The 57,671-nt window shown below is 34.2% G+C and carries 44 protein-coding genes (1 of these 44 running past the window's edge); 28 read left to right on the top strand and 16 right to left on the bottom strand.

The window, feature by feature from the left end; genetic code table 11:
* The 3 genes from DMA14_RS06880 to DMA14_RS06870 all read right to left on the bottom strand — a co-directional run.
* On the bottom strand, positions 1-837 hold the 5' portion of the coding sequence (locus tag DMA14_RS06880; protein ID WP_111424032.1) for a sugar MFS transporter. It extends 543 nt beyond the left edge of the window; the window shows 837 of its 1,380 coding nt (coding positions 1-837); the start codon lies at positions 835-837; its stop codon lies beyond the left edge, outside the window.
* 165 nt (positions 838-1,002) lie between these two features.
* Positions 1,003-1,884, bottom strand: coding sequence for a sugar phosphate nucleotidyltransferase (locus DMA14_RS06875; protein WP_111424031.1), 882 nt, complete (start codon positions 1,882-1,884; stop codon positions 1,003-1,005).
* Positions 1,885-1,890: 6 nt separating this feature from the next.
* Positions 1,891-2,982 (bottom strand): GHMP family kinase ATP-binding protein, encoded by a 1,092-nt coding sequence (locus tag DMA14_RS06870; protein ID WP_111424030.1) that lies wholly within the window; start codon positions 2,980-2,982, stop codon positions 1,891-1,893.
* Between the two features lie 231 nt (positions 2,983-3,213).
* Between DMA14_RS06870 and DMA14_RS06865 the strand changes: the two genes are divergently transcribed.
* Positions 3,214-4,254, top strand: coding sequence for a LacI family DNA-binding transcriptional regulator (locus DMA14_RS06865; protein ID WP_111424029.1), 1,041 nt, complete (start codon positions 3,214-3,216; stop codon positions 4,252-4,254).
* Positions 4,255-4,360: 106 nt separating this feature from the next.
* Here DMA14_RS06865 and DMA14_RS06860 read toward each other — a convergent pair whose 3' ends face one another.
* The gene (locus tag DMA14_RS06860; RefSeq protein WP_111424028.1) at positions 4,361-4,999 is read right to left on the bottom strand and encodes a carbohydrate-binding family 9-like protein; all 639 of its coding nucleotides are present in this window, start codon (positions 4,997-4,999) and stop codon (positions 4,361-4,363) included.
* A 680-nt stretch (positions 5,000-5,679) separates the two neighbouring features.
* Between DMA14_RS06860 and DMA14_RS06855 the strand changes: the two genes are divergently transcribed.
* From DMA14_RS06855 to DMA14_RS06820, 8 genes are all read left to right on the top strand, one after another.
* The gene (locus tag DMA14_RS06855) at positions 5,680-8,778 is read left to right on the top strand and encodes a SusC/RagA family TonB-linked outer membrane protein (protein ID WP_111424027.1); all 3,099 of its coding nucleotides are present in this window, start codon (positions 5,680-5,682) and stop codon (positions 8,776-8,778) included.
* Positions 8,779-8,814: 36 nt separating this feature from the next.
* Complete coding sequence (locus DMA14_RS06850; protein WP_111424309.1) at positions 8,815-10,326, top strand: RagB/SusD family nutrient uptake outer membrane protein; 1,512 nt, start codon at positions 8,815-8,817, stop codon at positions 10,324-10,326.
* 98 nt (positions 10,327-10,424) lie between these two features.
* Complete coding sequence (locus tag DMA14_RS06845; protein WP_111424026.1) at positions 10,425-11,831, top strand: aryl-sulfate sulfotransferase; 1,407 nt, start codon at positions 10,425-10,427, stop codon at positions 11,829-11,831.
* A gap of 12 nt (positions 11,832-11,843) precedes the next feature.
* Positions 11,844-12,845 carry a c-type cytochrome gene (locus tag DMA14_RS06840; protein ID WP_111424025.1) on the top strand — a complete coding sequence of 334 codons (1,002 nt, stop codon included), beginning with the start codon at positions 11,844-11,846 and terminating at the stop codon, positions 12,843-12,845.
* A gap of 37 nt (positions 12,846-12,882) precedes the next feature.
* Positions 12,883-15,885, top strand: coding sequence for a glycoside hydrolase domain-containing protein (locus tag DMA14_RS06835; protein WP_238989926.1), 3,003 nt, complete (start codon positions 12,883-12,885; stop codon positions 15,883-15,885).
* A gap of 209 nt (positions 15,886-16,094) precedes the next feature.
* Positions 16,095-19,190: a DUF5107 domain-containing protein gene (locus DMA14_RS06830; protein ID WP_111424023.1), complete on the top strand. Its 3,096-nt coding sequence runs from the start codon at positions 16,095-16,097 to the stop codon at positions 19,188-19,190.
* Positions 19,191-19,212: 22 nt separating this feature from the next.
* Entirely contained in the window at positions 19,213-21,396 is a 2,184-nt protein-coding gene (locus DMA14_RS06825; RefSeq protein WP_111424308.1) for a M1 family metallopeptidase, read from the top strand.
* 97 nt (positions 21,397-21,493) lie between these two features.
* Complete coding sequence (locus DMA14_RS06820) at positions 21,494-22,873, top strand: Gfo/Idh/MocA family protein (protein WP_111424022.1); 1,380 nt, start codon at positions 21,494-21,496, stop codon at positions 22,871-22,873.
* A gap of 293 nt (positions 22,874-23,166) precedes the next feature.
* Here the strand turns inward: DMA14_RS06820 and DMA14_RS06815 are convergent, their stop codons facing one another.
* From DMA14_RS06815 to guaA, 4 genes are all read right to left on the bottom strand, one after another.
* Positions 23,167-23,568: an OsmC family protein gene (locus DMA14_RS06815; protein WP_111378679.1), complete on the bottom strand. Its 402-nt coding sequence runs from the start codon at positions 23,566-23,568 to the stop codon at positions 23,167-23,169.
* A complete protein-coding gene (locus DMA14_RS06810) occupies positions 23,568-25,640 on the bottom strand; it encodes a LysM peptidoglycan-binding domain-containing protein (RefSeq protein ID WP_111424021.1) in 2,073 nt (690 codons plus the stop codon). The genes DMA14_RS06815 and DMA14_RS06810 overlap by 1 nt, the downstream gene beginning before the upstream one ends.
* 94 nt (positions 25,641-25,734) lie before the next feature.
* Positions 25,735-27,648: a lytic transglycosylase gene (locus DMA14_RS06805; RefSeq protein ID WP_111424020.1), complete on the bottom strand. Its 1,914-nt coding sequence runs from the start codon at positions 27,646-27,648 to the stop codon at positions 25,735-25,737.
* Positions 27,649-27,711: 63 nt separating this feature from the next.
* The gene (gene guaA, locus DMA14_RS06800) at positions 27,712-29,241 is read right to left on the bottom strand and encodes a glutamine-hydrolyzing GMP synthase (protein ID WP_026729125.1); all 1,530 of its coding nucleotides are present in this window, start codon (positions 29,239-29,241) and stop codon (positions 27,712-27,714) included.
* Positions 29,242-29,464: 223 nt separating this feature from the next.
* Between guaA and DMA14_RS06795 the strand changes: the two genes are divergently transcribed.
* Positions 29,465-29,992, top strand: a complete 528-nt coding sequence (locus DMA14_RS06795; RefSeq protein ID WP_111424019.1) for a hypothetical protein — start codon at positions 29,465-29,467, stop codon at positions 29,990-29,992.
* 105 nt (positions 29,993-30,097) lie between these two features.
* Here DMA14_RS06795 and DMA14_RS06790 read toward each other — a convergent pair whose 3' ends face one another.
* A complete protein-coding gene (locus DMA14_RS06790) occupies positions 30,098-30,811 on the bottom strand; it encodes a hypothetical protein (protein ID WP_111424018.1) in 714 nt (237 codons plus the stop codon).
* 294 nt (positions 30,812-31,105) lie between these two features.
* Between DMA14_RS06790 and DMA14_RS06785 the strand changes: the two genes are divergently transcribed.
* The 15 genes from DMA14_RS06785 (at position 31,106) to DMA14_RS06715 (ending at position 44,324) form a co-directional block, all read left to right on the top strand.
* Positions 31,106-32,035, top strand: coding sequence for a DnaJ C-terminal domain-containing protein (locus DMA14_RS06785; RefSeq protein WP_111424017.1), 930 nt, complete (start codon positions 31,106-31,108; stop codon positions 32,033-32,035).
* Positions 32,032-32,337: a chaperone modulator CbpM gene (locus DMA14_RS06780; protein WP_111424016.1), complete on the top strand. Its 306-nt coding sequence runs from the start codon at positions 32,032-32,034 to the stop codon at positions 32,335-32,337. Before DMA14_RS06785 ends, DMA14_RS06780 begins: the two co-directional genes overlap by 4 nt.
* Before the next feature lie 151 nt (positions 32,338-32,488).
* Positions 32,489-32,869: a RidA family protein gene (locus tag DMA14_RS06775; RefSeq protein WP_111424015.1), complete on the top strand. Its 381-nt coding sequence runs from the start codon at positions 32,489-32,491 to the stop codon at positions 32,867-32,869.
* A gap of 150 nt (positions 32,870-33,019) precedes the next feature.
* A complete protein-coding gene (locus DMA14_RS06770) occupies positions 33,020-34,264 on the top strand; it encodes a voltage-gated chloride channel family protein (protein ID WP_111424014.1) in 1,245 nt (414 codons plus the stop codon).
* A gap of 236 nt (positions 34,265-34,500) precedes the next feature.
* Entirely contained in the window at positions 34,501-35,505 is a 1,005-nt protein-coding gene (locus DMA14_RS06765) for a DHH family phosphoesterase (RefSeq protein WP_111424013.1), read from the top strand.
* Between the two features lie 8 nt (positions 35,506-35,513).
* The gene (gldI, locus tag DMA14_RS06760; RefSeq protein WP_111424012.1) at positions 35,514-36,170 is read left to right on the top strand and encodes a gliding motility-associated peptidyl-prolyl isomerase GldI; all 657 of its coding nucleotides are present in this window, start codon (positions 35,514-35,516) and stop codon (positions 36,168-36,170) included.
* A gap of 15 nt (positions 36,171-36,185) precedes the next feature.
* On the top strand, positions 36,186-37,262 hold the full coding sequence (locus tag DMA14_RS06755) for a peptidylprolyl isomerase (protein ID WP_111424011.1): 1,077 nt from the start codon (positions 36,186-36,188) through the stop codon (positions 37,260-37,262).
* 30 nt (positions 37,263-37,292) lie between these two features.
* Complete coding sequence (locus tag DMA14_RS06750; protein WP_111424010.1) at positions 37,293-38,420, top strand: peptidylprolyl isomerase; 1,128 nt, start codon at positions 37,293-37,295, stop codon at positions 38,418-38,420.
* Positions 38,421-38,641: 221 nt separating this feature from the next.
* Positions 38,642-39,544 carry an EamA family transporter gene (locus tag DMA14_RS06745; protein ID WP_111424009.1) on the top strand — a complete coding sequence of 301 codons (903 nt, stop codon included), beginning with the start codon at positions 38,642-38,644 and terminating at the stop codon, positions 39,542-39,544.
* Positions 39,545-39,631: 87 nt separating this feature from the next.
* On the top strand, positions 39,632-39,988 hold the full coding sequence (locus tag DMA14_RS06740) for a DoxX family protein (protein ID WP_111424008.1): 357 nt from the start codon (positions 39,632-39,634) through the stop codon (positions 39,986-39,988).
* Between the two features lie 25 nt (positions 39,989-40,013).
* A complete protein-coding gene (aqpZ, locus tag DMA14_RS06735; protein ID WP_111424007.1) occupies positions 40,014-40,721 on the top strand; it encodes an aquaporin Z in 708 nt (235 codons plus the stop codon).
* 42 nt (positions 40,722-40,763) lie between these two features.
* Positions 40,764-41,003 carry a GlsB/YeaQ/YmgE family stress response membrane protein gene (locus DMA14_RS06730; protein ID WP_111366928.1) on the top strand — a complete coding sequence of 80 codons (240 nt, stop codon included), beginning with the start codon at positions 40,764-40,766 and terminating at the stop codon, positions 41,001-41,003.
* 125 nt (positions 41,004-41,128) lie between these two features.
* Positions 41,129-41,956, top strand: a complete 828-nt coding sequence (locus tag DMA14_RS06725; RefSeq protein WP_111424006.1) for a sterol desaturase family protein — start codon at positions 41,129-41,131, stop codon at positions 41,954-41,956.
* Between the two features lie 121 nt (positions 41,957-42,077).
* Positions 42,078-42,356, top strand: coding sequence for a DUF2805 domain-containing protein (locus DMA14_RS06720; protein ID WP_008462445.1), 279 nt, complete (start codon positions 42,078-42,080; stop codon positions 42,354-42,356).
* A gap of 111 nt (positions 42,357-42,467) precedes the next feature.
* Positions 42,468-44,324, top strand: a complete 1,857-nt coding sequence (locus tag DMA14_RS06715; RefSeq protein ID WP_111424005.1) for a M61 family metallopeptidase — start codon at positions 42,468-42,470, stop codon at positions 44,322-44,324.
* A 158-nt stretch (positions 44,325-44,482) separates the two neighbouring features.
* Here DMA14_RS06715 and DMA14_RS06710 read toward each other — a convergent pair whose 3' ends face one another.
* Positions 44,483-44,926, bottom strand: coding sequence for a hypothetical protein (locus DMA14_RS06710; protein WP_111286890.1), 444 nt, complete (start codon positions 44,924-44,926; stop codon positions 44,483-44,485).
* A 184-nt stretch (positions 44,927-45,110) separates the two neighbouring features.
* Positions 45,111-47,435, bottom strand: a complete 2,325-nt coding sequence (locus tag DMA14_RS06705) for a GH92 family glycosyl hydrolase (protein ID WP_111424004.1) — start codon at positions 47,433-47,435, stop codon at positions 45,111-45,113.
* Positions 47,436-47,571: 136 nt separating this feature from the next.
* On the opposite strand from DMA14_RS06705, the gene DMA14_RS06700 reads away from it, so the two are divergent.
* Complete coding sequence (locus tag DMA14_RS06700) at positions 47,572-48,195, top strand: M949_RS01915 family surface polysaccharide biosynthesis protein (RefSeq protein WP_111424003.1); 624 nt, start codon at positions 47,572-47,574, stop codon at positions 48,193-48,195.
* 113 nt (positions 48,196-48,308) lie between these two features.
* Here the strand turns inward: DMA14_RS06700 and DMA14_RS06695 are convergent, their stop codons facing one another.
* From DMA14_RS06695 to DMA14_RS06685, 3 genes are all read right to left on the bottom strand, one after another.
* Positions 48,309-48,665 (bottom strand): hypothetical protein, encoded by a 357-nt coding sequence (locus DMA14_RS06695; RefSeq protein ID WP_111424002.1) that lies wholly within the window; start codon positions 48,663-48,665, stop codon positions 48,309-48,311.
* Between the two features lie 120 nt (positions 48,666-48,785).
* Positions 48,786-49,964 (bottom strand): AIR synthase related protein, encoded by a 1,179-nt coding sequence (locus tag DMA14_RS06690; protein WP_111424001.1) that lies wholly within the window; start codon positions 49,962-49,964, stop codon positions 48,786-48,788.
* Between the two features lie 152 nt (positions 49,965-50,116).
* Positions 50,117-52,306 (bottom strand): glutamine synthetase III family protein, encoded by a 2,190-nt coding sequence (locus DMA14_RS06685; protein WP_111424000.1) that lies wholly within the window; start codon positions 52,304-52,306, stop codon positions 50,117-50,119.
* A 429-nt stretch (positions 52,307-52,735) separates the two neighbouring features.
* On the opposite strand from DMA14_RS06685, the gene DMA14_RS06680 reads away from it, so the two are divergent.
* Entirely contained in the window at positions 52,736-53,752 is a 1,017-nt protein-coding gene (locus DMA14_RS06680; protein WP_111424307.1) for a glutamine synthetase beta-grasp domain-containing protein, read from the top strand.
* Between the two features lie 277 nt (positions 53,753-54,029).
* Entirely contained in the window at positions 54,030-55,001 is a 972-nt protein-coding gene (locus DMA14_RS06675) for a TerC family protein (RefSeq protein ID WP_111423999.1), read from the top strand.
* An 81-nt stretch (positions 55,002-55,082) separates the two neighbouring features.
* Here DMA14_RS06675 and DMA14_RS06670 read toward each other — a convergent pair whose 3' ends face one another.
* On the bottom strand, positions 55,083-55,610 hold the full coding sequence (locus DMA14_RS06670; protein ID WP_111423998.1) for a hypothetical protein: 528 nt from the start codon (positions 55,608-55,610) through the stop codon (positions 55,083-55,085).
* Between the two features lie 220 nt (positions 55,611-55,830).
* A partial coding sequence (locus DMA14_RS06665) for a T9SS type A sorting domain-containing protein (protein WP_157957686.1) occupies positions 55,831-57,671 on the bottom strand: 1,841 nt, incomplete at its 5' end.

The raw sequence follows: 57,671 nt of genomic DNA, 5'->3' as shown, positions 1-57,671 counted from the left end.
AAGCTGTTTTCCGAAAGCTCCGATAGAATCTCCCGCCAAAACTTCGGCAGACAAATACAGCATTAAAGTGATTACTCCTAAGACAAGCTGTGGGTGTTGAAAGGCATTTTTAATCTGTTTAAAAATACTTAAGTTCGATACATTCCCTTCTTCATCCAAATCAATTTCTGGCAGAGGAGAAAATTTCACCATAAGAGCTAAAACAGTAATAATCAACCCCATATAAAGATACGGTGTTTGTAATTGTAATGCAAGAGAATTTAATGCGCTAGTTTTTGCAGCTTCATCCATCAAGGCAATTTTATCTGCAGTAAAGTCTTGCATATTAGACAAAACCAAAACAGTAAGCACAATCGGCGCTACAAAACCAGCCAGTTTATTTGCAATTCCTAAAACGCTGATTCTTGCAGCAGCACTTTCTCTTGGGCCAATTACAACAACATACGGATTTGAAGCTGTCTGTAAAACTGCCAAACCAGTTCCCATGATAAATAAGGCTAATAAAAACAGTAAAAATGTACGGCTTGAAGCTGCTGGATAAAACATAAAAGCTCCTGCAGCGATAATCAATAATCCTAAGGAAATTCCGTTTTTATATCCCACTTTTTCAATGATATACGAAGAAGGAACTGCCATAACAAAATAGGCAATATAAAATGCGAAAGTCACAAAATAGGCTTGCGAAGAAGTTAATTCGCAAGCTAATTCAAAAAACGGAATTAATGGCCCGTTAAGCCAGGTTACAAATCCTAGAATAAAAAACAATAAGGTTAAAATTACCATCGGAACAATGGCACTTTTTTTCTCTACCTGTAATGTACTTTGAATGTTTGTCATAATTTTTGGTTGATTTAGTTATAGATTTATTTAATTCAAAATCTAAATTAGAATCAACTCTCACATTATTGATTGCGTAATTTATGCAAATATCTGCATTTTTTTTGCAAAACAAAAGTACTACATTAAATTTCCTTATTCTCTAATTTAGATATGAAAGTTTTGTTAATTTTTATTATTCCAATTTAAATCAGGATAATATTTTGCCAAATATGTTTTTACTTCGGCAATATCTTCTTTGGCTGTTAAGTCTGGTACGTGCTCAGAAAACGGAATTCCAACAGTAGTTTGCGGATTTTCTTTAACAGAGTTCAAAAGAACCGTTGGAAGCTCCTTTTCGTCACGCTCCGGATGAACAGGACAATTTTTAAGATGTATATATAAGGTCTTTCCGTTAAACTTAAAAGCATTCATACTAACACGAATCTTACCTTCTGAATCTTTATATTGTTCCAAATCTTCTTCTGTAGGCTTTTCCAGAATATCCAACAGCTGATTGTTTTGATCTAATTTGACAATTGCAAAACGAGAAATACGCTCTAACGGAAAATCCATTGCATCACGATCATAACTAATAAAAGCATTTGGACTTTCAGTTTCTCTCAAAGCACGCAATGCTTCAGCCGAATACAAATTATCGCTATTGCAAACCGAATAAAATTGCGAATTCAACTCTGGATATTGCTCTACAGCCTGAAACAGAGCATCTGCAGTTCCAAAAGGCTTTACTCTTCCTTCAGGAATATACTGAACAGCAAATGAAATATTGAGTCCATGAAAATCATTATCTTTCATTTTACTTCCATAAAACTCTTTAAATAATTCTCCTTGTTCTCCTATTATAATATAGATGTTTTTATAGCCTGCTTTTTTCGCATTCCATAAAAGATAATCCAACAAAGGTCTTCCGCTCGCGCCAACACCTATTAAACCTTTACTTCTTTCGTTGGCCTGCGAAATTTCTTCTGGAGATAAATTATCTATAACCGCTTCTTTTTTCATACGAGAAGAAGCTCCGCCGGCTAAAATCACTAAACTGTCGTGCATTTTATTTTAATTTTCAATATTATCAATAATTCGTACTCCTGGATCAACATTTACCGCATAAGCTTCTTGAGCTCCTGCGTGCAAAATCGCTTTTATAACCGTATCTTCATGTTTAGGATCGGCAATTACCACAATGCTTCCACCACCGCCAGAGCCTACAATTTTTGCTCCGTATGCTCCCGCTTTCAATGCCGCATTGACCATTGCATCAATTCTGGGAACAGTTATTTTCAACAAATCACGCAAAACTTCATGATGGCCATTCATTAAAGCTCCAATCTTCTTTAGATCCAAAGCTGGTTTTTGAAATTCTTTTAAAGCTTCTTTAGTAAAGTAATAATTCTTTATGGCAGCCTCAAAAAATGGAATTAGACGATCTGGCAGACAATTTCTGTATTTATCCAAATCCTCAATTTCGGAAGCATTTAAATCAAACTGCGGATAATTCTGCTTTACAATATCAATCGCCATTAAAGCATTTCCTTTTAACTCACCAAGAAGTCCGATAGTTTCCTTTGGAACACCCGAGACTCCAGTAATTAAACCTTTCAGCTCTGTTCCTATAACATCAAAAGAAAAAGGTTTTTTAGTATTGATGTAAACAATATTACCAACTCCAATACTAAAATGATCCATCATTCCGCCAGGTTCTCCATGCTCCAATACTTCAGACTCGTAGCCTAATTTTGAGAGAAACTCAGGCGTAACTTCATGATCAATTCCGAAAGCTTCTATAAGAAAACGAATCCAAGCCATTAACAAAGCCGATGAACTCGATGTTCCTGAATTAATCGGAATATCTCCAGTAATTGTAATTGTGTAACCTGAAGTTGGTTTGCAACCATATCTGCGTAAGACACGCAATGAGGATGCAAAATAATCTCTAGATTCTAATTTTTCGAAAGTCTCATGTATATCGATGATCCGAATTTCATTAATATCAATCATATTCAGAACAAATGTTTCGGTCTGATTTTCTTTTGCTATTAATTTAATGCTTCGATCTATCGCACAGGCAATGACAGGCAACCCTAAATAATCCTGATGATCACCAAACAGACAAGTTCGGCCGGGAGCTAATGAGGTAATTTTTTTCACGTAAACACATTGTGTTAAAATATTGCAATTCAACAAATTACAACATTATTAGGTTATATTTTTATTTTAGTTTTTCGGTTTTGATTTCACGAAACTATAGATTATATTTTTATAAAACAAGAAAAAAACAAAAAATGTGCTCGAACACACTTTTTTTATGTTCTCGAGCACATTTTGCAATTCTTACAAAAAAATCTCGTTTATTAACTCAAAGTTTTTATATTTGCTCATATGGATAAAAAGTACACAATTAAGGATATAGCACAAATGGCTGGAGTTTCTAAAGGAACTGTAGACCGCGTGCTGCACAACAGAGGAAAAGTCTCTCCTGCTGCGCTCGAAAAAATCAATGAAGTTCTAAATGTAATTGATTACGAACCCAACTTAATTGCGCGAAATTTAAAAAGTACAAAAGTGTACCGCATTTGCGTTTTGCTTCCAGATCCTGTATTTGACCCTTACTGGCTTCCATGTGTTAACGGAATCCAAGATGCAATAACAGAATATAAAGCTTATAATGTTATCATTGAAACACATTATTTCAATCCAGAAAGTACAAAATCTTTCCTTAAAGTTCACGAAACTATTATAACCCAATCACCAGACGCGGTTTTATTAGCACCTCTTTTCCATAAAGAGACTGTAGAAATCATAAAACAATATGACGAACTGGGAATTATGGTAAACACTTTTAATAACCAGGTGGAATCTTCTTCTATAAAAAGTTTTGTTGGACAGGATTTATACAAAAGCGGCCGTGTTGCTGCGAGTTTAATGAATTTAATTCTGCCGAAAGGTCAAATCGCTATTATCCATATTGACGAGAGTCTTAAAAACGCGGTTCACATGCAGGAAAAAGAACGAGGTTTTAGGAGTTATTTTGAAGAAAAAAACCTTCCTGATTTTTCTGTCACAACATTAAAATTGAAATATTCCAATATAGAAACTAAACTGCCAGCTTTTATAAACGAAAATCCAGATTTGAGCGGTATTTTCATCACCACTTCAAAAGCTTATCAAATTGCTTCTACACTGTTTAATTTAACAGACAAAAAAATCGCTTTGATTGGCTATGATTTAATTGACAAAAACGTCAGCTTCTTAAATCAAGGATTGGTTCATTTTTTAATCCATCAAAACCAAAAGAGACAGGCTTATTTAGGCGTCAGCACTTTAGTAGAGCACTTTTTATTCAGAAAAGATATTCCTGAAACCATTTTACTTCCTATTGATATCATCAATGTAGAAAATGCTTCTTTTTATGTTTCTTGATTTTTTTTAGACGCGATTTTTGTTTCTCGCAGATTTAGCAGATTAAAAGATTTTTTTTATCTGCAAGATCCGCTAAATCTTTGAGAGAGAATATTCTATCAAACTACTATTTCATCAAAACAAACTTTCCGAAAGAAGAAGCGATATGGAAATTTGGCTCTGCAGTTTTTGGATCTACCCATGTAATCCAGGTTGGCTCGTAGTTACCATTTTCATCTTTCGAAAATTTCGCTCTGTAAACTCCTGTTTCAATAACATTATCATGTATTAAATCTAATTTTTCTAAAGATGCAATACTAATTACTCCTGCAACTGTAAAAGAAACTTCATCTGAAGAAGATTCCAATTTAATATGATTTTCAGGCCATTTCCATTCATAATCAAAAATTTTATTTGGGAGAGCATAAAAATCCAGCAATCTTGTCGAAGGATCAATTTCAAGACAGTAATACGGATTAAGCTTATCATTACTTCTAAAAAACAACTCTACCCGATCTGAATTACAAATACTATCTACACTATTATCTTTCCGATCAATATATACTTCAGTATCAAAAACTTTAAAATTGAAATATAAATTTTCTTGATCCCAAAGTGCACGAAATTCAATTCTCAAAACAGAATCATTATCCCACGGAGAAGTAAAATCGGTTAGACAATTTGCTTTTTCCCAAAAAAAAGAATCTAAAATCCAGGTTTCATTCTTTTGATTTTTCTCTATTATCTGTACGTGATATTCTTTCAAAATTCCTCTTCTTAAAATCTGTTAATTTTTCATTTTCAAAAAAGGTCAAAATGACCATTAATTCATTTCCCTACTTTGACTTTTTTCAACATGACCAATATAGTTCAAAAATTGAATAGAAAAACAAATCAAATTCATAATTAAATCTAAAATTCCACTCCTTTCTAAGATAAGAAAAGACTGTTTAATTTTTACGTTTTTAGTTTAGTGATTGCGAAATTCATAAGTTTTTAATAAATCCTTATTTATAATTCAAAAAACCATCAATTTCGCACACACTGCTTTTTCCAAATTATTTTAAAAATATCACAGCAATTTAAGTCAAAAAAAACGATTCGCATAATTTTATGTGCTCGAGAACATAAATTTTGTGTGTTCGAGCACATTTTTTGTGTTTTTTCTTGTTTTATAAAAATATAATCTCTAGTTTCGTCAGAGATTAATCTTAAAACTAAGTTAATTATGCAAAATTTCGGGTGATTTTTAAGCTTAAAAAAAGAAGAAAAACAAACTAAACAAGCAGTGTTTAGGAGCAAAAAAGAAGCATCTAGTTTGTATAAAAAACAGTTCAATCGAAAACACAACAAAAAAGACAAAATGAATTTCCAGATCAAAAAAGAAATCTAAAACCTACAAACAAAGAAAAAACAATTAAACATTAACCAAAACCAATTCAAAGTATGAAATTATTAACCCAAAAAAAGCCAAGAGATTTTCGGCTTAACAATTTATCCCGCAAAGAAATCGGAATAACAGTTCTCTCGTTATTAGTTTTTACATTTCAGGCTTCTGCAGCTTCTTCTATAAATATTTCAGACAAAACTAAAACGGCGCTGTTTTTTGAAAAAACAATAAAAGGTACTGTTACAGATCAAAATGGCTTACCTCTTCCTGGTGCCAATGTCGTGGTTAAAGGATCTACAAAAGGCGTACAAACTGATGTAGATGGAAGTTTTGCCATTACAGTTCCTGATAATGCTACAAAACTGGTGATTACTTACATTGGTATGGAAGATCAAGAAGTAACTATTGGAAGTGCTCATCTAAAAATTGTCATGAAAGAAGCAGGACAAAAACTAGACGAGGTGGTGATTGGATACGGAAAGTCTAAGAAAAAAGACCTTACGGGTTCTGTAAGTTCGCTTAGCAAAGACAATTTAAACTTAGGCGGAACGGTTGCAAACGTTGGACAAGCTCTTCAAGGACGTGCTTCTGGAGTACAAGTGCAGCAAAATAGTTATGCGCCAGGAACAAACCCTCAGGTTGTAATTAGAGGAGGAAACTCAATAAATACTTCTAATGCTCCGTTATATGTAGTTGACGGATTCATTACTAGTACTGGAGCTTCTATAAGTCCAAATGACATTGAAAATATTCAGATTCTTAAAGATGCCGCTTCTACAGCAATCTATGGTGCTCGTGGAGGAAATGGAGTAATTTTGATTACTACTAAAAAAGGAAAGGCTGGAAAAATGAATGTTGAAGCTGAGATTTCTGATGGTTTTCAAAATATCATAAAAGAGCCTTCTTTAATGACTGGACAGCAATATGCCGATTATCAGAATGCTCTTAATGCTGAAAACGGACGACCACCACTTTTCCCTTCAAGCTTTCCTGTTGCCAACACTAACTGGTTTGATGCTGCAACTCGTACAGGAGAAGTGCTTAATAGAACGCTTACTTTTAGCGGAAGCGATCAAACTTCAAAATTCTTTCTTTCTGGAAACTATTTAAAACAAACTGGAGCTATCGTAAATACAGATTTTGAAAGATATACTGTGAGAATGGGTGCAGAAAAGAAATTCAACGATAAGCTAAACATGGGAATGAATGCTTATGGAGCTGTTGCTGAAGGAAATAATAGTGATTTTGGCGATAACATTTTATCTCCAATGTTCTCTATTCAGACTGCTCCTCCAGCTATTCCGATTTACAATGCAGATGGTTCGTATTACAAATTTCAAGGAAAAGACAATGCATTAGCACTTTTACTTGAACCAACAGATCATACAATCAATAGATTGGTAAACGGAAACATGTTTTTGGATTATCAGATCATTAAAGGCTTGACGTATCATTTTGGTGCTGGGGCTGAATGGCAGGAAAACATTCAAGGAAAATATACTCCAAGTACTTTAGTAGCTGGAGCTGCTTTGAAAGGTTCAGGTTCAGAGGAAAACGTAACGTATTTCAGATGGAGTACAGAGCAATATTTAACTTATAAATTTGATATCAAAGAAGTACATGCAATTACTGCAATGATTGGTACTTCTAACCAAAAAGATACATACGAGCGAGTAAGAGCGGCTGGAACAGGTTTCTCTAGCGACTTATTGACTTATTACAATCTGCAAGGTGCTTCAGTTTATTTAAAACCTGAAACGGAAAAAACAGAAACGAAATTGACTTCTTATTTTGGAAGGTTAAATTATGCTTTCAACGATAAATACTTAGCCACTTTCACTATTAGAAAAGACGGTTCTTCTCGTTTTGGTCCAAACAACAAGTTTGGTATTTTCCCTTCAGGAGCCGTAGCTTGGAAAATATCTAACGAATCTTTTATGCAAAACGTAAAAGCAATTTCTGAACTTAAATTGAGAGCAAGTTATGGTATTACAGGTAGTGACGGTATTGGGGATTATGCTTACATGAGCCGCTTATCTTCTTGGGGTGTAACAATTGCTCCAGATGAATTTGTTGCAGGAACAGAACCAGCTAACTTGGCTAACCCAAATCTAAAATGGGAACAAACTGCTCAAACCGATATTGGCTTAGATTTAGGATTATTTAATGATAAACTATCTATTACATTCGATTATTATAAAAAAAGAACGACAGATGCTCTTTTAAATGTTCCTGTTGGAGGATGGTGGGGATTTGGCACTCAAAGAGTTAACTCAGGTGTCATTGACAACCAAGGTGTTGAGCTAGGAATAAGCACTACAAACTTTAGAAATGATAAATTTACTTGGACAACTTCTTTAAATCTGGCTTATAACAAACAAGAAGTGGTTTCTCTAGCTGATAATGTAAAAATCATTAGCTCGAACACTTCTAATCCAAGCGGAACAGTTTCTGGTCAGGAATTTACAAGATTGGAGCCAGGAAAAGAAATGGGAGTTTTGTATGGCTATAAATATGCAGGAGTAATCAAAACGGGAGAAACTTATGCTCCTCAGCCATTATCTGTTGCTGGAGACCCTAAGTATGTAGACGTTGATGGTGATGGTAAAATTACAGCAAAAGACAGAACCTATTTAGGAAACTCTATTCCGCATTATGTGGCTGGTTTTAATAACGATTTTAGATATAGAAATTTTGATCTGAATATCTTTTTCCAAGGTGCTTTTGACTATTCAGTTTACAATATGACTAAAATGGTTGGTGAGTCTTCTACGAGTACAGATGCACTAAACCGTTGGGTTGCTGGAAAAAACGAAAATACAGATATTCCTAGAGATGGCTATTACAAAAGTACTTACGGAAGTTATGTGAATTCTAAATTTGTTGAAGAAGCATCTTACTTACGTCTAAAAAATGTTTCTATCGGATACACAATCCCTGAAAGTGCATTAAAAACAGTAAAATTTATTGACAGCATCAGATTATATGCTATCGGACAAAATTTATTGACAATCACGAACTATTCTGGAAATGACCCTGAAGTAAATGGCCATACAACTAGTCCTACTGCACAAAATATTGGTGGTGGAATCGATTTCAACTCATTCCCAGCTTCACGAACTTTTATACTTGGAATTAAAGTAGCAATTCACTAGTCTAAAATGCTTTACAGTAACATTAAATTGATTAAAATGAAAAAATATACAATCTTATTACTTTTACTTGCCGCTGGGACACAGTTTTCTTGTAACCAAGATTTGGATCCGACGGTATATAGCAGTTTGACTAATACCAATGGGTATCAGACAAAATCGGATGCTATTGCGGCTATCAATTCCATTTATGGAAGATTAAAAGGCCCTTCTGTAGGCGATAACTTCTCCTATTGGGCTACAAGACACTTTGCTCTTACTGATATTGCTACAGATTTAGGACACTGTCAATTTGGAGGAGATCCAGGGCAGTTATCTTTAGGAACATGGAACTCTGCAAATGGTCTTTTAAGAGAAGACTGGAATGCAATGTATAAATTGATTGCCAATGCCAATAATGCGATTTTCAACATTACACCAATGGGCGGTATTACAGCTGCAGAAAAAGCACAATTTATTGCAGAAGCTAAATTCTTAAGATGTTCGGCTTATATGGATTTGACAGATTCTTGGGGTCCTGTAATTCTAATTACAGAAGCAAACTTAGGAAACCCTGGGTATTTAGATCAAACTCCGCCTTCATCTGTTGAAGAAATCGATGCTTTTATGATTAAAGAATTAACTGAAGCTGCTGATGTACTTCCTGTTAATTACAAAAACAATGATATTTACGGTACAAATGATGTAGGACGTGCTACAAAAGGTGCTGCCCTAACATTATTAGCAAAATTATACTTGAGAAGCCATGATTGGCAAAAAGTAGTTACCTATACCCAAAAAGTAATGGATTTAAACGAATACCAACTTTATCCTTCTTACTTAGGTTTGTTTAAAGAAAGTAACAAATGGTGTAGCGAAAACATCTTCTCTTCTTTAAGTGACGCCAACACAAACGGAACAGAGTTATTAAACCACTTTGGTCCAGTTGACCATCCTGTTGTTCAAAACAGATGGCAATATTATACCGTAAACTGGGATTTCTACAACACTTTTGGTGATGAAGATGAGAGAAAACAATGCTTTTTCCCAGAATTTATGGGTACAGATGGTCTTCTTCATAAACAAGCACCTTCATTGGGAGCTCAGCCACCAGCTGGAGAATTCTATATGCAAGACGTTTCTACAAAAAAATATGCCGATGATGAAACTACGACTTATTATGATGGACATAGTGTAAATATCCTTCGTTATGCTGATGTTTTATTGAGCAGAGCTGAAGCCTTAAACGAAATCAGTGGACCAACTCAGGAAGCAATTGATCTTATCAATAAGGTCAAAGGAAGATCGCACGCTAAGCTTTTAGTTTTATCTGGCCAAACGCAAACTAGTTTAAGAGATGCTATTTTGCAAGAAAGAGGCTGGGAACTTTTCTACGAAGGAAAACGCCGTGCAGATTTGATCAGAATGAACAAATATGATGTTTTGGTAAACGCATATCACCTTAGAGTTGGAGAAGCCGCTTTAATCAAAATGCCACAAAACAAATATTATACTTATCCGCAAAGTCAGGTTGACCTTAATCCAAATTTAAGCAACGCCGACAGACAATAAAAAATACCCAATCAAGAATAGACAGTTAAATGTCTGTCTATTCTTGATTTTTTATAACAATAAAAGTACTTTTCTGTTTCACAAAAGAAGCTTTTCAGATGATCAAAAAATTAATATTAAAAGGAAGTTTTATTTTAGTCTTGCTGGCATTCGCTAGCTGTTCTAAAAGCCAAATTATCTCCAATATCAATATTGGCACTCATGGCAACAACGAATTGAAAATTCAGATCGATGTTACTACGAATGACCAAGCTCAGGTATATGCAGAATATTGGTCTGACAAAAAAGGAATAGAACATAAAATAACCTCTCCTATTTCAAATTCTGGCTTAAAACATTCATTGGTACTTTGCAACATAATTCCAGAAACCAATTATAGTTTCCAATTAGTTACAGTTCAAGGCGGCAATAAGCAAACTAGTAAAGTTTATACTTTCAAATCGAGAAAGCTTCCAGAATGGCTTCAAAAGCAATTCAAAGCCAATTGCCCAAAACCAGAATTACTGCCAGAAAATTTCAAAAAAGGCTTTATGCTTTTAGCGAAAAGAGAAACTCCAGGAACAGCTTATATTGTTGATTACAAAGGAAACTTAAGATGGTATCATACTATTGAAGGAACTGGATTTAAAGTAACTCATTTTACAAAAGACCAAACGATTCTTTCTATTTTAGGAACAAATGATGAACCAACAAGTTATGGAAGTGAGATTTTAGAAATTAACCTTCAAGGCGATACTTTAACTCATATCAAAAAAGGGCAAGGCGATTTGAAACAGGTTCTTCATCATGAAATCATAAAAAAATCAGCAGACGAAATTATCGCTTTAACTGTTGAGCAAAAAATAATCGATTTGACTTCTATCGGAGGAAAAAAACAAGATACCATCAACGGAGACGGAATTATAATCTTAAATAAAAAAGGAAAACAACTTTGGAAATGGAGTGTTTTTGATGATTTAGATCCGTTTAAAGATAAAGATTTACTAAAAACCAAAAAGGATTGGACACATGCCAACAGTTTGAGCTACGATACAGATGGAAACTTTTTAATTTCTTTCTATAACAATGGTCAGATTTGGAAAATCAATTCTAAAACAGGAAAAGTAATCTGGAAATTAGGGAAAGGCGGCACAATGAAAATGGCTCCAGATGCTAATTTCTCCCAAGCGCATGCCGCACATATCGATCAAGAAGGCAGTTTATTGTTTTTTGATAATGGAGTCGACATCAAACAATCTTCTGTTTTTGCCCTAAAAGTGGATGAAAAAAACAATGATGTAAAACTTGATTTTCATATCAAATTACCAAAAGATATATACAACGACAGAATGGGAAGTGCTTATATGATCAATAAAGACCTCTTTTTGGTTTGTTGTTCTAAAAGACATATTACCGTTTTAACCAATAAAAAAGGTGTTTTGTTATGGGCTTTAGAATCTGAAATTCCGCCATACAGAACCATCTTTATTCCTGAAGAAAAACTAAAACCTTTTCTTCTAAATTAAAAAATAGTACCCATGAAAAAAACAATTCTTATCGGACTTTTTTCAGCATTATCAATGGCTGTTTTCAATTCCTGTACCAAAACCAATTCTCAAACTTTAGCTTCAAATACAATCGAAGAAGGAGAAGAAGATGAAGGTTACATCACAATTGATACTTCTCAAATTCCAGACGATCAATTTGGAGAATCGGTTCGCTATGGAAGAGAATTGATGATGAAAACGGCTTATTACATTGGTCCAAACGGAAAAAACGGACAATATTTAGGCAATAAAATGAACTGCACCAATTGTCACCAAGATGCAGGAACAAAACCACATGCATTCAATTTAATGTCTTCACATGACAATTATCCACAATATCGCGGACGCGAAAACAAAGTACTTACTTTAGCAGAAAGAGTTAATAACTGCATTATGCGTCCGCATTCTGGCAAACCGCTTCCGCTGGACAGCAAAGAAATGGTGGCGTTTTTATCGTACTTTAAATGGATCAGTAAATTTGTTCCAAAAGACGGTAAGTTTAAAGGAGCCAAAAATTTAGAAATCGAATTTCCAGATGTAGCGGCAAGTCCAGAAAGAGGGAAAGTTTTATTTGCTGAAAACTGCGCGAGATGCCACGGAAATAATGGCGAAGGAGTTTACAATGCCGACAAATCGGGTTATACTTACCCTCCACTTTGGGGACAATATGGTTATCAGCCAGGTTCAAGCATGCACCGTGTAATCAAACAGGCACAATGGTTAAAAAGCAACATGCCTTATGATAAAGTTCAACTAGGAAAACCGTATCTTACAGACAAAGAAGCACTTGATATTGCGGCTTATGTAAACGACGATTCCCAACATTCAAGGCCAAACCCAAAAACATTAGATTATCCAGACAAAATGGGCAAACCCATCGATTACGCACACAGTCCGTTTAATGATAATTTCTCTGAAGAACAACATAAATATGGACCTTACAAACCAATTATAGCTTATTGGAAAAAACAAGGATGGAAAGCCGTTTATTAAACTCAAAATATACTATTTAACCTGATTATACAATACAATGAAACTAAACCTAAACAACACAACGCTTTTAAGCAGAATATTGATAATGTGTTTTATCACGATCAGTATTCCTCTAACTGCACAAATAAAATATTCAGACGGAAATGACAGCTGGAATCCAAATCAATTAGGAAATCACCGTGCTGTAGTTGCTTTTTCTGGTTCAGGAAATGTTGCAAAAACAACGATCGAATGGCGAAGAAGAGACACGAATCCAGAACTTAAAAAGATTATTGTTCAGGATGCATCTGGAAAAGATATTCAGAACATAAAAACCGAAAACATCAATAGAGAAAACGGTACTATTTTCTTTGAACCAATTGCTGGAAAAGGAACATATTACGTTTATTATATGCCTTATGTAGATGAAGGAACTGCCAATTATCCAAAAGGAATTTATCAGAAACCTGAAGACAAAGCCGATGCAAAATGGCTTTCTAATGTAAAAGCAAACTTAAAAGACAATGCGGCTGTAACAGAAATTCAGAGCGTGAATGCTTTCAATAGTTTTTACCCGATGGAAGTAATTGCGACAGCTGCCGAAACTTCAGCTCTTGTTGCAAAAAACAGCGGAAATTCATTTTTAGTTTTCCCAGAAGACAGAGAACATTCTATTAAATTAAAGTCAGATTTGCCACAAAGATGGATTCAGAAAGGCGTTCAAAACAGCTTTTCTGATACGGCAATGAAAGGTGAATATTTAGCTTTTCAATTGGGAGTTTATGCTCTTGAAGATTTAAAAAACATAAAAGTAACTTTTACCAATTTAGTTAGTACAACTGGCGCAACAATCGAAGCGAAAGATATCAGCTGCATCAACACTGACGGAACGAAATATGACGGTAATCCTTTCACCAATACTGTTTCTGTTTCAAAAGGAAAAATTCAGGCAATGTGGTGCGGTATAGATGTTCCGCAAACTGCTGCTGCTGGAACTTACAACGGAAAAGCAACTGTTATTGCTGACGGAAAATCAAAAGAAATCAATCTACAAATTACGGTTTCTAACCAAGTAACGAAAAACGGAGGCATTGACAGTCCAGAAAAAATGACGCGTCTAAAATGGTTAAACTCAACTTTAGCTCAAGAAAATACGGTTATTGCTCCTTATACTCCATTAACAGTAAACAATTCTGAAATTGCTTTATTAGGAAGAAAATTAATTTTAGCTCCAAACGGATTCCCAGCGCAAATTCAGACTTTCTTTACTCCAGAAATGACTTCTGTAACAGCAAAAGCAAATGACGTTTTAAGCTCACCAATTGATTTTCATTTTATTGACGCATCAGGCAAAGAAGTGCAATGGAAAAACAGCGGTGTAAAATTCACTAAAAAAGAAGCTGGAACAGTTTCTTGGGAAAGCACTTCAACTTCAAAATCAGTTCAAATGGATGTAAATGCTTCTGTTGAATTTGATGGTTTCGTACATTATATCGTGAAAGTTACAGCTCTTGAAGATGTTTCATTTAATGACATTAATTTCCAAATGCCAATGCAGCCAACATCTGCAAAATACATGATGGGATTAGGTCAAAAAGGTGGCGATCGTCCTGCAACTTTCGACTGGAAATGGGATGTTGCGCATAAAAACCAAGACGGTGCTTGGATTGGTGCTGTAAATTCTGGATTGCAATTTTCTTTGAGAGATGAAAAATATAGCCGCCCTTTAAATACTAATTTCTATTTACAAAAACCTTTATTACTGCCTACTTCATGGGGTAACGAAAATAAGGGCGGTATTACCATTACGCCAAACCAAAAATCGGTTCTAGTAAATGCGTACAGCGGCGCTAGAACAATGAAAAAAGGCGATGTTTTGTATTATAACTTCAACTTATTGATTACGCCTTTCCATACGATCAATACAGACTTTCAATGGGATACAAAGTTTTACCACAAATACAGCCCGATCGATTCTATTGCTAAAACTGGCGCAACGGTAATCAATATTCACCACGCAAATGCAATCAATCCGTATATCAATTATCCTTTTATCGAATTTAAAAAGATGAAAACATATATCGATGAAGCGCATGAAAAAGGATTAAAAGTAAAAATCTACAATACCGTTAGAGAGGTTTCTAACAAGGCTTATGAGACTTTCGCTCTTAGAAGTTTAGGTCACGAAATCTATTCTCCAGGAAAAGGTGGCGGATTCTCTTGGTTGCAAGAACACGTTGGAGACGATTATATCGCAGCTTGGTTTGTTCCTGAAATTAAAGATGCTGCAATCGTAAACAGCGGAATGAACCGTTGGCATAATTATTATGTGGAAGGAATGAATTGGCTGACTCAAAATGTTGGTATTGATGGAATTTATCTAGACGACGTTGCTTTTGACAGAATCACGATGAAACGTATCAAAAGAGTTTTGACGAAAGACGGACATCCTGGAATTATCGATTTACATAGTGCAAACCAATACAACAAAAGTGACGGATTTAATAACAGTGCCAACTTATACATGGAGCACTTTCCGTACATCAATAAATTATGGTTTGGAGAATATTTTGATTACGAAAAAAATCAGCCTGACTTTTTCTTGACAGAAGTAAGCGGAATTCCGTTTGGATTAATGGGAGAAATGCTTCAAGATGGTGGAAATCCGTGGAGAGGAATGGTTTACGGAATGACAAACAGATTACCTTGGAGCGACGGTGCTGATCCAAGAAACATCTGGAAACTTTGGGATTCTTTCGGAATTAAAGGTTCTGAAATGATTGGATATTGGAGCGAAAACTGTCCTGTAAAAACAAACAATGATAAAGTTCTTGCAACAGTTTACAAAAAGAACGGAACGGCTTTAATTTCAATCGCAAGTTGGGCAGATGCTGATGTAAATGTGAAACTAAATATTGACTGGAAAAAGCTAGGAATCAATCCTGCAAAAGCAACAATTACCGCTCCAGAAGTTACCAATTTCCAACCGGCAAAAACGTTCACAGCAAAAGACGAAATAACTGTTCCTAAAGGAAAAGGATGGCTATTGATTGTGAAATAAATTAATAGACCCGATTAGTCTAAGCTCCAGAGGAGCGTAATATTTATAGATAATTCATTACGATTTTATGAAGCTCCAGCGGAGCGACATATTTCGCTCCGCTGGAGCTTCTATTGACATAAAATTGTATTCCTATAAATATTACGTCCCGCTGGGACTTTCAGACAATAACTACTATGAAATAACCAAAAGTAACCAAGCTCTCCATCATGAAATTTAGACCATTACTATCCTTTTTACTCCTTGGAAGCCTTTTTGTCTCAGCACAAAACAAACCCACTATAAAAGAATACAAAAAAGTATTTACGACATATCCATTCTCAGATCCTGATCCGATTCCGAAACCTGATACCAAGTTTTATCCGTATTTCCGTTTTGACGGTTTTACTGATAAACCCGTTCAGAAAGAATGGAAAGTAATCGAAATTGAAAACGATTATATCAAACTGATGATTTTGCCAGAAATTGGAGGAAAAGTCTGGTCGGCTATAGAGAAATCTACAGGAAAAGATATTGTTTACAATAATCATGTTGTAAAATTTAGAGACATTGCCATGCGCGGACCGTGGACAAGTGGCGGTGTTGAAGGCAATTATGGAATTATCGGCCACACGCCAAACTGCGCTACTCCTGTCGATTATAAAATCATAAACAGAGAAGATGGAAGCATTAGCTGCGTTATCGGGGTTTTAGATTTATTGACGAGAACTTCTTGGAAATTAGACATCAATCTGCCAAAAGACAAAGCGTATTTTACCACAAATTCGTTTTGGTCTAACACAACCGAATTCGAACAGCCTTATTATACTTGGATGAATACAGGAATTAAAGCGGCAGAAAATCTGCAGTTTATTTATCCGGGACAAACCTATATTGGTCATAACGGAGATTACCATCCATGGCCAATTGACAAAGAAAACGGCAAAAATTTATCGTTCTACAAAAACAACAATTTTGGCGGTTACAAATCGTACCATGTATTCGGGAAATACGATGATTTCTTTGGTGGATATTACCATGACGAAGATTTCGGAATGGGAAGATATGGCAATCACGATGATAAACCGGGTAAAAAAATCTGGATTTGGGGATTGTCTCAGCAAGGAATGATTTGGGAAAAATTATTAACCGATACTGACGGACAATATGTAGAAGTGCAAAGCGGAAGATTATTTAATCAGGCGAGCGAAGGCAGTAATCTTACACCTTTCAAACAACGTTCATTTGCACCATATCAAACCGATACTTGGACCGAATATTGGTTTCCTGTAAAACAGACAAAAGGTTTTGTAAAAGCCAACAATTATGGTTCAGTTAATATTAAAAACGAAAACGGCTGGCTGAAAATCTATTTTTCTCCGCTTCAAAAACTAAATGAAAAAATTGAAGTTTTTGAAAATGACAAAAAAGTATATTCTAAAGATATTGCTTTGAATACCATGCAAACTTTTAAAGATTCTATTCAGATAAAAGTCGATTCTAATAAATTGAAATTTGTTTTGGGCGGCAATAAATTGGTATGGAATTCTGCTCCAGAAGACGGAAACATTAATCGTCCTGTAGAAATACCAAAAGATTTTGATCATAATTCGGTTTACGGATTGTATCTGCAAGGAAAAAATTATATCGGTTTTAAAGATTATGTTCTGGCTGAAGATAAATTGAATGCTTGTTTAAAACTAGATCCGAACTACGCTCCTGCCCTTTCTGCATTGGCTTCTTTGCAAATCAGAAAATTAGAATATAAAGAAGCTGTAGAAACTGCTAAAAAAGCGTTATCAATAGACACTTATGATCCTGCGGGTAATTATTTTTATGCTTTGGCTAATTTCCATTTAGGCAATAATACCGATGCAAAAGATGGTTTTGATATTGCTGCTGCAAGTGTTGAATTCCGCAGTCCAGCTTATACCGCTTTAAGCAAAATTTATTTGGCCGAAAACGATCTTTCAAAAGCGATTGAATATGCTGAAAAAAGCTTGATATTCAATCAATACAACATAGAAGGTTTACAGGTTTTAGCGGTTTTATATCGTCTTCAAAATAATTCCGATAAAGCAAATTCGGTTTTAAAAACTATTACAAAATTGGATCCGCTGAATCATTTTGCTGATTTTGAAAAATACCTTTCGAATAATTCAAACGATTCAAAAAATGCTTTTGTTGCTGCCATTCAAAACGAAATGCCAGAACAGACTTTTCTTGAATTAGGAATCTGGTATAATAATATTAGCCGAAAAGAAGAAGCTTTAAAAGTGTTTTCGATTGCAGAACCAAGTGCTGAAATTATCTATTGGAAAGCATTTTTAGAAAATAAACCTGTTGATGTAAGTAAAATCAAACCTGGAACTAGTTTCCCTTTTAGAAATGAAACTGCTGAAATTTTAAAATCATTAATTAAAACAAATGATCAATACCAATTAAAATATCATTTAGGTTTAATCGAATGGAATCGTAACAGCATCTCAGAAGCTAAAAGATTGTTTTCGGAATGCGGTTCAAAACCAATCGATCCTGCTTTTTATGGCGCAAAAGCTTCTTTATTCAAAGACGATGCTTCAATAGTATTGGCAAGTCTTCAGCAGGCAATAAAATTAGATCCGCAAGGCTGGAGATACCATAAAATGCTGGCAGAACATTACATCGCTCAAAAACAATTTGATAAAGCGCTTACAACAGCTGAATCTTTCTATAAAAAACATCAAGACAATTATTTGATTGGAATGCTTTACGCTAAAACTTTATTGCTAAATAAAAAATACCGTGAAGCCGATTCGTTCTTGACCAAATTGCAAATCCTTCCGTTTGAAGGTGCAACAGCTGGAAGACAATTATATCATGAAGCTAAATTGATGCAGGCTTTAGCAGAAATCAAAAACAAGCAGTACAAAAAAGCATTACAATTTATTGCCGATGCCAAACTGTTTCCAGAGAATTTAGGCGTTGGAAAACCGTATGACGAAAACATAGATGAAAGACTAGAAAACTGGCTAGATTATCAATGTTATAACAGTCTTGGAAATAAAGAAATGGCCTCTAAATCTTTAGATAAAATCGTCGCTTTCCGTCCTGTGGTTGATAATACGGTTATGAACTTCCTTCCGGCAAACAATCTTGTTTCGGCTTGGGCAATAGAAAAAACGTCTTCTTCGCAAGAGGCTGAAAAATGGATTAAAACTCAGGCAGATTTATATCCGACAAATAAAATAGTGCAGTGGACTTTATTGTCTTACATCAAAAAACCATCCAATATTTTGAGTGAAGATGAAAAAGACGGTGAAGTTAGAATTATCGAAAAATTGTAAAGAACTTTCAAAAACAATAAAAATGAAAAACCATTTTTTAAAATATACTTTTTTGGGTCTTGTCGTTTTGATGAGTCCAAAAATTGAGGCACAAAACAAAGCAGAAAAGGTTGATGAATTATCCATTTACCGCGCTACTCCTTTAAAAACACATGATTTAATTCATACCAAACTGGAGGTTTCATTCGATTATGGGAAACGCTATTTGTACGGAAAAGAATGGATTACTTTAAAACCTCATTTCTACGAAACCGATTCGCTTAAGCTTGACGCAAAAGGAATGGATTTTAAAGAAATTGCTATTATTGATGGCAAAAAAAGTATTCCGTTGCAATATAAATATGATAACGAAGAACTTTCAATCGCTTTAAACAGAAAATATAAAAGCACAGAAAAGTACACGATTTTCATTAATTATACCGCAAAACCAGCAGAACTGAAAAGCAAAGCGGGCGAATCGATTACCAACTCAAACGGATTATATTTTATTAATCCTGATGGAAAAGGTGACAAACCAACACAAATATGGACGCAAGGCGAAACGGAAGCTTCTTCTTGCTGGTTCCCAACAATCGATAAACCAAATCAGAAAACAACTTCTGAAATTGCGATGACGGTTGAGGCAAAATATACGACACTTTCAAACGGTAAATTAACCTCGCAAAAAGTAAATAAAGACGGGACAAGAACGGATATATGGAAGATGGAACAGCCAAATGCACCTTATTTGTTTATGATGGCTGTTGGAGATTTTAAAATCTATAAAGATTCATATAACGGTAAAGAAGTCAGCTATTATTTAGAGCCAAAATACGCGCCTTATGCCAAACAGATATTTTATAAAACGCCAGATATGATGAATTTTTACAGCAAAATGCTTGGCGTAGAATATCCTTGGGCAAAATATGCGCAAATTGTGGTGAAAGACTATTTTGGAGGTGCGATGGAAAATACTTCGGCAACCGTTCATGGTGAATATGTTCAGAAGACAGAACGAGAATTATTAGATGATAATCAAGAAAGCACCATTGCTCACGAGCTTTTTCACCAATGGTTTGGAGATTATGTAACGGCTGAGTCGTGGTCAAACTTAACAATGAATGAATCGTTTGCCACTTTTGGAGAAGTGCTTTGGCACGGGCACGATGCCGGACAAGATGGTGAAGACAGATCTCGTTATGAAAAATTGCAGAATTATTTACGCTCTCAAAAAAATGGTGACAGTCCAATTTTAGCTCGTTTTCATTACAGAAACGCAGACGATATGTTTGATAATATCAGCTATTCTAAAGGTTCGATTATTTTATATGCCATGAAAAATCAAATGGGTGATGAAGCCTTTTTTAAAGGACTAAATCATTATTTGACCACAAATGCTTATAAATCTGGCGAGCCGCATCAGTTGCGTTTGTCTATGGAAGAAGTAACTGGAAAAGATTGGTTGCCATATTTTGATCAGTGGTATTACAATGCTGGAAGTCCGATTCTGGATGTGACTTATAAATATGCTAATGGGAAAATCATCATTACTATAAATCAATCTCAGGATAGTTCAGTGCAAACCTTTACACTGCCTTTAAAAGTTGATTTTTACGTAAACGGAACTAAAATCAGAAAGGATATTTTAGTTGATAAAAGACAACAAAGTTTCAGTTTTGATCTTCCTTCAAAACCTGAATTTATTGATTTAGATCCAGATAAAATCTTAGTTGGAGAAGTGAATGTCGATAAAAAAACGGCTGCTGATTATCTTTATCAATATAAAAATGCACCATCGTATTATAACCGAATTGAAGCTATAAAATTTGCTTCAAAAGACAGAAGTCAGGAGTCACAGCTTATTTTACTAGAAGGCTTAAAAGATCCTCAAGAAGACTTAAGAGTATTGAGTATCAAAGCAATTGATTTAAATGAAAAACAAAACAAAGATCAAGTTTTAAAAACGCTTCTTGATATTGCTAAAAACGACAAAAAAACAATCGCAAGAGCAAATGCTATTGTAAAATTAGCTTCAACAGGAGATGCTTCTTATAAAGCATTGATGGACGAAAGCATTAAAGAACAATCATACAACGTAATTGCTGCAGGATTAACAGGATTAACAAAATACGCACCAGCCGAAGCAGATAAAGCATTGGCTTCATTAGATGACGATACCAAAAAACATGTAACGCCTTTAATGAAAAGATTTAGTAGTCAAAAATAATTATAGGAATTCTTAGAATCTGTTTTGTTTTTGAAAACCTCTCTAATTTGGTTCATTAGAGAGGTTATTTTAAAAAATTATCTAACAATAATCACTCATGAAAATCACCTTCTTAAAACCTATAACGATCCTTTTTCTTTTGTTCGGATGGACAATAGCATCAGCACAAATGATTAAGACTAAAACTCCTGCACGTGCAAAAGGACAGCAAGATGTATTGAGAATGGCCGCAGATCCAATTCCAACCGTTCGCGTCGCTTTTATCGGACTTGGAATGCGTGGGCCTGGCGCGGTAGAACGTATGACACATATTCCGGGTGTAGAGATTGTAGCTTTGTGCGACATGACTCAGGAGAATACTGCAAAGTCGAATGAGATTTTAGCGAAAGCTGGTTTTCCAAAAGCACAAGAATTCTACGGTGACGAAAATGCTTGGAGAAAAGTAACAGCCTTACCAAACGTAGATTTAGTATATGTTGCCACAGATTGGCTTCATCATGCTTCTATCGGAGTTCAGGCCATGAAAGACGGAAAACACGTTGCAATAGAAGTTCCAGGCGCTTTAACCATGAAAGAAATCTGGGAACTTATTGATACTTCAGAAAAAACGAGAAAACATTGTATGCAATTGGAAAACTGCGTTTATGATTTCTTCGAATTAACAACATTAAACATGGCACAACAAGGTGTTTTTGGCGAAATTCTTCATGCTGAAGGTTCTTATATTCATGGTTTACAACCATTTTGGGGAGAATACTGGAACAACTGGAGAATGGATTACAACATCAAACACCGCGGTGATGTTTATGCGACACACGGGATGGGGCCGGCTTGTCAGGCGTTAAATATTCATCGTGGTGACAAAATGAATTTCTTGGTTTCTATGGATACAAAAGCCGTTGGAAATCCTGCTTACATTAAAGAAAAATCAGGAAAGGAAATTAAAGATTTTAGAAACGGAGATCATACAATGACGATGATTCGTACTGAAAACGGAAAAACAATTCAAATTCAGCATGATGTTACTTCGCCTCGTCCATACAGCAGAATGTATCAGTTGAGCGGTACAAAAGGATTTGCCAACAAATATCCGCTTGAAGGTTATGCGCTTGACGGAAAAGAATTAAGCGATGACGTAAAACCAAATCACGAAAAATTGAGCGCTCATTCTTTTGTTCCTGAAGAAGTGAAAAAAGCCCTGATGGAAAAATACAAACATCCGATTGCAAAAGGAATCGAAGAACAAGCTAAAAAAGTAGGTGGTCATGGCGGAATGGATTTCATTATGGATTATCGTTTAATTCACTGTCTCCAAAAAGGACTTCCATTAGATATGGACGTTTACGATTTAGCCGAATGGTCTTGCCTTGGCCCATTAACCGAAATTTCATTAGACCATAATTCTGCTCCTGTTGAAATTCCAGATTTTACTCGTGGAGGTTGGAACAAACTTAAAAAATTAGAGTTTTCAGAATAAATATTATTGGTTAGTTAAAGAGGGACAAGAGGGCAAAGTAGATGTTGCTCTCTTGTCTGTTTTAAACCGTTCATAAAATTTAGATTGCAAAAAATATATCGCTCCTCTGGAGCTTTACATTGTATATGTATATTCTTTGCTATAAATATTACGCTTCTCCGAAGCTTATCTCTGGAGCTCTTCATATTGTATACATTTATTTTTTACTATAAATAATTCGTTTCTTCGAAGCCTACAAAAAAAGGAGCTGTCTTTTTGAGACAGCTCCTTTCTTAATTTTATTTGATAAAAAATTAATTCCAGTTGAACGTAATTTTCTTTTCGATTTCACTGCTTAAACTTAGAAAAACCGGACAAGTCATTGCAGCACGTTCTAAAATAGTTTTACTTTTTTCGTCAGCGTTGCTTTTCATTTGAAATACAATTTCGATTGCTCCAATTCTTCTCGGTTCTGCATTCATAATTTTAGTTACTTCAGCTGTAGAACCAACAAAATCTACTTCTAAATCACGAGCTTTGATTCCCATAATTGTCATCATGCAGCTTGCTAGAGCGTTTGCTACAGTATCTGTTGGAGAAAATGCTTCTCCTTTTCCGTTATTATCTACTGGTGCGTCAGAAATGATTTCGCTTCCTGATTGCACGTGAATTGAACTTGTTCTTAAATCTCCTAAATAGGTTACTTTTGATGTCATTAATTTGCTACTTTTAAAGTTAAGTCACTATCATAATACAAGATGTAAACGCCTTTATTAGCGTGTCCTCCATCTCCTTTTCTATAATACTGAAATTTATTGTCTACTTGCTGAGTTGTCATTAAATCAGCTGTTTCTTGAAATGTTTTTCCTTGAGATAAACGCATCATCGTGTCAAAAGTTACATCAAATCCTCTAGTTGCATAGGTGGTTGGATTTGCTTTGTTTTTCAAACGAAATTGTTTTTCATAAATTAAAACTGGCTGTTCATCACTTTCGCGCGTTACAGAAGGATACATTAATTTCAATTTTATCAAATTATCAAAACTGATTTCATCTGTATCCAATGTGCTATTTGGCTCTAAAATCACCAATTGAACCTGACATGTTTTCTGAGAATCAAGCAATGCTTTAATCGTAGCTTTAACCATCGCTGTATTACCAGTTTCCATCACAACATAATTCATTCGATTTGGAATCAACAAACTTTTTAAATTAGCCACATCCAAACCACCAGTTTCTGTTAAAGTTGCAAATGCAACTCCTTTTTGGTTTTGTTTGATATAATTAATAACCGATTCCTTTTTCTTATCTACCACAGCTACAATATTCCCGTTTTTAGAACGCATATAATCAAAAACCGAATTTCTAATCACGTCATTTGAAGGTATGGTTTGGTATAAATTGTCAATCGGATTTGCACTATCTTTTGATAAAGGAGAAATTACCGGAACGTCATACGAACGCAGCATGTTTGCTGTTGTTTCTGCATTAGTTTGGTAAAATGGCCCAATTACAGCATCTGCATCTTGAAGTTTCGGAGTTAAACCTACAACATTAGAAGTTGTTTTAGTTTCCTGAGAATCGTAAATAGCAACATCAATTGGAAGTTTTAATGTTTTTGCAGAATCAATCGCCATCATAGCTCCAGCATAAAAATCTAAAGTCATGTTTAAGAACTTGTCGTTTTTGATTCTGTTAGCTGTTCCAGAAGTATCGCTTTGCACTTTAGCCAAATTAAAAGGAAGCAATAAAACTACTTTCTTACGCTCATTAAATCCTTTCTTTTTTGTTAATTCAACAACTTCTACGTTTTCGTTTTCAGTCGATTTTACTTTATCGACAATTTTAATTCCACCGCCAGTATTTTCAACTGGTTTGTATACTGAAGAATCAGCAGGTTTATCTGGCACTTGTGCAGCAACAATTGGAGCTGGAGCGACATATCCTGTTGGAACTTTCAAAACCATCCCTTCTTTTACACCTTCAGAAAGTGACGGATTTAATGCCACTAATTCATCTTGGGTCAAATGAAAAACTCTTCCTAAACTATAAAAAGTTTCCTTTGGTTTAACCTGATAATTCATATAAGTCACCGCTTTTTTTGAAGTTTCAGCAGGCTTTTTACTTTCTACAGCTTTTGCCATTTCTACTGGAGCAGATTCTGTTTTTGGAGCTGTTCCTTTTATGGTTAATCTGTAACCAACTGGCAAACTGTTAACAATATCTGGATTTCGTTTTTCTAATTCGTCAACCGTAATATTATACTGTTTTGCAATACCAAATTTTGTTTCTTTTGGCTGAACATCATGATAAACATATTTTTCAGCACCTTTTTCTTTAGCAGGTTTTGCTGCTGCTTTTGGAGCAGATCCTTTTGCTGGAATAACCAATTTTTGTCCGATTTGAACACCAGTTTTTTCTAAAAACGGATTTGCAGCTTTTAAAGCTTCATCTGAAATTCCGTACTTGTGTTCAATGCTGTAAAAAGTTTCCTTTGGTTGCACTTCATGGATAATCTCTTTTCCTGAAGCCACTGTAGTTTTAGTTTCAGAAACTTCTTTTTTTGCTTCTCCTGTTTTTGTTGGAATCAACAACACAGAATTTGGCACCAATCCCGTTCTTGCATCTGGATTGAGCTGATAGATATCATAAGGCGTTACCTTAAATTTTTGTGCAATCTGATTAATCGTCTCACCGCTCGATACTTTGTACTTCACCACTTTTTCTTGCGAAAATGCGCTTGAAGTCATAAAAAATACGAGAGACAATACTGTTAAATAATATTTCATAATAAGGCTTAAAACAATTTAATTTCTAATTCTAAAATAAGTTACAATTTTACTAAAAGCAAAATTCGCGCCGTTTGCTTTATTGCTATAAAAATTACCTTAAATCGATTTCTACTTTAGCAATAATGATTTCTTTATATAACTCATCTTCTTCTTTTTTCTTGCATTTATACAGCACTTCTTCCATGTTTTCGAACTTATCGGCGTAAACATAATACGAAAGGCTGTTAATATTGAAAAAGAAGCTAGCGTTAAATTCGCCAGAATCAATGAGTTTCATAATGAGCTTATCTCGGTCAACTGCGTCTGTAAATATACCTAAAACTAAGTAATACCCGTTTGAAACTTCTCTAAGATTATCATAAACTTCAACTTTTACTGTTTTGTCAGGCCTCAACGGATTGTCTTTCAATTCTTGTTTCATTTCTTGCAATGAAACTGTTTTTGAATTTTCTCCTGCATCATTTTTTTTCTGTTTCTTAACCGCTTCATCCTGATATTTTTTTAATTTGATTAAAGCCAATTTATCATCAAATTTTCGAGCTTCCATACTATAATAAGAAGCTTTACTGATGTGTCTTTTAACCTCAATTTTTTTCTGAGTGTCCAAAGAATCAATTTTAGCAATCAGAAGCTGATTTTGTGCATCTCCTTTTTCCTGCTCGATTTTATAGCGCTTAATTTCTTCTAAAGACAAACGCTGCTGTAAAGGTTCGGTGTTTGCTTTTTTCTCGCTTTCGCGGATTTTCTTCTTATATTCCTGATTTTCCTCAACTGCGATTTTCTCCACTTTGTTCATCAAACCAGCGTAGGCTTTTCTGTTTTCTGCGAGCTCCTTTTTCAATTGAGACGATAATTCATTCGTTTTATTGATCCCTTCAGAAGATTGTTTTTCTAATCTTTTAGATTCTTCAACATTGAGAATATCCATTCGCTTCAATTCTTTCAAATCATTATTCATCGAAGTGACAAGAGAATCCAACTTTGCCATTAAAATATCTTGAACATTTTTATTAGCTTCTAAAACCAGACGCAATTTTTCAACCGAGTTTTCTTTAGAACCATTCATATCGTTCAGATTCACTTTCAGATCATTAATTTTTATAATTTTCTGATTCATTTCTTTCTGAACAACCAAACGGTCTTTCAAATCTTCAATTTCTACTGTTTTCGCTTTTGTTTTTTCAACCACAACCTGTTTTTCAGCCAAAGCGAGCATTAATTCTTCGCTTTCATTAACTGGTTTAATTTCTTTGGTATTAATGGCTAATTTGTTCCCGACAATTAATCCGTTTACGATTTCAGGATTTTGAGATTCTAACTGATCTATCGAAATTCCGTATTTCTTTGCAATCGAAAATTTGGTTTCTTTTGGTTCAACAACATGAAAAACCGTTTCCTGATTAATAACACGAACTCTTCCGTCTAACGTTTTTCTTTTGTTTGGAATTGAAATCGTCTGTCCAATTTGCAATCCGTTAATTAAAATATCCTTATTTAGGTTTTCTAAATCCTCAACCGAAACATTGTATTGTCTTGCAATGCTAAATAAAGATTCTTTAGCCACAACTTGATGTGTTGTTTTTAAAGAAACAGCAATTTCTTGTTTTGAAGAATAATCTGAATTTTGAGGAATAATCAGTTCCTGACCTATTTGAAGTCCGCCTGCCAAAATTTCCTGATTAGCATTCTGAATGGCTTCAACCGAAACATGGTATTGTTTTGATAAACCAAACAATGTTTCTTTTGGCGCAACAATATGAGTTTGCTGCTTTGAAGATGTGTTTTCTGTGTGGTGAATTGGAATCTTTAAAACCTGATTGTCTTTGATTCCGTTTTGCGATTCGGGGTTGAGTTTGTAAATCTCGTCGATAGAAACCTTATACTTTTGGGCAATAAAATAAGCGGTTTCACCTTTTTGAATCTTGTGCTCGATAATTGAATCTTGCGCAGTTATTTTGTTAAAAGACAAAATAAAGACAAGAGAAATTGTTAAAAGTTCTCTCATAAATAGTAGGTTATAAAAAATTAAGGCCTTACAAATGTAAGACCTTAATTTTAAATTATACTACTATTCCCACTCAATTGTTGCAGGTGGTTTTGAACTAATATCGTAAACTACACGATTCACGCCTTTTACTTTATTGATGATGTCATTAGATACTTTCATCAAGAAATCGTAAGGTAAATGAACCCAGTCAGCAGTCATACCATCTGTTGATTCTACAGCTCTAAGCGCTACTACTTTTTCGTAAGTACGCTCGTCACCCATAACACCTACACTGTTTACAGGAAGCAAAATTGCTCCAGCCTGCCAAACTTTATCGTATAATCCCCAAGATTTTAATCCTTCAATAAATACAGAATCTACATCTTGTAAAATTCTAACTTTCTCTGGAGTAATATCTCCTAAAATTCTAATTGATAAACCTGGTCCTGGGAAAGGGTGTCTTCCTAATAATTCAGGATCTATTCCTAATGTAGCTCCTACTCTTCTCACTTCATCTTTGAAAAGCATTCTAAGCGGTTCTACAATTTTTAATTTCATATAATCTGGCAATCCACCAACGTTGTGGTGTGATTTAATAGTTGCAGATGGTCCTTTTACCGAAACAGATTCAATAACGTCTGGGTAAATAGTTCCTTGTGCTAACCATTTTACGTCTTCTAATAAGTGTGATTCATCATCAAAAACTTCAATAAATACACGACCGATTGTTTTACGTTTTGTTTCTGGATCACTAATTCCTGCTAATTCGCCAAGGAAACGATCTCCAGCATCTACACCTTTTACGTTCAATCCCATTCCTTTGTATTGATCTAATACATTTTGGAATTCGTTTTTACGAAGTAAACCGTTATTAACGAAGATACAGTATAAGTTTTGTCCGATTGCTTTATTTAATAAAACTGCTGCTACTGTAGAATCTACTCCTCCAGATAAACCAAGAACCACTTTATCGTTTCCTAATTTCTCTTTTAATTCTGCTACCATTTCGTCAACGAAAGCATTTGGAGTAAAGTTTTGAGGAACTTCAGCAATTTTTACTAAGAAGTTTTCCAACATCTGTTTTCCATCTGTTGAATGGTAAACTTCTGGGTGGTATTGAATTGCATAAGTAGTTTCGCCTTCAATTTTGTAAGCTGCATATTCTACATCATGCGTGCTTGCAAGCTTTACAGCATTTGTTGGAAGCGCTTTAATACTATCGCTATGGCTCATCCAAACTTGGCTGTTTTCTGAAACTCCTTCAAAGAAAGTTTCACCTTCTTTAATATAAGACAAGTTTGCTCTTCCGTATTCTCTCGTGTTTGAAGCAGCAACTTCTCCACCACTAAAGTGTGCTAAATATTGTGCTCCGTAACAAACAGCAAGTAAAGGCATTTTACCTCTAATTTGCGATAAATCAGGATGTGGTGCATCTTCTCCTCTAACAGAGAAAGGGCTTCCTCCTAAAATTACGGCTTTATAACTTGATAAATCACTTGGAATGTGATTGTAAGGAAAAATTTCGCAGAATATATTTAATTCGCGAACTCTACGCGCAATAAGCTGAGTATATTGCGATCCGAAATCTAAAATAAGTACGTTGTGTTGCATGCGCAAAAGTACTTTTTATATTCGAAATTCAAAAATCAGAACGTTGAAAAAATAAATATTTTTTTTCAACGTTCCGATTTTTAGGTTCAAAGGTTCTGAGTAGCAAAGGTTCAAAGTTTTTTTTCTTTGTCCCTTTGAACCTTTGTAACTTTGAACCTCAAAAAAGAAATCCAAACAACTCAAAAAATCGTATTTAACGAAAAAACCAATTTTAAATTTAACTATGAAATCAAAAATTATTGCACTAACTGTTTTTGTGTCGGCTTTTTTATCTTCTTGTAATACGGTCGATGATTTATTGACTTTTACCATTTCGAATAACACTTCGATTAAAATTCAAAGCACTTCTCCAATCAATCTGCCTTCGGAAATAATCACTCCAGAGGTTACAACCAATTCTTCGGCTGAGTTTGAAAACAATAAAACAAAAGCTAGTTTGATAAAAGATGTTAAAATCAGATCATTGAAATTATCCATTACAGATCCATCTGATAAAACTTTTACGTTTTTAAAATCGGTTCATTTATATATCTCAACAGCAAATTCGGAAGAAATCGAATTAGCGTATGCAGACAATATTAATGTATCAAGCAATTCAATCGATTTGATTTGTACAGATAAAAGATTAGATGAATACATTAAAGCAGATAGTTACAAGATAAGAACCAAAGTAACTTTAAAAGAAACCTTAACGCAAGATGTAACGGTAAAAGCAGAAATGAAATTTAAAGTGACTGCGGATCCATTCTAATTTTTGAGGTTCAAAGGCTCAAAGCGACAAAGGTTCAAAGGTAAACGAAGCGTAAAAACTTTGAACCTTTGAACCTTTGTTACTTTGAACCTAGTGCTAAAAGTACTATTCCTTAGTCACAACAATAGAAGCCTTAAATCCTGCAGCAAGATTATCCCAATAATCATTTGTTACTAGATTGCCTTTATCGTCGTAAACTTGTATTTCTGCTGTATTTCCTCCTAGCGAACCTATATTTAGAGCTTCAAAATCTAACTTATTAAAGCCTGGAGCAAGATTAATTTTCACTTGCTGAAAATTAGAATCCAATAAAATTCTATCACGAATTACATAATCATTTGAAGAAACTTTTACCAAATCACCGTCAATTGCTCCAAAATCACGGAATTTGACAATAAAATATTCTGATTTGGTTTTAAAATCTCCTAAAGAAATATTTCTCTTTACCAAAACACCTCGGCCTTCTCTTAAACCAGCATCTTTTAAAGATTTATCTAAATCTTTCTCCATCTTAGCTACATATCGATCGCCTGGATTGGCAAAATCGGTTTCTGTAGACATGGTAAACTTACTTTTCTCTTCTCCAATCTGAAATTTTGATTTTGGAGTTATTGTTGTATTTTCAAAAACATTTGGAGTTTTAATCGCTGGCATATCATTAAATTCTGCCAATGGATCTTTGACTTCAGGAATCGGAGTCTTTTTAGGCTTTGCAGTAAACTTTGCCCCTGGAATAGCTTTGAATTTTGTATTAGACTCAATTTGAGCTGATACAGACATGGCAGTAAGAAATAATATGAAAAATAAAATGTGCTTCATTGAAAAAGTATTATCGAATCGCCTTTTATAATTAATATAAAACAAAAGTCCAGCTTCACAAAAATAGTATAATTTACTTACTTGCTACAACTTTAGGAGTTTTATAACATTAAATTAAGCTAATTTTTGGAATCAAAAAACCTGCCAAGATTTTTTACTTTGTAAAAAATAAATTTCAAATCTAAAATTTTAAAAATTCCAAAATCCAATAATACAAAAACATTCAGCATTTTGATTATTAACAACTTATTCTTAACTTCAAGACTTTATTTTACCATTTAAAATCTAAAGAAAATGGATTATATCGATTATTACAAAGTATTAGATGTTACCAAATCTGCTACAGAAGCAGACATCAAAAAAGCATATCGAAAACTGGCAAGAAAATATCATCCCGATTTGAATCCGAATGATAAAGAAGCCGAAAAAAAATTCAAGGAAATAAATGAAGCCAACGAAGTTTTAAGCAATCCAGAAAATCGAAAGAAATACGATAAATACGGAAAAGACTGGAAACACGCTGACGAATTTGAAAAAGCAGGTTACGATCCAAATCAGCAGCAAAGCAGACAGCAAGGCGGGTATCAATATTCTGAAGGCGATTTCTCTGGTTTTGGAGGAGGAGGAGATTTTTCAGGCAGTGATTTTTCAGATTTTTTCAATTCGATGTATAGCCAAAGCGGAGGCAGAAACAGATCGCAGGCTAAATATAGAGGACAGGATTTTAATGCCGAACTGGAATTAGACCTTAAAGCTGCTTATACAACACATAAACAAAATTTAACTGTTAACGGAAAAAATATCCGAATTACGATTCCTGCTGGTGTAGAAAACGGGCAGATTATTAAAATTCCGAATCATGGAGGACCTGGAGTAAACGGCGGACCAAACGGAGATTTGTATATCACATTTATAATTTCTAATAATTCAGATTTTAAACGCGAAGGCAATAATTTATATGCTGATGCTCCAATTGATTTGTACACTGCAATTTTAGGTGGAGAAACTTACATCAATACTTTTGACGGAAAAGTAAAAATCAAAGTGCCTGCAGAAACTCAGCCAGGAACAAAAGTAAAACTGAAAGGAAAAGGCTTTCCCGTATATAAAAAAGAAAATCAGTTTGGCGATTTATACATTACGTACACCATAAAACTTCCAACAAAACTGTCGGACAAAGAAAAAGAGTTATTTGAAGAATTAGCAAAACTAAGAAAGTCATGAAAAATAAAAATTTAATCCAGATCAAACAGTTTTGTATTTATCACGAAATTGAAAACACTTTCATAACCGAACTTAATAACTATGGACTTATCCATATCATAACGGAAGAAAATGACGAGTATTTAGAACCAGAACAGCTTCCAACGGTTGAAAAAATGATCAGAATGCATTATGACCTCAAAATAAATCTGGAAGGAATTGATGCTATTGCACATTTATTGAATAAGATTGAAACCTTACAGCAAAATTTAAATACGGTACAAAACAAGCTTCGACTGTACGAAGAAAAAGAAGCCGAATAACTATTAATATCACAAAAAAGCTTGATTTCTGAATTGATTTCAAGCTTTTTTTAATCGCTGTCAAAACCATAATTCTTAAATTGCAGCATCTTTAATTAACCTGAATTTGCTTTTAAAACCATACAGACAAATTCGCAAAAATTATAAAAAAATGAAAAGAGAAAACATCTTGACTGGATCTCCGTGGGAAGACAAAATGGGATATTGCCGTGCCGTAAGAATTGGCAATATTATTGAAGTTTCTGGAACTGTAGCCATTGTTGACGGCGATAAAGTAAAAGCTGATGACGCTTATGCTCAAACGTATAATATTTTGGAACGAGTTGAAAAAGTTTTAGAAGATTTAAATGTGGGAATGAAAGATGTTATTAGAACAAGAATTTTCACAACAGACGTTTCTACTTTCGAAGAAGTGGCAAGAGCACACTCGACTTTCTTTAAAGATGTAAAACCAACTACAGGATTTTACGGAATCAGTAAATTGGTTGCTCCAGAATATTTGGTAGAAATCGAATTTACTGCTGTTGTATAATATTTTTTTTCGCCACAAATTTCGCTAATTCCACTAATTATTTTTCTTATGCCACTCCCGATAGCTATCGGGATAATGGATTTAAAATATTTTTTTCCTTTTAATTCGTGAAAATTGGCGAAATTCGTGGCAAACTTTTAGAATTCATTAATGACTTCCTTAAATCCAAAACAATTCCTGCTTTCTCTTCCAAAATGGATTCTTATCTGTGCATTAATAGGTATATTTTCAGGTTCTGCATCTGCTTTCTTTTTAGTTTCTTTAGAATGGGTTACGCAATTTAGAATTCAGCATGACTGGATTATTTGGCTTTTACCTTTCGGCGGATTTCTGGTAGGGTTGAGTTACTATTATTGGGGAGAATCGGTTGCAAAAGGAAATAATCTTTTACTTGAAGAATACGAAAATCCTAAAAAAGTGATTCCGTTTAAAATGGCCCCTTTAGTACTTTTAGGAACGCTTTTGACTCATTTATTTGGAGGATCTGCAGGACGAGAAGGAACTGCGGTACAAATGGGAGGTGCAATTGCCGATCAGTTTACAAAATTCTTCAAACTTGACAATTCTGAACGCAAGATTTTAATCATTCTCGGAATCAGTGCCGGATTTGCTTCTGTTTTTGGAACTCCTCTTGCGGGAGCTATTTTTGCTTTGGAAGTTTTATATTTCAGTAAAATTAATTTTAAAAGTATTCTGCTTTCTTTTTTAGTTGCTTATGCAGCGTATTTTTCTGTAGAATTCTGGCAAATTAAACATACACATTACAATATTCCAATTGTTCCAGAGCTTAGTTTAAACAATATTATTTTTACTCTAATTGTTGGAATTTTATCTGGATTTGCTGCTTTGCTATTTTCAAGAAGTACTCATTTCTGGGGTTCACTTTTTTCAAAAAATATTAAATATCCCCCGCTTCGTCCTGTAATTGGTGGAGTCGTTTTGGCTATTGCCATTGCTGGTTTAGGATTTACCAAATTTTCAGGTTTGGGTGTTCCTGTTATAGTTGATTCCTTTTCGAACCCAAATCAGTGGTACGATTTTCTTCTTAAAATCTTATTTACAGGATTTACACTTGGAGCAGGTTTTAAAGGCGGAGAAGTAACACCTTTATTTTTTGTTGGAGCTACTTTAGGAAGTGCCTTATCAACTGTAATTCCGATGCCAATTGCTCTTTTAGCAGGAATCGGATTTGTTGCTGTCTTTTCTGGCGCAACCCACACTCCTATTGCCTGTACGGTCATGGGAATGGAATTGTTCGGAATCGCTCCTGGAGTTTTTATCGCAATCGCCTGCACAATTGCTTATTTTTCTTCTGGTTCTATCGGAATCTACAAATCTCAGATTGTAAAAGGTGCAAAATATAAATTGTACCAGAGGTTAAATTCCTATTTTTAAAATTCCAAATCTCAAATTCCAATCTATATAGGTCGTTCCTGTAGAACTTAAATAAAAAAATCCGCGCCAATCAGTGTTTTCGCGATAGCGAATCCGTGTCATCCGTGTTGTAATTTCACTCAAAAATTTAAATTTAAAAACAAAGCCAATTCAGACCACTAAAAAAACTGACCACTACCTCTTGAATACTAAAATTATTTTCAGCATTACATTAAAAAAATGTAAATTCGCAAACTATGAAAATACAAGATATTCAAGCGATTCAATTACTGCTTGCTACGCCAAAGAAAATCGCAATTATTCCACACAGAGGACCAGATGGTGATGCCATGGGTTCTACTCTAGCTTTGTACCATTTTTCACTCAAAAATAATCATCAGCCAACTGTTATTTCTCCAAATGATTTTCCTGATTTTTTAGCTTGGCTTCCAGGCTCAGAAACAGTAAAAATCTATGAAAAAGATACTCCAAACTGCGTTAAAATATTAGAAGAAGCCGAGCTTATTTTTACACTTGATTTTAATGCTTTCCATCGCACTGGCGAAATGGAGCATACTCTTGCAAAACTTGCGGCTCCATTCATTATGATTGATCATCATGAAAAACCTCATGATTACGCCGCATATACTTACTCAGATACTTCTTATGGATCTACTTGCGAGATGGTTTACAATTTTATTACCTTTTTAAACAAAAAAGAAGATATTGATAAAACCATTGCAACTTGCATTTATACTGGAATTCTGACCGATTCTGGTTCTTTCCGTTTTCCAGGAACAACTGGAAATACCCATAGAATTATTGCAGAATTGATTGATTTAGGAGTTGAAAACACTCAAATTCCAGTTTTACTATACGATAATAGTTCTTTTAGCCGTTTGCAGTTACTAGGCCGTGCACTTCAAAACATGAAAATTTTTGAAGAACACAAAACGTCTTACATGACTCTTACACAAGAAGAACTTGATTCGTTTAATTATGTAAAAGGTGATACTGAAGGAATTGTAAATTACGGATTAAGCATTCGCGGAATTGTTTTTACAGCAATATTCATTGAAAACAAAGATGAAAAAATAATTAAGATTTCTTTTCGTTCTCAAGGAGGATTTGATGTCAACCAGTTTGCAAGAGACCATTTTAACGGAGGTGGACACGTCAATGCAGCAGGCGGAAGATCTGAAGCTTCTATGGAAGAAACAGTAAATAAATTTGAAGATTTAGTCAAAAAACTAAAATTATAACCCAAATCATGAATTACCTAAAACTTAGCATTTATACTTTGCTTTTTACTGTTTTGTTAAGCAGTTGTAAACATCATGAAGAAGCCCGAAGACCTATTTCTAGAGCTTCAGGAACATTCATGAAGAAATCGGCCGACCGAAATAAAAAGTTAGTGGCTAACGAAGAAGAAGTCATTAAAAAAATAATCAAAAGCAATCCGAAAGTAAAATATTATGCCACTCCAAAAGGGTATTGGTTTTGCTATGAAGAAAAAAATGCGGCAGAAACTACAGCACCGAGAAAAGGAGATATTGCTTACTTTAATATGGAAATAAAAGATATTAAAGGCAATAGCATTTACTCTGATTCTGATCTTGGCCCTCAAACCTATTATGTAGACAAACAAGACATTATGATGGGGTTACGCGACGGAATCAAAAGAATGCATAAAAATGAAACGGTAACGTTTTTATTCCCATCGCATATAGCATACGGATATCATGGAGACAACAAAAAAATTGGCCCAAACGAATCTTTAATCGTTACGGTTACACTTAGAAATTTTGTTCCAGATCCAACGGCTCAAACAGCAAAACCTGCTACACAATCGCCACAAACCGTAGCACCAAAACCTGCAGTTGCAAAACCTGCAGTACAGGCTAAAAAAGATACATTAACTCAATAAAAACAATATCTTAAAATGAAAAAGAGTATTTTATTATTACTAATAGCTGTAAGCTCATTTTATTCTTGTAAGGACGATCACAGTAATCTGCCAGATGGTTTATATGCCGATATCGAGACAAACAAAGGTCACATTATTGTAGAACTTAATTACAAAAAAGCACCTATAACTGTGGCTAACTTTGTGACTTTAGCTGAAGGTAAAAACGAGTTTGTAACGCACGAAAATCTTAAAAACAAACCTTTCTTTGATGGTTTAAAATTCCATAGAGTTATTGAAAATTTCATGATTCAGAGCGGTGACCCATTAGGAACAGGTTCTGGAGATACTGGTTATAAATTTAAAGATGAATTTTCAGATTTAAAATTTGACAAAGCAGGTGTTCTGGCAATGGCTAATAATGGTCCGGGCACAAACAGCAGCCAATTTTTCATTACGCATGTTGAAACTCCTTGGTTAGATGGTAAACATACTATTTTTGGTCATGTTGTAGACGCAAAAAATCAGGAAGTAGTAAACAAAGTGATACAAGGCGACAATATCGTTTCTATAACAATTATCAGAAATGGTGAAGCTGCTAAGAAATTTGATGCTGTAAAAGTATTCCATGATTATTTTGCTGACATTGCAAAAGAACAAAGCAAATACGCTGGCGTTCAAAAAGAAAAAGTGGAATTTTATGCTACTTTAAAAGCAAAAGCAACTAAAACTACTAGCGGTTTAGAATATGTTATTACAGAAAAAGGAAGCGGTAAAAAACCTGTTGCAGGAAATCCAATTTACATTCACTACGCGGGTTTCCTTGAAGACGGAACTTTATTTGACGCTAGTATCGAAGAAGTTGCAAAACAATTCGGCAAATATGATCCTGCAAGAGCAGCACAAGGCGGCTACCAACCAATTCAATTTCAAGCTGGTAAAAAAGACGGTTTAATTCCTGGTTTTATTGAAGGAGTTGAGCAATTATCTTACGGAGACAAAGCAGTTCTTTTTATTCCATCTCACTTAGCTTATGGAGCAACTGGTGCTGGAGGTGTAATTCCGCCAAACGCTAATATTATTTTCGAAATCCAGATTTCAGATAAACAGTAATCGAATTATAGACTTAAAAATTAAAAAGCAATGAAATTTAAATTTCTGTTTTTATTTTGCCTAGCAATCGTAAATATTCAGGCTCAAACGAAAAAGCCTGCTGCTAAACCAGCGGCAAAACCTGCAAGCAAAGTGGCGGCTACAGCGAACCCAGCTGAAGGGATTTTTGCTACAATCTCTACTACAAAAGGAGATATCGTGGTTTCTTTAGAATATGTAAAAGCACCTGTAACAGTTGCTAATTTTATCACTTTGGCAGAAGGTAAAAATCCTTATGTAAAAGTAGAGCGTTTAAAAGGCAAACCATTTTATGATGGCTTAAAATTCCATAGAGTTATTAATGATTTTATGATTCAAGGAGGAGATCCTCAAGGAACTGGAGCTGGAGATCCTGGATATTCTTTTAAAGATGAATTTGTTGGAGAACTAAAATTTGAAAAAGGAGGAGTTTTAGCTATGGCAAATTCTGGTCCTGCAACAAATGGAAGCCAATTTTTCATTACGCACAAAGAAACACCTTGGTTAAACGGAAAACATACAATTTTCGGTCATGTCGTTTCTGGAATGGACAATGTAAATAAAATTGTTCAGGATGATATCATGAATAAAATTACCATTACACGCAAAGGAGCAGCTGCCAAGAAATTTGATGCAGTAAAAATTTTTAGCGATGAAATGAAAAAAGGGGAATTGCAAAAAGAAGAAGCTAAAAAGATAGTGGCTACAAAAGCGGCTTATTTTAAAGACATGAAAGCAAAAGCTACTGCAACTGCATCTGGATTAAAATATGTAGTTACTCAAAAAGGTACTGGCGTTAAAAGTGCTGAAGGCTCTACAATCTATTTCCACTATGCAGGTTACTTTGAAGACGGAAGCTTATTTGACAGCAGCATGGCTAAGGTAGAAAAAGCATACGGAAAATATGATGCAAACAGAGATGCTCAAGGCGGTTACAAAGCTTTCCCTTTCACAGTTGGTAAAAAAGAAGGAATGATTCCTGGTTTTCTTGAAGCTCTCGATATGATGACAGACGGAGAAAAAGCAATTTTCTTCCTTCCTTCAAATTTAGCTTATGGTGAAAAAGGTGCTGGTGGCGTAATACCTCCAAACGCAACTTTAATTTTCGAAATTGAAACTTATCAAAATCAACCTAAGTAATTAGAGAAGAGAATATTTATTCTTTATAAGCATAAAAAGCCATCAGATTTTTTTGATGGCTTTTCTATTTTTCAACACTTCCTTTTTTTAAAGAATTCCTAATTTAAGCCTTTAAAAATCAATTCTATTATAATTAAATCACTATTTTCAACATAGTACAATAGAATCCTAAACAAAATAGCTTACCTTTGCCGGCTTAATTTTTTTAAAACAGATAATTTATGACGTCGCAAAATAATGTATTAAAAGGTGTTTTTCTTGTTGCTTTGGGAGCAACCACTTATGGAATGTTGGCTACTTTTGTAAAAATGGCTTATTCTGAAGGATACACAACTGCAGAAGTCACAACCTCACAATTTATTTATGGAATTCTAGGAATTCTTCTGATCAATCTTTTTCAGCGAATTAAAAACAAAAATAAACCTGCTGTAAGAGCATCTCGCAAAAACATTTTCAGTTTAATGCTTGCAGGAACTTCATTAGGAATGACCAGCCTATTTTACTATTTGGCTGTAAAATATATTCCCGTTTCTATCGGAATCGTTTTATTGATGCAAACCGTTTGGATGGGGGTTTTACTGGAAATGATTTTAGAAAAAAAACTGCCTTCAAAACAAAAAGTAATTGCTGTATTTATTGTTCTTTTCGGGACTGTTTTGGCTACCAATATAATCAATAATGATATTGAATTAGATTGGAGAGGATTAGTTTGGGGAATGCTAGCTGCTGCTTCTTTTACTACTACTATGTTTACTGCAAACAGTGTTGCAACTGAAATTTCATCTGCACAAAGAAGTCTTTATATGCTTTTAGGTGGTGCTATTATTGTTTTTTCGTTTGCTTTTGCAACGCAAGTAACTTCTTTCAACCTAGAAATCTTCTTAAAATGGGGAATAGTTTTATCATTATTTGGTACAATCATTCCACCACTTTTAATGACTGCTGGTTTTCCTTTAACTGGAATCGGTTTAGGCAGTATTGTTTCTGCTCTTGAACTGCCAGTTTCTGTAATGATGGCCTATGTTTTATTAAATGAAAAAGTAATCTTTTCTCAGTGGGTTGGCATTGTATTGATTATCCTTGCTATAATTATTATGAATGTAAATTTCAAACCCAAAAGCTAACGCTAAATATGCATTATTAAAAAAAACACATCTGTAATGCAATAATTGTTAATTTTTTATTAATTTCGTGATAAACAACTAAATATCATGATTTTACCTTGGCATTTATATTTAATGGCTTCCTTATATATTCTTGCTGGGCTAAATCATTTTAGAAATCCGGGAATGTACATAAAAATCATTCCGCCCGCATTTAAAAACCCCAAATTAATAAATATTTTAAGTGGTGCCGCCGAGATTATTCTGGGCATCTTTTTACTCCTGCCTTTTTCATCACATTTTGCCGCCTGGGGAATTATGCTTTTATTAATTGCTATTTTCCCTGCCAATTTGTACATGTTTCAAAATAAAAAAGCAGGTTTTGGTTTACCAATATGGATTTTATTTGTACGTTTGCCCTTACAATTTGTTTTAATTTATTGGGCTTACCAATATACATTCTAAACATTAACCATTAAATTATTTTATTATGAAAAAATTATTTGCAGAGTTTTTCGGGACTTATTGGCTTGTTTTTGGCGGGTGCGGAAGCGCTATTTTTGCTGCTGGAATTCCAGATTTAGGAATTGGATTTGCGGGTGTCGCTTTGGCTTTTGGTTTAACAGTGCTTACAATGGCATACGCTGTTGGCCATATTTCTGGCGGTCATTTTAATCCAGCGGTTTCTTTTGGTTTATGGGCTGGCGGAAGATTTTCTGCCAAAGATCTTATTCCATACATCATTGCACAATGTGTTGGAGCTGCTGCTGCTGCAGGGACTTTATACACGATAGCTTCTGGAAAAGCAGGTTTTGTAATAGATAATACAAAAGCTGGCGCCTTTGCATCTAATGGTTTTGGAGCTTTTTCTCCTGATGGCTATTCATTACAGTCTGCTTTTATAGCAGAATTTGTGCTTACTTTATTCTTCTTACTAGTCATTTTAGGAGCAACTGATAAATTTGCAAATGGCCGATTTGCTGGAATTGCAATCGGTTTGGCTCTGACTTTAATACACTTAATCAGCATTCCAATTACAAATACTTCTGTAAATCCAGCGAGATCATTGTCTCAAGCTATTTTTGTTGGCGGAGAACCATTGTCTCAGGTTTGGCTGTTTTGGGTCGCTCCTATTCTCGGTGCATTAGCGGCAGGTTTTCTTTATAAAACACTGCTTCAAAATCATGACGAGGCATAATAGCTGAAAAAAAATCGATATATCATCAAAAAAAAATAAAATATGGAATTTTTATATTTCTTACTTATAGGAGCCATTTCTGGGTGGCTAGCTGGCCAGATCTGGAAAGGCGCTGGTTTTGGCTTAATTGGTAATATTGTTGTCGGAATCATAGGCGGATTTATCGGAGGATGGATTGCTGGGAAACTTGGCATTGGTGGCGGAGGCCTTCTGTGGCAAATTCTGATTGCCGTAGGTGGTGCATGGGTTTTATTATTTATAATTAGCCTCATCAAAAAATAATACACAATTATTAGTACATAATTTAATTTAAAAGAGAAAATCTGATATATTTATATTTGATTTTCTCTTTTTGTTTGGATAAAATCAGCAAGAAAACTTTATTTCAACTCAAATATGTATGTATTATGAACGAAATCATTTCTTACTTCAGTACGATTCCATCGTCGCATAGAAGTCTTATTCTGATTGGCGGCATTACCATTTTTTGGCTTATTGAAAACAGTTTTCCTTTGTTTAAAATGCAATACAAAAAATGGCCTCACGCTGGAATAAACTTCTTTTTTACTTTCACAACCATTGTGGTCAACTTTATCCTTGCCTTTATTCTAATAAAAACTGCCGCTTGGACAATCGAAAATAATTTTGGAATACTTCAATGGCTTCCTAAAATGCCAATCTGGCTATATACTATAATTGGTTTACTGCTTTTGGATTTAATTGGGGCTTATTTAGCTCATTTTGTAGAACATAAAGTAAAAATTCTATGGCAATTTCATTTGGTACACCATACCGATACTTGGATTGATACCACAACAGCAAACAGACATCATCCTGGAGAAAGTGTTGTACGTTTTATTTTTACCACTTTAGGCGTTTTAATTGTTGGAACTCCAATGTGGATGGTTTTTCTTTATCAGTCATTATCGGTTATCGCCTCACAGTTTAATCATGCCAATATTTCGCTTCCAGAAAAACTAGACGTCTTTCTAAGCTATTTTATTGTTTCCCCAAATATGCATAAAGTTCATCATCATTATGTACTACCTTACACGGATAGCAATTATGGCAATATTTTTTCTATCTGGGACAGAATCTTTGGAACATTCACTTATTTACCCAAAGATCAGCTTGTATACGGCGTAGACACTCATATGCTCACTGAAGAAAATAATGAATTGAAGAATCTGCTAAAAATCCCATTTCAAAAATCAAGATCCTTCAAAAACCGCTAAATTCTCTAAAAAAATTGCACTTTACTGAACCAACTTATTATTTTTTTTTTTAATATTGATACAAGAATTGAAAATCAATCTATTAATAATTAACACCCTATTTTGAATTAATTTTCACGAGATGAAAAAGAGTAGCCGCAAAGAATTAACTCCGGAACAAACTGAAAGACTTGTTTCGTTAGCTTTAGAAGAAAGAAATCCATTTGAAATTATAAAAAAAGAGTTTGGATTGGCAGAAAAAGAAGTCCTGGACATTATGAAAAAGAAAATGCCTCTTGAAAAATTTGAGATGTGGAAAAAGAAGGCAATTGCAAACAAGCCAAAACCGAAACCAGTTAAAATAGATGATTTTGATGAAGATTTGGATGGAAAATATTATATCAAGAATAAATTAGACTAACTATAGAGCTCCTGTTTTTCAGGAGTTTTTTTTTATCTTTAAATTTAATGTGATTTTTTAGTAACTTTTTGGTAATTTTTGTGTCAAATACAATTAACTAAACATATAGAAATGAAAAAAATACTTTACACCTTAGCTCTAGCGGTAACTTTTTGGAGCTGTAAAACAGGGAGCACTGGAGCCGCAAAAAGCAATATTGTTGAAGTTAATATCAATTTAACAGATGTTAAAGATGATAAGGTTTTGGTGACAGTCACACCTCCAACCTTTAAAACAGATGAAGTTGTCTATAGTATTCCGAAAACCGTTCCAGGTACTTATTCGACAGATAATTACGGGAAATTTTCAGAAGATTTCAAAGCATTTAATGCTAAAGGAAATCCGCTTACGGTAAAAAGATTAGACGATAATTCTTGGTCTATTTCAAACGCAAAAACGTTGAAAAAAATCACTTATTTGGTAAACGATAGTTTCGATACAGAAAAAGGAACTGGATTTGGAAATGATGACGTTTTCTCTCCTGCAGGAACAAACATTGATGCGGGGAAAAATTTCATGGTAAATACTCATGGATTTGTGGGGTATTTTAAAGATAAATTAGATGTTCCATATAAAGTTACTATCACGCATCCTGAAACACTTTGGGGAGCAACTTCTATGACAGATCAAGATGCAAGCAATACTTCTGATGTATTTACTACTTCTCGTTATGCTATTTTGGTAGAAAATCCAATTATGTATTCTAAACCTGATTACACTACTTTTAATGTAAACGGAATGGATATCTTAATTGCTGTGTACTCTCCTACTGGAAAATATACTGCTGAAAGCATCACTCCAGAGATGAAAACAATGATGACGGCACAGAAAAACTTTTTAGGAAAAGTAAATTCTACTAAAAAATATACTGTTTTATTGTACTTGTCAAGCATGGCAAAAGATGATGCGCATGGTTTTGGAGCTTTAGAGCACCCAACTGCTACAACAGTAGTTTTACCAGAATCGATGCCAAAAGAAAAATTGGTAGAATCTATGAAAGATGTGGTTTCTCACGAATTCTTCCATATTGTTACTCCATTAACTATTCACTCAAAAGAAATTCAATATTTTGATTACAATGCACCGCAAATGTCTGAGCATTTATGGATGTATGAAGGTGTAACAGAATATTTTGCTAACCTTTTCCAAATCAACCAAGGTTTGATTGACGAAGCTGAATTCTACACTCGTATTGCCGATAAAATTCAGCAGTCTAAACAGCTTGATGATACAATGTCATTTACTGTAATGAGTAAAAATGTATTAGAACAACCTTATAAAGACCAATATTTAAATGTATACCAAAAAGGAGCTTTAATTGGTATGTGCATTGATATTATCATTAGAGAGAAAAGCAATGGAGAAAGAGGTATTTTGGATTTAATGCATAAATTATCTGATGAGTATGGTGTTGAAAAACCTTTCAATGATGATGAATTATTTGCTAAAATCACTTCTTTAACTTATCCTGAAGTTGGAGAATTTTTAAACAAATATGTTTCTGGAACTACTCCAATTCCTTACGACTTCTACTTAGCTAAAGTTGGTGTTACAAAAGCAATGGAGAAAAAAACTGGAAATCCGTTTATAAAAGGACAAACTCCAAATATCACTATTGACAAAGCAACTAAAGAAATCGCTGTTCGTCCTGAATCAGAATCAATTGAGTTCTTTAAAAACCTAAATTTAAAAGGTGGTGATAAAATATTAGCTGTAAATAATAAATCATACAATTTAGACAACATTTATGATTTGATTACTGAAAGTGAAAACTGGAAAGATAATGACCCAATTACTTTGAAAGTAAAACGTGGCGGAAAAGAAGAAACTATCAAAGGAACTGTAAAATTACCATTTGAAGAAGCTGAAACTTTTAAAGCTACTGATGCTTCAAAAGAGAAACTTAAAAATGCATGGTTAAAAGGTTAATTTCCTTTTACAACATAAAAAAACCGACAAGTGATTGTCGGTTTTTTTTGTCATCCTGAGTAACGAAGGATCACACACGTAAATCGACAAAGATTGTCCGACATACTTTGCGGAGCTTCTTGTGTGATCCTTCCTTCGTCAGGATGACAATATTATGACTATTTCTTCACAGGAAATTTCCAGTCAAACTCATCTTTACTGTTGATAATTGCACCAATTTCAAACTTCACTACCTCATCAAATTCTGTTTGAAGAATAAACCAATTGTCCTCGTTGAAATAATTTTCGAAAGTATCAAAAGTTTCCTGATTGTATTTTGTAATTCCTTTTGCAGCAAAATCTTTCTTTACATCAGCAATTTTTCTTCCGATTAATTTGAATCCGAAAACTTCTAAATCATTACTTGATGCTACAAGGTACCCTAATTTAAGATCTTCTTCCTGATAGAAAGTTAATCTAATTTTATGAGCATTGTAAACAAAAATTACATTGTCATCTTCGTCTTTATAGTTTTTATCAGGTTTTCCTAAAGCTGCTGTTACGTCATTCTGCTTCATTCCGAAAAGCAGTTTATCTATTCCTGATTTTAAATTGATTTTCATATATACTTGTCTTTATTTGAAGTGCAAATTTCGTGAAGTTTTTTGTTGTTTAGCCACGAATTGCACAAATTTTCACTAATTAAAATATTATGCGTTTGTCAGGCTGAGCGGAGTCGAAGCCTCTTTTTACTAGAAAAGCCTTTCGACTTCGCTCAGGTTGACAGACGTAAAACTAATTTTGATATTACTTCTTACTTGGTTTGTTGCTCATATAAAACGTAATCTTCCCTCCATTTATAACATCTGAATGCTTTAAAAATGGTTTGTCCAATTGTTTTCCGTTCAGCAAAACTTTGCTCACAAATACATTTTTATCAGATTGATTTACCGTTTCGACCTCAAAAGTTTTTCCATTTTCCAAATTCAAAACAGCATTTTTCATTAACGGACTTCCTAATGCATATTCATCAGAACCTGGAGCAACTGGATAAAACCCTAAACTGCTAAAAATATACCAAGCACTCATTTGTCCGAAATCGTCATTTCCGCCTAAACCATCAGCTCCATTTCTGTACATTTTTTTCAAGATCATTCTAATTTTATCTTGCGCTTTCCACGGAGAATCTGTCCAATTGTATAAGTACACAACATGGTGCGAAGGCTCATTTCCGTGAACATAATTCCCTATGATTCCATCTCTTGTTATGTCTTCTGTATTTTCAAAATATTTGTCTGGAAGATGCATATTGAACAATGAATCTAAACGAACTTTAAATTTTTCGTTTCCGCCCATCAATTGAATCATATCGGCAGGATCTTGCGGAACGTACAAGCTGTAATTCCAAGAATTTCCTTCAATAAAACCTTGTCCGTGTGTATCTAACGGATCAAATTCTTTTTTGAAAGTTCCGTCATTTAATTTCGGACGCATGAAACCCGTTTTTTCATCATAGACATTTTTATAATTTTTCGATCTTTCAATGAATTCATTATAAATTTCCGTTTTACCCAATTTCTTTGCAGCTTGCGCGATTGCCCAGTCATCATAAGCATATTCTAAGGTTTTAGAAACCGAAGCACCGCTTTTGTCTTCTGGAACATATCCTTTATTCATATAAAACTCCAATCCATCGTAGTATGGAACTTTTGCAGTATTTACACAGGCTTGAAGTGCTTTTTCAGCATCAAAACTAATATTGCCTTTTACAATAGCATCTGCTACAACAGAAACCGAATGGTAACCAATCATACACCAATTTTCATTGGCATAATGTGACCAGATTGGAAGCATTTTATGAACGCTTTGCTCTGAATGCGCCAGCATCGAACTTACAATATCGGCGTTTCTTTTGGGCTGGACAATATTAAATAATGGATGCAAAGCACGATACGTGTCCCAAAGCGAATAACTGGTGTAATTGGTGAATTTTACGGCCTTATGAACATTCATATCCAAACCTTTATAATTTCCGTCTAAATCCATGTATTCGGTTGGTCCCAAAAATGCATGATACATTGCGGTATAAAAATTAACCAAATCTTCTTTTTGAATAGTTTCTACTTGAACTTTATTCAATTCTTTATTCCAAACGTCCTGACTTTGTTTTTTTACTTTTTCAAAATCCCAATCTGGTGTTTCCTTTTTCATGTTTTCTAATGCTCCAGCAGAACTCACAGGCGACAATGCCATTTTGATTTTGATCTTTTCTCCTTCATTCGTATCAAAATCAAAGAACAATTTTAGGTTTTGTCCTGCCATTTCTGGGAAGTTTTTAGTCTGATCAAATCTTCCCCAAAAACCTCTATAAACACTTTTTTCCTGAGCTGCTTGTCCGTAACTTTTAATTGGTTTGCTGAAAGACATAGCAAAATAAACTGTTCGGGTTCTTGCCCAACCATTCGTCTGACGGTATCCTGTTATCAAAGTATCGTTTTCAACACGAACAAATGTCCAAACATTCTTTTTATCATAATTATAAATTCCCGAAGTCAAATCTAAAATTATATGGGCTTCATCAGATTTAGGAAAAGTGTATTGATGCATTCCTACACGAGTTGTTGCCGTAAGTTCTGCTTTAATTTTATGATCTTCTAGAAAAACGCTGTAATAAGCAGGTTCTGCTTTTTCTGTTGAATGCGAAAATGCCGATCTATAACCTGACAATGGTTTAGACGCGACGCCCGGATTTAATTGCAGTTTACCAGTTGTTGGCATAATTAAAAAATCACCTAAATCTGAATGACCTGTTCCGCTAAAATGGGTATGGCTGAAACCAACAATCGTTTTATCTTCGTACTGATAACCCGCACAGTATTTATAAACTTCACCATTATATTTTCCGTTTAAACTATAAGCAATCGTGTCGGTTTCTGGACTCAATTGCACGCTCCCAAAAGGAACTGTTGCTCCTGGATAGGTATGTCCCATTTTTGCTGTTCCAATCATTGGATCAACATATTGGACTAGATTTCGATTTTGTTCTGCTTTTTTTTGTCCATTTATAATATTGGAAAAAAGCATTAAAACCGATATAGTGGAAAGAAATTTGACGCAGTTTATCTTAGTCATATTATAGTTTTTTGTTGAAATTTCTACTGTTATTTTAATTTAGAAAAGTACAACAAAATCTATTTTTAAAAAACATAAATTTAGCAGGACTCAAAAGGTTTAAATATATTTGGTATACTAAAAATCAATTCAAAACATGAAAAAATATATTTTAATTTTACTTTCTTTCTCTTCTTCATTTATTTTTTCTCAAAAAATTGAAAGTCATAAATTAACAAAACAGGAAATTACACAGCGAGAACTCGAAAATCTAACTGATTTTCCAATTTATAGAGCATTTGAGTTTAGCGATAAAAGCGGAGTTTATGAATTGGTTTTGGGCGAAAACCAGAAAACAATTTCTAAAAAAGATACTTTAAATACAAAAATACAAGCAGTTTGTGTGATTAATGATCATGGTGGATTTTTAAATCAATGGAAAATTAATGATTTGCTTGAAGATACTCTCCCAAAAGAAAAAAACATTTGGTTCTGGACAAAATATTGCAGTACAAAAGATATTGATGGCGACGGTTATATTGAACCTATTATTGTTTATGGAACTCGCAACGAAGATGGTTATATAAGACGCGTAAAAATTATTACGGTTTATAAAACTAAAAAATATGTTATTCGCGCAGTTGAATGCGATTTCGATAATTGCAGAAGTTTTGAAAAAGATCAGAGTTGGAATACGCTTCCGCAGAAAATAAAAACGTATGTCGATCAATTGCTAGCTAAAATGAGAAAAGAACAGAATGTGCTTTTGAAAAACGGATAATTTCAATTGATAATTGTTAATGGTGAATTATAAATTCCAATTTTTTAAATTCCAAATTCCAAAACTTTGTGGAAAAACTTGAAACTTGAAACCTGAAACTTCAAACAATAAAACTACTCGCTCATTTCATCGTAACGTTCTGGAACTTGCGGATCGTAAAGCGGACATTTGAATTCTTCCATGATATCAACTAATTTGTTCATGGTTTTTCCTTCAGTTCCGTAGCAGTCAATTTTTATGCTTTGCGGAGTGGTGATTACTTGAAATGCGCCTTTTCCTTTTGGATTCTTCCAGCTGTTTTCATCGACTCTTTCCCAATCAGAAAAAACTGAATTTATTCTATTTACGATTACTTCAACTTGAAGAACAGCTAAACCCTCTACTTCTTCTTTTTCAAGCAGCGCTTCATAAACTTCTTGATTGTTAAGATAGATTTCGTCTAGATATTTCCAAAAAAGTAATTCGTACATAATATAATGTGTTAAAAAAACATAGAGATGCACAATTATGCATCTCTAAATTTAATAATTATTTTAAAAGTTTCAAAGTCTTTGCAACTCTGAACCTTTGAACCTTTGCAACTTTAAAAATTAATAATTGAAAGTTCCGTATTCGCTAGTAATAGTAAGCTTTTTAGAATCTGAAGCTTCTACTCTACCTACAATCTGCGCATCTACATTGAATGAATTAGAAATTTCAATAATATCTTGAGCAATATTTTCTGGAACGTAAAGCTCCATTCTGTGACCGCAGTTGAATACTTGGTACATTTCTTTCCAATCTGTTTTTGATTGTTCTTGAATTAATTTGAACAATGGTGGAACTGGAAATAAATTGTCTTTTATAACATGTAAATCTTTTACGAAATGTAAAATTTTAGTTTGTGCACCACCACTGCAGTGTACCATTCCGTGAATATCTTCTGGAGTATATTTATCTAAAATTTTCTTGATAATTGGCGCGTAAGTTCTTGTTGGAGAAAGCACTAATTGTCCAGCATTGATTGGACTGTTTTCTACTTCATCCGTCAAATTAACTTGTCCAGAATAAATTAATTCTTCTGGAACCGCTGCATCATAGCTTTCAGGGTATTTTTTAGCTAAATATTTCCCGAAAACATCGTGACGTGCAGAAGTTAATCCGTTGCTTCCCATTCCGCCGTTATAGCTTTTTTCGTAAGTTGCTTGACCAAAAGAAGCCAATCCAACAATTACGTCTCCTGCTTTGATGTTTGCATTATCTACAACATCAGAGCGTTTCATTCTAGCTGTTACAGTAGAATCTACGATAATTGTACGAACAACATCTCCAACATCGGCAGTTTCTCCTCCTGTTGAATGAATGGTAACTCCAAATGATTTTAACTCGTTGATTAATTCTTCTGTTCCGTTGATAATTGCAGAAATAACTTCGGCAGGAATTAGATTTTTATTTCTTCCAATAGTTGAAGAAAGCAAAATATTATCTGTTGCACCAACACATAGTAAATCGTCAATATTCATGATTAAAGCATCTTGAGCGATTCCTTTCCAAACCGAAAGATCTCCAGTTTCTTTCCAATACATATACGCCAAAGATGACTTTGTACCTGCTCCGTCAGCATGCATAATAAGGCAGTGCTCATCGTCTTGAGTTAAATAATCAGGAACAATTTTACAGAATGCCTGCGGAAATAAACCTTTGTCAATATTTTTTATAGCGTTATGTACGTCTTCTTTTGATGCCGAAACACCTCTTTGTGCATATCTCTTGCTAGAATCTGAACTCATGAAAATTAGTTTGTGTTGATGTGCTGCAAAGATAATCCCTTTTTTTAATTCTTTTGCTTATTCAAATATAGGATTCAAAAAAAATCAATTATTTGATATAAAAAAACCTGCCTTAAAAAGACAGGTCTTATATATTAAGTATAGAAAAATGATTATTTAGTAAATAATAATTCTCTGTATTTAGTCAATGTCCAGCTTTCGTCATCTACTAATAACTCTAATTTGTCACAGTGATTACGAATTTCATCAAAATAAGGTTTTACGTTATTACAATACGCTTCTGCCATTTTTTGAGCATCTGTCAACTGGTTTGCTTTTTTTCTTTCGTTTGTCATTGCCAATACTTTAGAATTGATTCCTTCAATATGGCCTGAAATTTCTTTAATTAAAACAATTTGTTCTTTAGCTAAAGCTTCAAAATCTTTTGCAAAAATTTCTTTTAATCCTTTTACATTGTCAATTAAAGTATTTTGATAACGAATTGCTGTCGGAATAACATGGTTTCTAGCAATATCACCTAAAACACGTCCTTCAATTTGGATTTTTTTAGTGTATTCTTCCAATTCGATTTCGTAACGCGCTTCAGCTTCAACATGATTAAAAATTCCTAATTGCTCAAATAAATCCAATGCTTGTTTAGAAACTTTGGCTTTTATAGCTTCTGGAGTTGTTTTAAAATTACTTAAACCTCTCTTTGCAGCTTCTTTTTCCCAAGCTTCACTGTAACCGTCACCTTCAAAAAGAATCTTTTTAGATTGTTTAATGTATTCTCTTAAAACATTAAAAATAGCATCATCCTTTTTCATGTCTTTCGACTCGATAAGGTTTTCTACTTCATTTTTAAAGTCAATTAATTGTTTTGCTACAATCGCGTTCAAAGTCGTCATTGCATTTGAACAGTTTGAATTTGAACCCACGGCTCTAAATTCAAATTTATTTCCTGTAAATGCAAATGGCGAAGTTCTGTTACGATCTGTATTGTCTAATAATACATCTGGAATTTTCCCAACAACGTTCAATTTAAGATCTGTTTTTTCTTCTGGCGAAAGTTTTCCGGTTGTTACGCTTTCTAACTCAGATAAAACTTTTGTCAATTGAGCTCCAATAAATACAGACATAATCGCTGGCGGAGCTTCATTTGCTCCTAACCTGTGGTCGTTACTTGCTGTTGCGATAGAAGCTCTTAGTAAAGTTTCGTTATCGTTTACTGCTTTTATTGTATTAATAAAGAAAGTCAAAAATTGTAAATTGCTCATTGGCGTTTTGCTCGGACTCAATAAATTAACTCCTGTATCTGTAGCCAATGACCAGTTATTGTGTTTTCCAGAACCATTTACTCCTTTAAATGGTTTTTCATGAAATAACACTTTAAAATCATGACGCTCAGCAACTCTCTGCATTACATCCATTAATAAAGAGTTGTGATCAACCGCTAGGTTTGTTTCTTCAAAGATTGGTGCCAACTCAAATTGATTTGGCGCTACCTCATTGTGACGCGTTTTTACAGGAATACCCAATAGCATACATTCTTGCTCTAAATCTCTCATATAAGTAAGAGCACGAGTTGGAATAGATCCGAAATAGTGATCGTCTAACTGCTGTCCTTTTGCAGAAGTGTGTCCTAATAACGTTCTTCCTGTCATCATTAAGTCTGGACGAGAATTTGCCAAAGCTTTGTCAATCAAGAAATATTCTTGTTCCCAGCCTAAAGTTGCCGTTACCTTTTTTACGTTTTTGTCAAAATATTTACAAACTTCTGTAGCCGCTTCATCAATGGCAGATAATGCTCTCAATAAAGGTATCTTATTATCTAAAGCCTCACCTGTATAAGCAATAAATACTGTTGGGATACATAAAGTTGTACCATATATAAAAGCTGGAGAAGTCGGATCCCAAGCTGTGTAACCTCTTGCCTCAAAAGTATTTCTGATTCCTCCATTCGGAAAACTTGATGCATCTGGCTCTTGCTGCACCAATTGCGCGCCGCCAAATTTTTCTACAGATTCACTTCCGTCATAAGAAGTTTCAAAAAAAGCATCGTGTTTCTCTGCTGTGGTTCCTGTCAATGGCTGAAACCAGTGAGTATAATGAGTAACTCCTTTAGAAAGGGCCCATTCCTTCATTCCCATGGCAATATAATCTGCCAGCTTTCTATCTATTTTTGTACCGTGCTGGATAGCATCTCTTACTCCTCTAAAAGCATCTGAAGTTAAATACTGCTTCATTGCCTTTTCATTAAACACATTTGCACCAAAAAGATTTGATTTTCGGCCAATTTCCTCAAAATGCACCGGCTTTCTGTTAGAAGCTTGTTGTAAAGCTTGAAAACGTAATGTTGACATGGTTATGTATATTTTAAATTCGTAATAATTTTCATTAAAAAATGATCAGCAAATATAAACAATTAAAACACCTGTTTGGAATATAAATTTTAGATTTTTGAAATAGAATTTTTCAACATAAAATGCTTTTTTCGAAGAATAATGAATTCAAACAACAGAAATATAACAAAACTGTACGGTATTATTGATTAAATAAACATTTTTTCATAATTCCTTAACTCATAAATTCAAAAATGAGCCGTAATTATTACGAATTTACATTTTTAAGGTTAGTAAAATTGCTTTTTTTAAAATATACCCCCATCAAAATTATGCTTATCCAAAAAATTATACTTCATAAAACAAAATAGCCCCCTAATTTTTGGGACTGAAAAAATAAATCTATATTTGACCCAACGAAAAAAAACAAAAAAATTAATTTATATTATTATGGCTAAAATTAAGTTAGAGTACATTTGGTTAGACGGATATGAACCAACTCAAAATCTTAGAAGTAAAACTAAAGTTGAAGAGCACGAAAACTTCAAAGGAACATTAGAAGAACTTGGAAATTGGTCATTTGATGGTTCATCAACAAGACAAGCTGAAGGTGGATCTTCTGACTGTTTATTAGTTCCAGTTGCAATCTATCCAGATCCAACTCGTATCAACGGATGGTTAGTTATGTGCGAAGTTATGTATGCTGACGGAACACCACACCCTTCTAACGGTAGAGCTACAATTGATGATGATAATGATGATTTTTGGTTTGGATTCGAACAAGAGTATTTCATCATGGATACTAAAACTCAACTTCCACTTGGTTTCCCAGTTGGAGGATACCCTGCTCCACAAGGGATGTACTACTGTTCAGTAGGTGGAAAAAACACACACGGTAGAAAATTAGTTGAAGAGCATGCTGATTTATGTATCGCTGCTGGAATCAACTTTGAAGGAATCAACCAAGAAGTTGCTTGCGGACAATGGGAATTCCAATTATTCGCTAAAGGAGCTAAAAAAGCTGGAGATGAAATCTGGGTTGCTCGTTACCTATTAGACCGTTTAACTGAGAAATATGGTTACTATATTGAATATCACCCAAAACCTCTAGGAGATACAGACTGGAACGGTTCTGGTATGCACGCTAACTTCTCTAACACAGTTCTTAGAACATGTGGTTCTCAAGAAACTTATGAGAAAATCTGTGAGGCTTTCCGTCCTGTTACAAAAGAGCACATCGCGGTTTACGGAGCTTACAACGATCAGCGTTTAACTGGTAAACACGAAACTGCTTCTATCAACGATTTCTCTTATGGAGTTTCAGACAGAGGATGTTCTATCAGAATTCCTTTGATGACTGTTCAAAAAGGTTGGAAAGGATGGTTGGAAGACAGAAGACCAGCTTCAAACGGAGACCCTTACAAAATTGCTGCTAGAATTATCAAAACTGTTAACTCAGCAATATAATTTAAAGCTTACAATATATTCTAAAAATGCCAGCATTATTTGCTGGCATTTTTTTTATATTAAAACAGACAAGTTTAAATTACAAGTTACTGCCAACTTTGTCAAAGTTTTAAACTTTGACAAAGTTTCAATATCACCTATTTTCCACTCTTAAAACACATAACTTCATAACACTTAGCATTTTACAAATAACAAATATTACTTAATTTTAAGAGCAAATTTAATTTTTAAGTTAAACTTCAAAACTTATCTTTGTAAATCATTAAAAAAAATCATTATGATAGTCTGGTCACTCTTTTTACTTGCTGTAGTTTTTATTCTTGCTTTAGACTTAGGTGTCTTCAACAAAACACCCCACATCATTAGCACTAAAGAAGCCAGCAAATGGACTTTGGTTTGGGTTACTTTATCATTCCTTTTTTCAGGAGTAATTTATTGGCTGTACACCACTGATTATATCGCAAATCCAGACGATTTGAAACCGGCTGTTGCTTCAATGAAGTTTATTACTGGTTATTTAATTGAGCTTTCGCTGAGTGTAGATAACATCTTTGTTATTGCTATTATTTTTGCTTCATTCAAAATTCCGCAAAAATATCAGCATCGCGTTTTGTTCTGGGGAATCTTAGGAGCTATTGTTTTCCGTGGATTGATGATTTTCTTCGGAGTAATGCTGATTAATAAATTTGCTTGGACAACTTATGTATTCGGAGTTTTCTTAATATTTACCGCAATAAAAATGCTTTTTTCTGGAGAAGAAGAAGATTTTCACCCAAAAGATTCTTTTATCTACAAAGCTTTAGGTAAAGTTATGCCGATTACCTCTGAAACGGATGGCGAAAGATTTTTCATCACAACTAAAACTGCAAAAAAAGCCGCTACTCCATTATTTGTAGCTTTAATTGTTATTGAAGTTATGGACGTTCTTTTTGCTGTAGATAGTGTTCCTGCAATTCTTGCTATTACCAAAGATCCGTTTTTAGTATTCAGTTCTAATATTTTTGCTATTCTAGGATTACGTTCTATGTACTTCTTCTTAGCAAATATGCTGGCAAAATTCAGCTATTTAGAATACAGCTTAGTTGCGATTTTAGCTTTTGTGGGATTAAAAATGCTTTTACACGATTTCTTCCACGTTCCAGAATGGGCTTCTTTAGGATTTATTGCTTTATCTCTTCTAGTAGGAATTTTAGTTTCTCTTAAATTTGGACCAGAAAAAGTTTTAAATGATTCGTCAAGCGAAGAATAATTAGTAACAAAACATATGTGCATAAAAAAAGGAAATCCGTAAAGATTTCCTTTTTTTTATGCTTTAAATCAATTTCAAAAATTAATTTAATTGCTTAACATTAGTATCGTCAATGTTATATTTCTTGATAACGGCATTATAATCTGAATAATCAGGTTTACTAACAGATTTCCCTGTTGTTGAAAAATCACCTGGAACAATTACAATTCTAAAAGTTTGATTTCTAATAAGATCAGGAGTTAAAGACAAGTCATAAGTTCCTCCCGCATAGATGGTAAAATCTGTTCTGCTAAAATCGAAATCATAATCAAGCTCACCTTGAGACACAAAAAGCGTTCTTGGAATTTGTTGCCAAATTGGAGTTGTAGAGTTAATTAATCCTGCCAATCTATAAATCAAAATTACATCTGAGTCCACAATATTTGGAGTTAATTTTCTATAAATATTATAACCATCATTAGCATTAAAATCAAAATTTACGTTTTGAAGTTCAAAAACTTCAGCAACAGGTCCTGGAGGGCCAACAGGTCCCGGAGGCCCTTCTGGTCCTTCACAGCTAGAAAATGCAATTAAACCGATAACTGCAAATAAGGTAAGTATCTTTTTCATAATTATTTTTTTTAAGGATTATACTATATAAAGGTATTCCAAAAATTAAACCAAAAAAAAGAAAAACATGATTTTTCCTCTATTTTTTTAAAATCTCATCTGTATTCTCTAAATCACTTTACTCGTAAAACACTCATAATTAAAGGATAAAAGAAAAAATATTTTTCAAAAAAAAGCATCCGCTTTTAACGGATGCTTTAAATAAGGTTTATAAATTAATTTAATTGCCGGCAGAAATGATTTTTTTGCTACTGCTGCCTTTATTAGTCGTAATTTGTAAAATGTAAACTTGGAATTTACCTACATAGAAATCGATATTAAAGTTATATTCTTTTCCTAAATAGGCATCTGTATCTGTTTTAGAAGATAACAATTTTCCTGATAGATCAAACAATTCAATTTTGACATTGCTCGCATAATCAAAGTTATAACGAATGGTAATGTAATTTTTGAATGGAACAGGATAAGCATCAAAACTAGGTTTTTTACTTTCTTTTGCACTACTTTCTACTACAGGTTTTTCCGTAGTAGTAGGTGTCTGAGTAACTATTTGTTCTTGAGTAGCTGAACAAGCAAGTGGTTGAATATTGTATCCTATTGCGATTCTACATTCATCAAATGCATTGTTTATCAAATCTACCAAACTTGCAATGTCAGAAAGAGAAAGTCCGTAAGTGTTTCCGCCTCCTAATGCTTGATTAGCCAAGTTAAACAAATCACCAACTGTTTTATCTCCTCCTAGTTTACTAACCACATTGTTCGGAATAGTGTAATATTTATATTCATTACTTACTGTTCCGTCAGGATTACAAGAACGTATTTTTGGAGTTTTAGATCCGCAACCACCGTCAGGCTGAGCAACTGCAAGTGTACCTGCCTGCAATTTGAATTTACTTAACTCACTATCAATACCTAAATTAAGTCCTAAAGTAATGGTTTGAGCTAATAAAGTATTATTGATTCTTCCATTTTTAAGATATGATGAAGGTAATGCACTAATGTGTGGATTTCCATTTGCCAGCACTTTGCTTCCTCCTCCTCCAGGTAAGACTGATATTACGCCATTTATATCTGTTGCATTATTAGATACTAAAACAGATTTTCCAACTAAACCAATTGTCATTGTTCCTCCTGGGTAGGCACTTAATGCTTTTGCAATAAGAGCTTTGGTTGTGTAAGATTGTCCTCCTGCACATCCAATGCCTCCAACATTTCCGTAAGCTCCTTGAGTATAAGTACAAATAGGAGTCGTACATGGAGTGATCAAAAATGTTGATACTTTTTTAATCGTTTCACAATTGTTAGAAACAACATATTCAATAACTAATGCCGTTCCAATCTGAGGTTTCACAAATTGAGATAAATCTGTTGCCTGAACATTTCCAGCACATCCCCCAGTAAATTTAAATCCAGCAATCCATGCAGCAAATGCACCATCTGGATTTTCACCGCAAACAACTGTTTTGTTTGGCGGACTTGAAACATTAAGCAAGTCAACTTTAGTAATAGTGAAATTTTTAGTGATTGTAGTGGTGTAACATTTATCAGTTACTTTATAGGAAACTGTTGTTGTTCCGCCATCACATAATTTCGGTGCAACTGGACTGCCTTGGATCTCTCCTTTTGCATCACAACCACCACTTACTTTAAAGCCTGCTTTGAATGTCTCGAAAGCTGCATCCAATGCGGCCTGATTTACATAAGCACAAGCTGAAGCACTAAACGGATCTGGTGATACCGGAACTACTGCTGCCGGAGCAGTAATAGTAAAGTTTTTAGTGATCGTAGTAGTGTAGCATTTATCTGTGATTTTATAACTTACACTAGTAGTTCCACCCTGACATAAGTTCGGCGCTACCGGATTGCCTACAAATGCTCCTTTCGCATCGCAACCGCCACTTACGCTAAAGCCTTGTTTGAAAATCTCGAAGGCAGCATTTACTGCAGCCTGATCCGCATAAGCACAAGCTGAAGCACTAAATGGATCTGGTGATACAGGAACCACTGCTGAAGGAGCCGTGATGGTGAAGTCTCTGCTGATGGTCTGGTCATAGCATTTGT

This window comes from Flavobacterium sharifuzzamanii (assembly GCF_003254585.1).
In the GTDB taxonomy this organism is placed as follows: domain Bacteria; phylum Bacteroidota; class Bacteroidia; order Flavobacteriales; family Flavobacteriaceae; genus Flavobacterium; species Flavobacterium sharifuzzamanii.
Note: the sequence above shows the minus strand (reverse complement) of the source record. Positions and strands in the feature narration are given on the sequence as shown.

Excerpts from the sequence above, each read along its gene's own strand:
- DMA14_RS06875 (WP_111424031.1), bottom strand. The coding sequence starts at position 1,884 with ATGCACGACAGTTTAGTGATTTTAGCCGGCGGAGCTTCTTCTCGTATG.
- DMA14_RS06865 (WP_111424029.1), top strand. The coding sequence starts at position 3,214 with ATGGATAAAAAGTACACAATTAAGGATATAGCACAAATGGCTGGAGTT.
- DMA14_RS06855 (WP_111424027.1), top strand. The coding sequence starts at position 5,680 with ATGAAATTATTAACCCAAAAAAAGCCAAGAGATTTTCGGCTTAACAAT.
- DMA14_RS06850 (WP_111424309.1), top strand. The coding sequence starts at position 8,815 with ATGAAAAAATATACAATCTTATTACTTTTACTTGCCGCTGGGACACAG.
- DMA14_RS06845 (WP_111424026.1), top strand. The coding sequence starts at position 10,425 with ATGATCAAAAAATTAATATTAAAAGGAAGTTTTATTTTAGTCTTGCTG.
- DMA14_RS06840 (WP_111424025.1), top strand. The coding sequence starts at position 11,844 with ATGAAAAAAACAATTCTTATCGGACTTTTTTCAGCATTATCAATGGCT.
- DMA14_RS06835 (WP_238989926.1), top strand. The coding sequence starts at position 12,883 with ATGAAACTAAACCTAAACAACACAACGCTTTTAAGCAGAATATTGATA.
- DMA14_RS06830 (WP_111424023.1), top strand. The coding sequence starts at position 16,095 with ATGAAATTTAGACCATTACTATCCTTTTTACTCCTTGGAAGCCTTTTT.
- DMA14_RS06825 (WP_111424308.1), top strand. The coding sequence starts at position 19,213 with ATGAAAAACCATTTTTTAAAATATACTTTTTTGGGTCTTGTCGTTTTG.
- DMA14_RS06820 (WP_111424022.1), top strand. The coding sequence starts at position 21,494 with ATGAAAATCACCTTCTTAAAACCTATAACGATCCTTTTTCTTTTGTTC.
- DMA14_RS06815 (WP_111378679.1), bottom strand. The coding sequence starts at position 23,568 with ATGACATCAAAAGTAACCTATTTAGGAGATTTAAGAACAAGTTCAATT.
- DMA14_RS06810 (WP_111424021.1), bottom strand. The coding sequence starts at position 25,640 with ATGAAATATTATTTAACAGTATTGTCTCTCGTATTTTTTATGACTTCA.
- DMA14_RS06805 (WP_111424020.1), bottom strand. The coding sequence starts at position 27,648 with ATGAGAGAACTTTTAACAATTTCTCTTGTCTTTATTTTGTCTTTTAAC.
- guaA (WP_026729125.1), bottom strand. The coding sequence starts at position 29,241 with ATGCAACACAACGTACTTATTTTAGATTTCGGATCGCAATATACTCAG.
- DMA14_RS06795 (WP_111424019.1), top strand. The coding sequence starts at position 29,465 with ATGAAATCAAAAATTATTGCACTAACTGTTTTTGTGTCGGCTTTTTTA.
- DMA14_RS06790 (WP_111424018.1), bottom strand. The coding sequence starts at position 30,811 with ATGAAGCACATTTTATTTTTCATATTATTTCTTACTGCCATGTCTGTA.
- DMA14_RS06785 (WP_111424017.1), top strand. The coding sequence starts at position 31,106 with ATGGATTATATCGATTATTACAAAGTATTAGATGTTACCAAATCTGCT.
- DMA14_RS06780 (WP_111424016.1), top strand. The coding sequence starts at position 32,032 with ATGAAAAATAAAAATTTAATCCAGATCAAACAGTTTTGTATTTATCAC.
- DMA14_RS06775 (WP_111424015.1), top strand. The coding sequence starts at position 32,489 with ATGAAAAGAGAAAACATCTTGACTGGATCTCCGTGGGAAGACAAAATG.
- DMA14_RS06770 (WP_111424014.1), top strand. The coding sequence starts at position 33,020 with ATGACTTCCTTAAATCCAAAACAATTCCTGCTTTCTCTTCCAAAATGG.
- DMA14_RS06765 (WP_111424013.1), top strand. The coding sequence starts at position 34,501 with ATGAAAATACAAGATATTCAAGCGATTCAATTACTGCTTGCTACGCCA.
- gldI (WP_111424012.1), top strand. The coding sequence starts at position 35,514 with ATGAATTACCTAAAACTTAGCATTTATACTTTGCTTTTTACTGTTTTG.
- DMA14_RS06755 (WP_111424011.1), top strand. The coding sequence starts at position 36,186 with ATGAAAAAGAGTATTTTATTATTACTAATAGCTGTAAGCTCATTTTAT.
- DMA14_RS06750 (WP_111424010.1), top strand. The coding sequence starts at position 37,293 with ATGAAATTTAAATTTCTGTTTTTATTTTGCCTAGCAATCGTAAATATT.
- DMA14_RS06745 (WP_111424009.1), top strand. The coding sequence starts at position 38,642 with ATGACGTCGCAAAATAATGTATTAAAAGGTGTTTTTCTTGTTGCTTTG.
- DMA14_RS06740 (WP_111424008.1), top strand. The coding sequence starts at position 39,632 with ATGATTTTACCTTGGCATTTATATTTAATGGCTTCCTTATATATTCTT.
- aqpZ (WP_111424007.1), top strand. The coding sequence starts at position 40,014 with ATGAAAAAATTATTTGCAGAGTTTTTCGGGACTTATTGGCTTGTTTTT.
- DMA14_RS06730 (WP_111366928.1), top strand. The coding sequence starts at position 40,764 with ATGGAATTTTTATATTTCTTACTTATAGGAGCCATTTCTGGGTGGCTA.
- DMA14_RS06725 (WP_111424006.1), top strand. The coding sequence starts at position 41,129 with ATGAACGAAATCATTTCTTACTTCAGTACGATTCCATCGTCGCATAGA.
- DMA14_RS06720 (WP_008462445.1), top strand. The coding sequence starts at position 42,078 with ATGAAAAAGAGTAGCCGCAAAGAATTAACTCCGGAACAAACTGAAAGA.
- DMA14_RS06715 (WP_111424005.1), top strand. The coding sequence starts at position 42,468 with ATGAAAAAAATACTTTACACCTTAGCTCTAGCGGTAACTTTTTGGAGC.
- DMA14_RS06710 (WP_111286890.1), bottom strand. The coding sequence starts at position 44,926 with ATGAAAATCAATTTAAAATCAGGAATAGATAAACTGCTTTTCGGAATG.
- DMA14_RS06705 (WP_111424004.1), bottom strand. The coding sequence starts at position 47,435 with ATGACTAAGATAAACTGCGTCAAATTTCTTTCCACTATATCGGTTTTA.
- DMA14_RS06700 (WP_111424003.1), top strand. The coding sequence starts at position 47,572 with ATGAAAAAATATATTTTAATTTTACTTTCTTTCTCTTCTTCATTTATT.
- DMA14_RS06695 (WP_111424002.1), bottom strand. The coding sequence starts at position 48,665 with ATGTACGAATTACTTTTTTGGAAATATCTAGACGAAATCTATCTTAAC.
- DMA14_RS06690 (WP_111424001.1), bottom strand. The coding sequence starts at position 49,964 with ATGAGTTCAGATTCTAGCAAGAGATATGCACAAAGAGGTGTTTCGGCA.
- DMA14_RS06685 (WP_111424000.1), bottom strand. The coding sequence starts at position 52,306 with ATGTCAACATTACGTTTTCAAGCTTTACAACAAGCTTCTAACAGAAAG.
- DMA14_RS06680 (WP_111424307.1), top strand. The coding sequence starts at position 52,736 with ATGGCTAAAATTAAGTTAGAGTACATTTGGTTAGACGGATATGAACCA.
- DMA14_RS06675 (WP_111423999.1), top strand. The coding sequence starts at position 54,030 with ATGATAGTCTGGTCACTCTTTTTACTTGCTGTAGTTTTTATTCTTGCT.
- DMA14_RS06670 (WP_111423998.1), bottom strand. The coding sequence starts at position 55,610 with ATGAAAAAGATACTTACCTTATTTGCAGTTATCGGTTTAATTGCATTT.